General features: G+C 56.3%; 56 protein-coding genes and 1 tRNA gene (1 of these 57 running past the window's edge). 30 read left to right on the top strand and 27 right to left on the bottom strand.

Annotation, left to right across the window (positions count from 1 at the left end):
- The 4 genes in view from A3709_RS15325 to A3709_RS22700 are tightly spaced (at most 13 nt apart) and all read right to left on the bottom strand, a layout consistent with a single transcriptional unit that may run on beyond the window.
- Positions 1–118, bottom strand: the start of a protein-coding gene (locus A3709_RS15325) for a thiolase domain-containing protein (protein WP_066056412.1). 1,046 nt of this gene lie to the left of the window's left edge; only the first 118 of its 1,164 coding nucleotides appear in the window; its start codon is at positions 116–118; its stop codon lies beyond the left edge, outside the window.
- Entirely contained in the window at positions 118–1,188 is a 1,071-nt protein-coding gene (locus A3709_RS15320) for a lipid-transfer protein (protein WP_066056409.1), read from the bottom strand. Before A3709_RS15320 ends, A3709_RS15325 begins: the two co-directional genes overlap by 1 nt.
- 2 nt (positions 1,189–1,190) lie before the next feature.
- A complete protein-coding gene (locus A3709_RS22705) occupies positions 1,191–1,709 on the bottom strand; it encodes a Zn-ribbon domain-containing OB-fold protein (RefSeq protein ID WP_229801567.1) in 519 nt (172 codons plus the stop codon).
- Between the two features lie 13 nt (positions 1,710–1,722).
- Positions 1,723–2,163, bottom strand: a complete 441-nt coding sequence (locus A3709_RS22700) for a Zn-ribbon domain-containing OB-fold protein (RefSeq protein ID WP_082850150.1) — start codon at positions 2,161–2,163, stop codon at positions 1,723–1,725.
- 204 nt (positions 2,164–2,367) lie between these two features.
- Between A3709_RS22700 and A3709_RS15310 the strand changes: the two genes are divergently transcribed.
- Positions 2,368–3,273, top strand: a complete 906-nt coding sequence (locus tag A3709_RS15310; protein ID WP_066056404.1) for a VOC family protein — start codon at positions 2,368–2,370, stop codon at positions 3,271–3,273.
- A 55-nt stretch (positions 3,274–3,328) separates the two neighbouring features.
- On the opposite strand, the gene A3709_RS15305 is transcribed toward A3709_RS15310, so the two are convergent.
- Positions 3,329–4,084 (bottom strand): ABC transporter substrate-binding protein, encoded by a 756-nt coding sequence (locus A3709_RS15305; protein WP_066056400.1) that lies wholly within the window; start codon positions 4,082–4,084, stop codon positions 3,329–3,331.
- A 121-nt stretch (positions 4,085–4,205) separates the two neighbouring features.
- On the opposite strand from A3709_RS15305, the gene A3709_RS15300 reads away from it, so the two are divergent.
- The 4 genes from A3709_RS15300 to A3709_RS15285 all read left to right on the top strand — a co-directional run bounded on the left by A3709_RS15300 (position 4,206) and on the right by A3709_RS15285 (position 8,574).
- The gene (locus A3709_RS15300; RefSeq protein WP_082850148.1) at positions 4,206–4,673 is read left to right on the top strand and encodes a YbjN domain-containing protein; all 468 of its coding nucleotides are present in this window, start codon (positions 4,206–4,208) and stop codon (positions 4,671–4,673) included.
- Between the two features lie 11 nt (positions 4,674–4,684).
- Positions 4,685–5,104, top strand: coding sequence for a nuclear transport factor 2 family protein (locus tag A3709_RS15295; RefSeq protein WP_066056394.1), 420 nt, complete (start codon positions 4,685–4,687; stop codon positions 5,102–5,104).
- A 143-nt stretch (positions 5,105–5,247) separates the two neighbouring features.
- On the top strand, positions 5,248–6,951 hold the full coding sequence (locus tag A3709_RS15290) for a class I adenylate-forming enzyme family protein (protein WP_066056390.1): 1,704 nt from the start codon (positions 5,248–5,250) through the stop codon (positions 6,949–6,951).
- 9 nt (positions 6,952–6,960) lie between these two features.
- Positions 6,961–8,574 (top strand): AMP-binding protein, encoded by a 1,614-nt coding sequence (locus A3709_RS15285; RefSeq protein WP_066056386.1) that lies wholly within the window; start codon positions 6,961–6,963, stop codon positions 8,572–8,574.
- A 297-nt stretch (positions 8,575–8,871) separates the two neighbouring features.
- Here A3709_RS15285 and A3709_RS15280 read toward each other — a convergent pair whose 3' ends face one another.
- Positions 8,872–9,615 carry a hypothetical protein gene (locus A3709_RS15280; protein ID WP_066056383.1) on the bottom strand — a complete coding sequence of 248 codons (744 nt, stop codon included), beginning with the start codon at positions 9,613–9,615 and terminating at the stop codon, positions 8,872–8,874.
- Between the two features lie 66 nt (positions 9,616–9,681).
- Between A3709_RS15280 and A3709_RS15275 the strand changes: the two genes are divergently transcribed.
- On the top strand, positions 9,682–10,752 hold the full coding sequence (locus A3709_RS15275; protein WP_156507791.1) for a hypothetical protein: 1,071 nt from the start codon (positions 9,682–9,684) through the stop codon (positions 10,750–10,752).
- Here the strand turns inward: A3709_RS15275 and A3709_RS15270 are convergent.
- From A3709_RS15270 to A3709_RS23870, 3 genes are read right to left on the bottom strand one after another with little or no spacing between them, the layout of a single operon-like run.
- Complete coding sequence (locus A3709_RS15270) at positions 10,749–11,042, bottom strand: TerB family tellurite resistance protein (RefSeq protein WP_066056377.1); 294 nt, start codon at positions 11,040–11,042, stop codon at positions 10,749–10,751. The two genes, A3709_RS15275 and A3709_RS15270, sit on opposite strands and share 4 nt — an antisense overlap.
- A gap of 11 nt (positions 11,043–11,053) precedes the next feature.
- A complete protein-coding gene (locus tag A3709_RS23875) occupies positions 11,054–11,335 on the bottom strand; it encodes a hypothetical protein (protein WP_066056374.1) in 282 nt (93 codons plus the stop codon).
- Complete coding sequence (locus tag A3709_RS23870; protein ID WP_066056371.1) at positions 11,319–11,549, bottom strand: biotin/lipoyl-binding protein; 231 nt, start codon at positions 11,547–11,549, stop codon at positions 11,319–11,321. The genes A3709_RS23875 and A3709_RS23870 overlap by 17 nt, the downstream gene beginning before the upstream one ends.
- 125 nt (positions 11,550–11,674) lie before the next feature.
- On the opposite strand from A3709_RS23870, the gene A3709_RS15255 reads away from it, so the two are divergent.
- A complete protein-coding gene (locus A3709_RS15255) occupies positions 11,675–12,595 on the top strand; it encodes an aminotransferase class IV (protein ID WP_066056368.1) in 921 nt (306 codons plus the stop codon).
- Positions 12,592–13,320 (top strand): hypothetical protein, encoded by a 729-nt coding sequence (locus A3709_RS15250; RefSeq protein ID WP_066056366.1) that lies wholly within the window; start codon positions 12,592–12,594, stop codon positions 13,318–13,320. Before A3709_RS15255 ends, A3709_RS15250 begins: the two co-directional genes overlap by 4 nt.
- Before the next feature lie 3 nt (positions 13,321–13,323).
- On the opposite strand, the gene A3709_RS15245 is transcribed toward A3709_RS15250, so the two are convergent.
- From A3709_RS15245 to A3709_RS15225, 5 genes are all read right to left on the bottom strand, one after another.
- Entirely contained in the window at positions 13,324–16,107 is a 2,784-nt protein-coding gene (locus A3709_RS15245; protein ID WP_231871205.1) for an immune inhibitor A domain-containing protein, read from the bottom strand.
- Between the two features lie 82 nt (positions 16,108–16,189).
- Positions 16,190–16,627: a hypothetical protein gene (locus A3709_RS15240; RefSeq protein WP_066056364.1), complete on the bottom strand. Its 438-nt coding sequence runs from the start codon at positions 16,625–16,627 to the stop codon at positions 16,190–16,192.
- 142 nt (positions 16,628–16,769) lie between these two features.
- Positions 16,770–17,888 carry a nitronate monooxygenase family protein gene (locus A3709_RS15235; RefSeq protein WP_066056612.1) on the bottom strand — a complete coding sequence of 373 codons (1,119 nt, stop codon included), beginning with the start codon at positions 17,886–17,888 and terminating at the stop codon, positions 16,770–16,772.
- 90 nt (positions 17,889–17,978) lie between these two features.
- Complete coding sequence (locus A3709_RS15230; RefSeq protein WP_231871204.1) at positions 17,979–19,415, bottom strand: DUF3336 domain-containing protein; 1,437 nt, start codon at positions 19,413–19,415, stop codon at positions 17,979–17,981.
- A gap of 71 nt (positions 19,416–19,486) precedes the next feature.
- A complete protein-coding gene (locus A3709_RS15225) occupies positions 19,487–20,428 on the bottom strand; it encodes a fatty acid desaturase family protein (RefSeq protein ID WP_066056361.1) in 942 nt (313 codons plus the stop codon).
- Between the two features lie 162 nt (positions 20,429–20,590).
- Here A3709_RS15225 and A3709_RS15220 point away from each other — a divergent pair, with 162 nt between their 5' ends.
- The gene (locus A3709_RS15220; protein WP_066056359.1) at positions 20,591–21,268 is read left to right on the top strand and encodes a nitroreductase family protein; all 678 of its coding nucleotides are present in this window, start codon (positions 20,591–20,593) and stop codon (positions 21,266–21,268) included.
- On the opposite strand, the gene A3709_RS15215 is transcribed toward A3709_RS15220, so the two are convergent.
- The 3 genes from A3709_RS15215 to A3709_RS15205 form a co-directional block, all read right to left on the bottom strand.
- Positions 21,265–22,308: a TIGR03617 family F420-dependent LLM class oxidoreductase gene (locus tag A3709_RS15215; RefSeq protein ID WP_066056356.1), complete on the bottom strand. Its 1,044-nt coding sequence runs from the start codon at positions 22,306–22,308 to the stop codon at positions 21,265–21,267. The two genes, A3709_RS15220 and A3709_RS15215, sit on opposite strands and share 4 nt — an antisense overlap.
- 293 nt (positions 22,309–22,601) lie before the next feature.
- A complete protein-coding gene (locus A3709_RS15210; protein WP_066056354.1) occupies positions 22,602–22,865 on the bottom strand; it encodes a hypothetical protein in 264 nt (87 codons plus the stop codon).
- 108 nt (positions 22,866–22,973) lie between these two features.
- Positions 22,974–24,359 (bottom strand): M20/M25/M40 family metallo-hydrolase, encoded by a 1,386-nt coding sequence (locus A3709_RS15205; protein ID WP_066056351.1) that lies wholly within the window; start codon positions 24,357–24,359, stop codon positions 22,974–22,976.
- A 105-nt stretch (positions 24,360–24,464) separates the two neighbouring features.
- Between A3709_RS15205 and A3709_RS15200 the strand changes: the two genes are divergently transcribed.
- The 3 genes from A3709_RS15200 to A3709_RS15190 all read left to right on the top strand — a co-directional run bounded on the left by A3709_RS15200 (position 24,465) and on the right by A3709_RS15190 (position 27,072).
- Positions 24,465–24,839, top strand: a complete 375-nt coding sequence (locus A3709_RS15200; RefSeq protein WP_066056348.1) for a hypothetical protein — start codon at positions 24,465–24,467, stop codon at positions 24,837–24,839.
- A 2-nt stretch (positions 24,840–24,841) separates the two neighbouring features.
- Positions 24,842–25,165: a hypothetical protein gene (locus A3709_RS15195; RefSeq protein ID WP_066056345.1), complete on the top strand. Its 324-nt coding sequence runs from the start codon at positions 24,842–24,844 to the stop codon at positions 25,163–25,165.
- An 86-nt stretch (positions 25,166–25,251) separates the two neighbouring features.
- Positions 25,252–27,072: an amidohydrolase gene (locus tag A3709_RS15190; RefSeq protein ID WP_066056342.1), complete on the top strand. Its 1,821-nt coding sequence runs from the start codon at positions 25,252–25,254 to the stop codon at positions 27,070–27,072.
- Positions 27,073–27,090: 18 nt separating this feature from the next.
- Here the strand turns inward: A3709_RS15190 and A3709_RS15185 are convergent, their stop codons facing one another.
- Positions 27,091–27,912, bottom strand: coding sequence for a class I SAM-dependent methyltransferase (locus A3709_RS15185; RefSeq protein ID WP_066056339.1), 822 nt, complete (start codon positions 27,910–27,912; stop codon positions 27,091–27,093).
- A 191-nt stretch (positions 27,913–28,103) separates the two neighbouring features.
- On the opposite strand from A3709_RS15185, the gene A3709_RS15180 reads away from it, so the two are divergent.
- From A3709_RS15180 to A3709_RS15130, 11 genes are all read left to right on the top strand, one after another.
- Positions 28,104–29,033 carry a 3-keto-5-aminohexanoate cleavage protein gene (locus A3709_RS15180; protein WP_066056337.1) on the top strand — a complete coding sequence of 310 codons (930 nt, stop codon included), beginning with the start codon at positions 28,104–28,106 and terminating at the stop codon, positions 29,031–29,033.
- Positions 29,033–29,452, top strand: coding sequence for a thioesterase family protein (locus A3709_RS15175; RefSeq protein ID WP_066056332.1), 420 nt, complete (start codon positions 29,033–29,035; stop codon positions 29,450–29,452). Before A3709_RS15180 ends, A3709_RS15175 begins: the two co-directional genes overlap by 1 nt.
- Positions 29,453–29,558: 106 nt before the next feature.
- Positions 29,559–30,623 carry a TauD/TfdA family dioxygenase gene (locus A3709_RS15170; RefSeq protein ID WP_066056328.1) on the top strand — a complete coding sequence of 355 codons (1,065 nt, stop codon included), beginning with the start codon at positions 29,559–29,561 and terminating at the stop codon, positions 30,621–30,623.
- Positions 30,624–30,698: 75 nt separating this feature from the next.
- Entirely contained in the window at positions 30,699–31,094 is a 396-nt protein-coding gene (locus A3709_RS15165; protein WP_066056325.1) for a DUF2147 domain-containing protein, read from the top strand.
- Positions 31,095–31,111: 17 nt separating this feature from the next.
- Positions 31,112–31,519 carry a VOC family protein gene (locus tag A3709_RS15160; protein WP_066056322.1) on the top strand — a complete coding sequence of 136 codons (408 nt, stop codon included), beginning with the start codon at positions 31,112–31,114 and terminating at the stop codon, positions 31,517–31,519.
- Positions 31,520–31,753: 234 nt separating this feature from the next.
- Positions 31,754–32,956, top strand: a complete 1,203-nt coding sequence (locus A3709_RS15155; protein ID WP_066056319.1) for a CaiB/BaiF CoA-transferase family protein — start codon at positions 31,754–31,756, stop codon at positions 32,954–32,956.
- Positions 32,953–33,855 (top strand): hydroxymethylglutaryl-CoA lyase, encoded by a 903-nt coding sequence (locus A3709_RS15150; RefSeq protein ID WP_066056316.1) that lies wholly within the window; start codon positions 32,953–32,955, stop codon positions 33,853–33,855. The genes A3709_RS15155 and A3709_RS15150 overlap by 4 nt, the downstream gene beginning before the upstream one ends.
- 35 nt (positions 33,856–33,890) lie before the next feature.
- The gene (locus A3709_RS15145) at positions 33,891–35,951 is read left to right on the top strand and encodes a hydantoinase/oxoprolinase family protein (protein WP_066056314.1); all 2,061 of its coding nucleotides are present in this window, start codon (positions 33,891–33,893) and stop codon (positions 35,949–35,951) included.
- 12 nt (positions 35,952–35,963) lie between these two features.
- Positions 35,964–37,832: a hydantoinase B/oxoprolinase family protein gene (locus A3709_RS15140; protein ID WP_066056311.1), complete on the top strand. Its 1,869-nt coding sequence runs from the start codon at positions 35,964–35,966 to the stop codon at positions 37,830–37,832.
- Complete coding sequence (locus A3709_RS15135) at positions 37,832–39,433, top strand: sigma 54-interacting transcriptional regulator (protein WP_066056308.1); 1,602 nt, start codon at positions 37,832–37,834, stop codon at positions 39,431–39,433. The genes A3709_RS15140 and A3709_RS15135 overlap by 1 nt, the downstream gene beginning before the upstream one ends.
- 25 nt (positions 39,434–39,458) lie before the next feature.
- Positions 39,459–41,996, top strand: a complete 2,538-nt coding sequence (locus A3709_RS15130) for a TonB-dependent receptor (RefSeq protein WP_066056306.1) — start codon at positions 39,459–39,461, stop codon at positions 41,994–41,996.
- Positions 41,997–42,210: 214 nt separating this feature from the next.
- On the opposite strand, the gene A3709_RS23365 is transcribed toward A3709_RS15130, so the two are convergent.
- The gene (locus A3709_RS23365; RefSeq protein ID WP_156507788.1) at positions 42,211–42,384 is read right to left on the bottom strand and encodes a hypothetical protein; all 174 of its coding nucleotides are present in this window, start codon (positions 42,382–42,384) and stop codon (positions 42,211–42,213) included.
- Between the two features lie 177 nt (positions 42,385–42,561).
- Here A3709_RS23365 and A3709_RS23360 point away from each other — a divergent pair, with 177 nt between their 5' ends.
- The 5 genes from A3709_RS23360 (at position 42,562) to A3709_RS15110 (ending at position 48,052) form a co-directional block, all read left to right on the top strand.
- A complete protein-coding gene (locus A3709_RS23360) occupies positions 42,562–42,738 on the top strand; it encodes a DUF6435 family protein (RefSeq protein ID WP_146004160.1) in 177 nt (58 codons plus the stop codon).
- A 23-nt stretch (positions 42,739–42,761) separates the two neighbouring features.
- Positions 42,762–43,451 (top strand): zinc metallopeptidase, encoded by a 690-nt coding sequence (locus tag A3709_RS15125; protein ID WP_066056303.1) that lies wholly within the window; start codon positions 42,762–42,764, stop codon positions 43,449–43,451.
- Between the two features lie 576 nt (positions 43,452–44,027).
- Positions 44,028–45,323 (top strand): TAXI family TRAP transporter solute-binding subunit, encoded by a 1,296-nt coding sequence (locus A3709_RS15120; RefSeq protein ID WP_156507787.1) that lies wholly within the window; start codon positions 44,028–44,030, stop codon positions 45,321–45,323.
- A 551-nt stretch (positions 45,324–45,874) separates the two neighbouring features.
- Positions 45,875–46,861, top strand: a complete 987-nt coding sequence (locus A3709_RS15115; RefSeq protein WP_066056296.1) for a hypothetical protein — start codon at positions 45,875–45,877, stop codon at positions 46,859–46,861.
- 513 nt (positions 46,862–47,374) lie between these two features.
- Positions 47,375–48,052, top strand: coding sequence for a hypothetical protein (locus tag A3709_RS15110; RefSeq protein WP_066056293.1), 678 nt, complete (start codon positions 47,375–47,377; stop codon positions 48,050–48,052).
- Positions 48,053–48,400: 348 nt separating this feature from the next.
- Here A3709_RS15110 and A3709_RS15105 read toward each other — a convergent pair whose 3' ends face one another.
- The 5 genes from A3709_RS15105 to A3709_RS15085 all read right to left on the bottom strand — a co-directional run bounded on the left by A3709_RS15105 (position 48,401) and on the right by A3709_RS15085 (position 55,088).
- Positions 48,401–50,755, bottom strand: a complete 2,355-nt coding sequence (locus A3709_RS15105) for an arylsulfatase (protein ID WP_231871203.1) — start codon at positions 50,753–50,755, stop codon at positions 48,401–48,403.
- Between the two features lie 783 nt (positions 50,756–51,538).
- Positions 51,539–52,582, bottom strand: coding sequence for a glucosaminidase domain-containing protein (locus tag A3709_RS15100; RefSeq protein ID WP_066056288.1), 1,044 nt, complete (start codon positions 52,580–52,582; stop codon positions 51,539–51,541).
- A 46-nt stretch (positions 52,583–52,628) separates the two neighbouring features.
- Positions 52,629–53,447, bottom strand: a complete 819-nt coding sequence (locus tag A3709_RS15095) for an SLC13 family permease (protein WP_066056285.1) — start codon at positions 53,445–53,447, stop codon at positions 52,629–52,631.
- A 192-nt stretch (positions 53,448–53,639) separates the two neighbouring features.
- Positions 53,640–53,715 (bottom strand) — tRNA-Ala (locus A3709_RS15090).
- Positions 53,716–53,840: 125 nt separating this feature from the next.
- Positions 53,841–55,088: a TauD/TfdA family dioxygenase gene (locus A3709_RS15085; RefSeq protein ID WP_066056282.1), complete on the bottom strand. Its 1,248-nt coding sequence runs from the start codon at positions 55,086–55,088 to the stop codon at positions 53,841–53,843.
- A gap of 35 nt (positions 55,089–55,123) precedes the next feature.
- On the opposite strand from A3709_RS15085, the gene A3709_RS15080 reads away from it, so the two are divergent.
- Together A3709_RS15080 and A3709_RS15075 are read left to right on the top strand one after the other, a co-directional pair.
- A complete protein-coding gene (locus A3709_RS15080) occupies positions 55,124–55,495 on the top strand; it encodes a DUF4345 family protein (RefSeq protein ID WP_066056279.1) in 372 nt (123 codons plus the stop codon).
- Between the two features lie 13 nt (positions 55,496–55,508).
- Entirely contained in the window at positions 55,509–55,991 is a 483-nt protein-coding gene (locus A3709_RS15075; protein ID WP_066056276.1) for a peptidylprolyl isomerase, read from the top strand.
- Here the strand turns inward: A3709_RS15075 and A3709_RS15070 are convergent, their stop codons facing one another.
- From A3709_RS15070 to A3709_RS15060, 3 genes are all read right to left on the bottom strand, one after another.
- Entirely contained in the window at positions 55,992–56,384 is a 393-nt protein-coding gene (locus A3709_RS15070) for a YchJ family protein (protein ID WP_066056273.1), read from the bottom strand.
- Positions 56,371–56,988 carry a trimeric intracellular cation channel family protein gene (locus A3709_RS15065; protein WP_231871202.1) on the bottom strand — a complete coding sequence of 206 codons (618 nt, stop codon included), beginning with the start codon at positions 56,986–56,988 and terminating at the stop codon, positions 56,371–56,373. Before A3709_RS15065 ends, A3709_RS15070 begins: the two co-directional genes overlap by 14 nt.
- The coding region (locus A3709_RS15060) for an L-serine ammonia-lyase (protein WP_066056606.1) at positions 56,988–57,671 on the bottom strand (684 nt) is incomplete at its 5' end. The genes A3709_RS15060 and A3709_RS15065, both read right to left, overlap by 1 nt.

Raw genomic sequence — 57,671 nt, 5'->3', positions numbered from 1 at the left:
CTGCGTCTTTGAGGGCATTGACCGCCGCCTCGCGCACCAGACCTGCGATCGATACGTCGTCGCGTTTGGTCGTATAACTCGTTTGGCCAATCCCGACCACTGCTGCCAAATTTGTCATTATGCTTTCTCCCCTTTCTCTACCACGGCCACCAGGTTGTGCTGCAGGCATGGCCCAGACGTGGCGTGAGCCACACCGCGTTCCGCCTCACCGGCAATAATTCGATTAAACACCTCCCCAACCCGGGACAGTCCAGAGGCCATCATGAGGTTACCTGCCAGCACACCACCCGACGGATTAACACTGGTGTCCTCCGACAAGCCAAGTGCTCGGCTGAGGATGATTTCCTGGTGACTGAAAGGCGCATACAACTCGGCGACATCCACCTTGCCGTTACTCACACCCGCTCTTTCTGCAGCCTTACGCGTTGATGGGGAGTCGGTCAGATCGCGCATCCCCATATTGTGGGTTTCGATAATATGGTCGATGCCGGAGATCACAGCGTAGGGCTTACCCCAGGCCTTGGCCTTCTCTACAGTTGCGATCACCATCGCACTTGCACCGTCAGAAATGGGGCAGATGTCTGCCTTGCGCAGAGGCGACACAAACGTGTCCTGTGCGAGTACATCATCCACAGACAGCTCGCCTTTGAGCTGCGCGTGAGGATTATTTTCCATCGCGTTACGACGAGAGGCTGACACAACCTCAGCCATATCGCGCTCAGTGATAAGACCCTGATCCAACATCATGCGCGCCTGCATCGCCGCCAGGGAGATCGTATCGATCCATTGTGGCGCCAGGTAATAAGGATCCAGTTGCTGTGACAGCACGATCGGCAGTTCGCCGGGAGAGGACTTGCCAAAGCCGTATACGAGCGCGGAATCGGCGTGCCCCATCTTGATTTTCAAGATGGACTCATACAATGCCCAGGCTGCATCCATCTCCACATGGGATTCCTTGATAGGCGGCACTGCGCCCAGGGCGTCCACACCCATCACAAAGGCGAAAGCTGCGCCCTGCATATAATCGCAGGAGCCCGAACATACGAAGTCCACGTCCTGGGCACTGCTGATACCGACCTGTTCATACACGCGGCCCAGCACTGGCATGATCAGTTCTACTTCGTTGCACGCCCCTGCATCGGAGACGGCGTCAGACTGTTGATACCCTACTATTGCAATTTCTTTCATGATCAAACCTCCAGCCCGGTCACTGGCAGCTTGCCAATCTCATCTACAGGCACATCGGGCTCCTCGATAGGTTTGAAATACTTGATGTTATCCATGGAATAATCCCACTCTTCCTCTGGCTTCCACACTGCCTGGACACGCTGTCCGATACGCACTTCTGCGTTGTCGCACTCACTCATCAAGTGGATGAACGAAATATTGGCACCGTCAGCGACAAGGTTTGCCACTACAAATGGCGGTTCAATCGCATTGCCGGGAATCGGGATATGGACGATCGTGAACGACTGCACAGTGGCCTTGTCCGCGACATTCACTTCCTCTTCAGTTGGCAGGCCAGTGGCGGGACAGGAACCACGCGGGGGCACATAGACCTGCGCATCCGGCGCCGCCCGACGCTGACCGGTTAGAACGCCATTCTTCAGCTGACTCAGAAAGCGGGCGGGCGCCGCTCCCGCGGTAAAGTTGTACTTCAGGTAAATGGGAACTTCGATGCCGGTGATCATTTCGTTTTCTTCACTCACTGTCAGCTACCTCCTACACAAGCTCGAAATGGCGTATATCATCGATATACCCGCGTGTTTCTTCAGCCCAAACAGCCCGCACACGCCCGCCGGTGGCAATATCTGCTTCATCGCGCGCTGCCACACGATGAATCATGGGCACGTCAGCGCCGTCCAACCTGATCATGGCCCAGGCAAAAGGCGTATCCATGGGGTGTGCCTCGCGTGGTTGCTTAACCCAGGCAAAGCTGACGATCTCGCCTTCCTGGCCCACTTCGACAAACTCACTGAGTTCCTCGGCTGTATCGGGGTCGTATTCCATGGGCGGAACAATGACCCGACCGTCGGTGGCCTTGATGCCGACAATGCTTCTGTGTTTGAGCGCGGTGAGAAAGCGCCCTACGACTGGCCCGGTTGAGCGGGTATAGGTGTAACCAAGAGTAAATTCCTGGTTCAGGATTTCTGGTTGCGACACGCCGCAGCCCTCCTCTGGACTGATTCAGTAGAGCGATCAGTATCAGCGAGCTGACATTTGCGCTCAATGACGCGGCTGATCAACCTGTAGTGACTTTTCAGATCATTATGATGAACCAGAAGGGCATTACCCGGCCTGAGGGATGGCCAGCCGCACATATTCGACGATAATGCACGACACGCATAATTCATCAGGAGAGAGTAAATGGCTGTAGCAGCTTCGGGATACCTACGAATCGGCGCCACCGATGTCGATGCATGGATGGGCTTTGGCACCGGTGTACTGGGCCTGATGGAGGCCCAGCGCGATGACGCCAGCGGCGCGCGTTACCTGCGCCTGGATGATCACCCGTTCCGGCTGATGATCGAGCCCGCCGAAGCCGATGGCCTGATCGCCACAGGCCTGGAATTTCCAGACGAAGATGCGTTCCGCGCCTGTTGCTCGGCCCTGACGGCAGCGGGACACGATGTAGCCCCTGGCTCAGAGGCGGAAGCCAAGCGTCGCGCTGTCACCGCCTTCGCTATCACCCAGGACCCCTCTGGCAATGCACTTGAGCTGTACTGGGGCCGCGAACTGGATTACACCCCGCTCGTATCACCACAGGGCATTGCCAACTTCGTCACCACCTATCAGCAAACCGGTGACCTGGGCTTTGGCCACCTGGTGTTACCCGCACTGGAATTCGATGCCACCACTGATTTCTATACCGAGATCATCGGCATGGGCATTACCGACATCCTCTACCCTCCCGGCATGGACGGCGCGAAGATCCACTTCATGCACGCGAACAATCCGCGTCAACACTCCCTGGCCCTGTTCAACGGCCCTCACCCACTGGGTGTGGTACACATTATGGTAGAGGTGGAAACCATGGATGAAGTGGGTCGCGCCATGGATCGCGCCAAAGCTGCGGGCTCACACTTCCTGGCTACCCTGGGCCGTCACATCAATGACAACATGTGCTCGGTGTATCTACTGGCGCCGGGTGGCATTGCCGTGGAATTCGGCTGCGAAGGCATGCTGATCGATCCTGAGACCCACGTGGCCACGGTCAGCACCGAAGGCGATCTGTGGGGACACGAATACAACTTCCCAGGAATGAACGACTAAACTCTCTGCCTGCCCGGGGCGCATCTGCCCCGGGCTTACGCTTTCGCGCTACTGCCTAATTGGCAACCTCAATACTCACCGGAATCCAGCGGTTGAGAATGTACTGCAGGCTGCCGTTGGCCCTCATTAACTCAAGCGCGCGGTTCAACTCCTGCTCCAGCGCAGCATTATCCTTCTGCACCACCCAGGCCAGCACCTCTTCCGTCAATGGCGTATAGAGACTGATGAGGTCACCATTTTCCGGCGCATTGGCCAGCTGCCAACTGGTGGGGGCATCGTGTAAGTAGAGGTCAATCTCGTCGGCGCGCAGGCCATCGAACGCCGCGTCCGGGTTATCGAAGTATTTGAGCTCGGCATTTTCGAGATTGGCTTCAGCAAAACGGGCCCCGGTGGTATAGGGCTCAACACCCACGCGCACGCCCTCGCGGTAGATCGCCCATGGCTGCGAGTGCGTCCCAAGCTTACTCTGGTGCAGAATGGGCATCTGCCCTACCTTCAAGTACGGCTCGCTGAAGCGCATCTTCTCAAGACGCGCGTCGGTGATGCTGATGCCAGACATAATGACATCAATGTCGCCCGCGTCGAGGGCTGGCAACAGCTCCTCAAAGGGCAGCTCAACCAGTTCAACGCGCATATTGAGTATTTTGCCCACAGCGCGCGCATTGTCGGGTTCCACCCCATAGATTTTCCCATCCTGTTTGAAATGCAGCGGTGGGTAGTCTGCGGATAAGCCCACTTTGAGCACGCCCGCTGCCTGGGCGGGAATCACCACGAGTGCGAAAAGAAGGCTGAGGAAGATCTGTCTGAACATAGTCATACCCTGTCGAATGCTGAGCGAGAATGTACCACCGACACCGAGGCAGGCAAACGAAAAGCTGACCTAAATCGCCGGATAGCTTACACTGCTCGGACACAACTAAGGAACCATGACGTTGAGTGAACCCAGCAAAATTGACCGCAATCTACTCCAGGATTGGCTGCGTCAGACCAAAGTTGATTTCCATGTCTGCAGCAACTGCGAAGGGCTGCACATCGAGGCACTGCAAGATATAGAGGGCTTGATCGACAGCCGGCTGTTTCTGGAACCCTGGGGGTTATTGCTGACCAGCGAGCTTGAGATACGCCCGATGGCGCTGCTGCCACTGGCCGCCGACCTCGGCCGCCTGAATATGGAGTACCCCACACTGAAACTGTTTCAGGACGTGGTCGACGACGCAACGCCACAGCTGGTGGTTGCCGGCGTGCTGCCGGCTGGCGCGGGACTCACCCTCGAGCAGGTCGCCAACTTTCTCTCCATCGTCATTGGTGCAACCCGACAGATCGCCGACGAATGTCTGCGCCTTGACTACCTCTTTGCCCAGGCTGGCAATGCCCAGCCCGGCTCCAACGCACTTCACTGACCAAAACTTCCATGAGCGCAGAAAATAATAAAGATCACGTATTCGCCTTCTACCAGACTGTGGCCCAGCGCGAGGGCGACACCCCGCTGCCCATGGCCAAATACTTCAGCGAGAACGCCGAATGGCGCCTGCCCCGCAGCAGCCCTATGCACGGCAAACTCAAGGGGCTGGAAGCCATCGCGGGCTTGTTCGGCGGCGCCGTGGACGATTACTACCAGCCTGGCTCCATGCAGTACGACTATCACGCCGTCATCGCCGATGCGGATTTCGTTGTCATGCAGTTCACCCTCAAGGCAGTGACCGCCAACGGCCAGGACTACGAGAACGACTACTGCCTGCTGTACCGCTTCGATGATGGCCTGATCAGCGAGGTTCGCGAGTTCTTCGACACCGCCACGCTGTTCGCCGTTCAGCCGCCTGATTACGGCTAAACTCCCACCCCTGCCCCAACTTTGCTCATGGCAGGGTTTAATAGCTTGAATTGGCGGTCACTACCCGCTGAGCATTCATCCTCCGTGCCTCACTTCTGGGCTATAGTCCCGCTTGATAAGTCGAACAAGTGGAAGTGAAAATAATGTCCGTTAATGGTGCTGCCGTTTCCGCCAAAAAAGCGGAGCTCACCGCCTCTGGCGCCTTTTTTGAAGTAGGCCCTATCGAGGTCGAAGGTAGGGAATACCAGGGCTACAAGCACGCCCCCGCCACTGCGCTGGAAGTGCTCAACAACGCCCGCAACCACGGTGCCCTGGACTTTCTGGTCTATGAGGGTAGCCGCTACACCTATACACGTCTTTTTGCCGAGGCCGATGCGCTGGCCGCCCAGCTACAGGGCGACTACGAAATCGAAAAAGGCGACCGCGTTGCAATCGCCATGCGCAACAATGCCGAGTGGATGATCACATACTGCGCAGCCACACTGATTGGCGCCATTGTTGTGCCGATTAATAGCTGGGGTAAGCGCGAAGAATTCGAATATGCAATTTCTGATTGCAAGGCCTCACTGCTGGTGTGCGACGAAGCGCGCTTCCGCTTGATTGAAGCTGACTACGCAGCGCTGAACATTTCTGCGATTGTCGTGCCGACCAGCGCTGACTTTCAGCGCCCGAGCGAGGTAGCTCTGTTCGACGATGTGGTGAGCGCGGGGGAAGACCAAAGCTATACAGCGCCGGATATTTCGCCAGACGATGGTGCGATTATCCTCTATACCTCCGGTAGCACTGGTTTCCCCAAAGGCGCACTCCACCGTCACCGCAGCATTGGGCAGGCACTGACGAACATGATGTTCCTCGGTCTGCTTGTCGCAGAGTTCGAAGGAGGCCCACGGGAGTATCGCGGTGGCGCCGAGCGTGAGACGCCCATGCTGACAGTGCCCCTATTCCACGCCACCGGCTTGCTGGGCGGTTTCTATCTGCCCATGATGCTGGGCCAGAAAGTGGTCATGATGTACAAGTGGGACAGCAGTCAGGCACTGGCTCTGATTGAGCAGGAGCGCGTCACGGGTGTTTCAACCGTTCCGGCTATTCTGCAGGACCTATTGAACAACCCAGACTTTGACCGATACGACACCAGCTCGCTGATGCGCATTAGCGCTGCGGGCGCAGCAACACCCGCAGGCCTGCCCGAGCTGATTGATGCCCGGATCGAAGATCCAAGCCGCTCAGCTGGCTATGGCATGACCGAGACCATGGCCGTGGGTGCGACCATGAGCGGCGCCCTGTTTGATTTTCGTCCTGACAGCGCCGGCGTAATCTCACCGATCATGGAGATGCGCTTCGTGGCTGCGAACGGTGAAGAAACGGCAAGCGGCGAGCCCGGTGAAATTCAGATGCGGGGCATTTGCTGCACCGAGGGCTACTGGGAAAAACCCGACGCCAATGCCGACACCTTTTCCAAGGACGGCTGGATGAGCACCGGCGATGTGGGCAAGCTCGATGAAGAGGGATTTCTCTACATAACCGGACGGATCAAAGAAATCGTGATCCGCGGCGGTGAGAATATTTTCCCGGGCGAGATCGAGCAGGCCGCGTATGAATTATCGTCCGTCCGAGAAGTGGTCGTATTCGGCGAACCCGATGAGGCCATGGGTGAGGAAATGGTCATGGTCGCCTTCCCGGAACCCGATTCCGGCCTGGACGAGGCAACATTGAGAGATTTCCTCAAAGGCCGTCTCGCGGGCTATAAGGTGCCACGCACCATTGTCCTAAGCGATTCTGCCCTGCCTCGCAATGCCAGCGAGAAACTGCACAAACTCAAGGTCAAAGAGGCCTATCTCGGCAACTGAGGACATCGTATGAAGCTCACTCTGGATAACCGCGACGATCGCCTGCTAGGCAAAATCCTGGGCACCCAGGCTGAGCACAACGGCGACACGCGCTTCCTTGTCACCGACGACGTCACCATCACCTTCGCCGAGGCGGATGCACAGACCAACTGCCTTGCGAATGGACTGCGAAGCCTCGGCATAGGCCCGGGTGATCGGGTAGTGCTGCTGCTGTCAAACTGCCCCGAGCTGGTACTGCTGACACTGGCCATCAATAAGTTGGGAGCTATATGGGTTCCGATTAACACGGACTACAAAGGCGAATGGCTGGCCGACGCCATTGTCGGCAGTAAGCCGGCGCTGGTTGTTACTGACACTGGCCTGGCGCCAAGACTGGCGGATATTTGCGACGCACTGGGCGACGTTCAGTATGCGCTGCTGGGGGATGCGTCAGCATCGCTGCTCCCCGGCGCCGTCAGGTACCAATCACTGCTGGGACACGCACCGCTGCAACCAGACTACAGCCAGCAGAACTGCTCAGATACCTGCGCCATTCTGTGGACTTCCGGCACCACCGGTAAATCCAAAGGCGTCATGCAGAGTCATAACAACTGGATTCGGGCCATTGTGGAGGGAGCCTCCATTCCCTACGACTCCGCGCCGGACGATGTTATCTACTGCCCTCTACCCCTCTATAACTCGGGAGCATGGATTACCTGCGTTTATCGCGCGCTGATTGAAGGTATCCCCTGCGTTCTGGAACAGAGGTTTTCCGTCAGCACATTCTGGGAGCGTATTAATCACTTCGGTGCCACCCAGGTGTTCGCCATCGGCGCCATGGGCAGTTTTCTCATGAACACCCCAGCCAGCGCCGACGACGCCAGCAATACCTTGCGCAAAGCCCAGATTGTGCCCATGGCGCCGCAGCTGTGGACAGCCTTTGAGCAACGCTTCGGCGTCGAGCTGATTACCTCGGGGCTGGGCATGAGCGAATGCCTGCTGATCATGAATCACAATAACTGCAATTCGGACGTGCCCTCCTACGCGCTGGGGCTGCCCACCGACGATCTGGACCTCAAGCTGTGCGATGACGAGGGTCGCGAAGTCGCACCAGGCACGCCCGGCGAAATTTGTATTCGGGCCAAACAACCGAACGCGCTGTTCAATGGCTACTTCGACAACCCGCAAGCGGATGCCGCGAGCTTTCGGGGTGACTGGTTTATGACTGGCGACCTGGCCAGATTCGACCCCGAGAGCGGCGCTTACTTTTTTGCCGATCGCAAGAAAGATGCCGTGCGTTTTGCGGGCCGTAATATCTCAACACTGGAAGTAGAGAGTGTGGTGCGCCGCCATCCCGATATTGCCGACGTGGCTGCATTCGGTATTCCAGCGGCGGAAAACAGCAATGAAGACGAGCTCAAGCTGGCCCTGATTCTAAAGCCGAAAAGCAAACTTTCTCCTGAGGCGCTGTGTCAGTTCATCAATGACAATGCACCTTACTTTTTTGTCCCGCGCTACATCGATTTCGCGACCAGCCTGCCCTACACGCCCACCCAGAAGGTCCAGAAATTCGCCTTGCGGCAGCAGGGCAACTGCGCATCCACCTGGGATTTGAAGAACTCATCCTTCAAGGTGTCACGGTAATCATTCAGCGCTTGTTACTGCGCACCCTTTAGCGTTATATTCGAACCACTCTTCGGAGTGTGGTACTACTTTTTCGATGTATAAATCTAACAGTCGGGGTGTAGTAATGACTCAAATAGTCTCTTTTGGGGCTGCCATGGCAGTATTTGCGGTATTCGTAATGACAGGCCTAGGCCCGGTAGCAGGTTGATAAGCTCGTCGCGCTTCGATGAAGCGCGAGCCTCTATTTTTCCGTGACGGCAGCATCGCCACTCACTTCTTTAAGCTGGTTCAAATAAGCAACCACTCTTGCGCGACCTATGAGGGCACCTGCTCTGTCGCCACAGCTCGTTGCAGGGTCTCCGCCTCAACGCCGACCAGATTGCGGTAGAGAATCCCGTAGGCGATAAGCATCATCGGCACTGTCCAGATAAAGGGAATACCCAGCAGCAGCATCGACCCGGCCACAATCAATATAAATACCAGGTCATACCCGAATACGGCAAACCAGTGATGGCCGATAATCTTTCGACTACTTTCCAGCGCCTCCCATAGGCCCATTTTTTTGTCTACCATCAGGGGCAGCGCAATCTGGTAGGACACCGCGAGATAAATCCCCGGAAGCACAAGTAATAGCAAGCCCAGAACAATCAGCAGATTCATTAGTATGGCCAGCAGGAATACCTTCAAGGTTTGGTCGTACCAGGCAAAGATGCTCTTGGGATTAGGTGTGTATCCACGCGCGATCGCCACACCGATAAAGCACAGCCCGATGGCCATGGGCGTGAGCACAAGCGTTGTCACCAGGTCGCCGATGAACTTGACGGGACTGCCCGGATCGGGCACCTCGCCACTGCCCGCGCCGTCCAGCAGGCCAAAGAACACGCCCATGAGAAAGGCCAGGCCCATATAGAACAGCATCGCCATCCACACGGCGCCCTTGTTTCCCAACGTCCGCTCCCAGGCCTCCGTGAGCACTGCGCCAAGACGAAATTCAGTGTTACCTTCGAGGCCCGCCTGCAAACTTCCCTGTTCAGCTTGTTCTTCGATTATTATATCCATTCGCCGTCCCGCTCCCAGGTAACATTGATATACTCAGAATATAGCATCTCTTTAAAAGGACACAGCATGCTTTCTGTCGCTCGACCAATGCGTATCATCGCATCTGCAGGTATCGCCTTGTGCTTCACAGGGACTGCCCACAGTGATACCAGCGACAGCGAGAAAGAATCACCCTGGCTGCTCACGCCTACCGTCAGTGCCGACCCGAAACTGGGTACTACGCTAGGCGCGGTCGCTGGCTATATTCACAAGTTCGACTCGGAGTCGGCGCCATCACTGATTACCAGTTTTGGCACCTATAGCGATACTGATTCCTACGTCGGCGGCGTCTATGGCGATACCTACTTTGGCGCCGATGAGCACAAGCTGATGTTTGGCTACGTCAACGGCAAGATCCGCAACGAATACGACGATTTCCTGGGCACCGGCGTCTCGGCAAAGACCGAGGATAATATCGAAAGCCTGTTTGCCCGTTACCTGAACCGCATTGGCGACAGCCACTGGTATATCGGTGGCCAACTCATCATGTCCGACTATGTCGTCGGAGCAGATGGCATCTTCGACCGCATTCTTGAGCAGATCGGCCTTACCGGCTTCCAATCCAACGGCATTGGACTGGTGGCTGAGCTTGATGACCGTGACCATAACCGCAACCCCACCAGCGGCCAACACCTGGTGGCTTACAATGTGGCCTACCGCGAGGGCCTCGGTGGCGAAGAGTCATTTGATTCCCTGCAGGTGAATTACTCGCATTACTTAAAGTTCGGTGCCAAGGAACACGTGCTCGCCACCAACGCGCGCGGCCGCTGGACGCACGATGCACCAACCTCCGGGTTTTCATCCCTCAATATGCGTGGCTATACGCGGGGCAACTACCTGGGGGAACACTATTCACACATTAACCTCGATGCCCGCTTCAACATCAAGGGGCGCTGGGGAGCGTCGTTGTTTGGAGGGCTGGGTTGTCTCTACTCCAAAGTCTCGGCCTGCGATGACTCGGACAATTTGTTTCCCATGCTCGGCGCAGGCATTATTTTCGACCTGAAGCCCGATGCTGGCATTGTGCTGCGCCTGGAGTATGCGGCAGGCAAGGACGACAACGAGGGCTACTACCTCAGCCTGGGACAACCCTTCTAGGCAGACTGCGGGAACCCGAGTTCCTCAGCGACAATCCGGATTTCTGCCACCTCTTCTTCACTGATCTCGCCGTCGGCTGCAGCCACCGCATGCATGCTCTCGACAAAATGCGCCGCTTGCTCCGTCGTAAAGAGTTCTGTTCCGTGGCCATTGAGGGCGGTACGGCAGCGCACCTGCGACATGGCCAGTTCCATGATCAGATCAACTTCGCCACTGCCAAGGCCTGAGACATTGTTCAATACCTCGCGAATGGCCTCGCGCTCCGCATCATCCATGCGGTTGTCTGCCATCGCCACGCGGGTCAGCGCCAGTGAGAAGGCCGATAGATAGAGCGAAGTTCCGGGTCGTGCTGGTCAAGCAAGCGCAACATCTGGCTGGTATTGGCGGACATCGCCTCGCTAACGGATTTGATCTCACCATCTTCCAGATGAAGAATACGATCTGCCACGTCCAGAATGCGATTGTCGTGGGTCACGAGTACCACAGCGGCCCCCTGATCGCGACACAGCACCTGCAACAAATCCACCACGTTGCGACCCGACTCCTTGTCCAGCGATGCCGTTGGCTCATCCGCCAGAATCAAAGAGGGTCGCGATAACGTCGCCGGCCTTGACCTGGTGGCCCTCTTCCACCCGTAAATCCATGATGACCGAGCCCAGACCTGAGGGTCCCGCGAGGCGCAATACACCGCCCGCAGGCTCAATTCGGCCGAGGCTGCTGACGAGCCTGGGTTGAGCCATGGCATGCTGGATGAAAAGCAACATGAGTACCGCAAAAATTGCACTGGCGCGGCGCATAACGGAGGTCCCTCTACGTATTATTGTGCCTTTAAGAATAGATAAGATAAGTGCTTTGGCAAGGCGCTTGTTCTGATGCAAACTACGCCTCCTCGCAAGAAACACCATTACAAGGAATAACCTCCATGGGCAGCACCCACACCTTCCAGCAAGATCCTCGCAACGCTGACATTCAGATCAACATTAACGGCGAGCTTTTCCACCGCGATCAGGCTGTTATATCCGTTTTCGACTCAGGCTTTATCCTCGGTGATGGCATCTGGGAGGGGCTGCGCCAACACCACGGGGTCATTCCATTTCTGAACAAACATATGAAGCGCCTCTGGGAAGGTGCCAAGGCCCTGGACCTGGACTTACAGATATCGCAGGATGAGCTAAGGCAACGGCTTTACGCCACCCTGGACGCCAACGGCATGGAAGACCACGTGCATATCCGCTTGATGGTGAGCCGCGGCATTAAGGCAACACCCTACCAGGACCCCGCTGTCACCATTGGCGGCCCCACAATCGTAATTATCCCGGAGTACAAGAACCCCGACCCCACTCTCAATGATCGCGGCGTCAATCTGTACACCGTGTATGTGCGACGGGGCTATGCGGATGTGCAGGATCCGCGCATCAATAGCCACTCCAAGTTGAACTGCATTTTCGGCTGCATCCAGGCGGCAAAGGCCGGCGCTGACGAAGCCCTCATGCTCGACCCTCACGGCCATGTCGCCACCTGTAACTCCACGCACTTCTTTATCGTGCGCGACGGCGAGGTCTGGACCAGTAGCGGCGACTACTGCCTCGACGGCATTACCCGCCGCAACGTTATCGATTTGTGTAAGGCCAACGACATTCCGGTGTACGAGAAAAACTTCTCGGTGATGCAGGCCTACGGCGCCGACGAAGCCTTCGTCACTGGCACCTTCGCCGGGCTTACCCCGGTTTTTGATATCGATGGCCGCACCATCGGTGACGGCAAGCGTGGCCCCATGGTCGATCGCCTCCAGGTACTCTACAAAGACATGATCGCTGCCGAATGTGGTCGGGGCCGCGTATGACAATCAGGATTGCCATGTGGTCGGGCCCGCGCAACATTTCCACTGCGATGATGCGCGCCTGGGAGAACCGACCTGACTGCGAGGTCGTAGATGAACCGTTTTACGCTGCATATCTCGCCGCGACCGGGCTCGATCATCCCATGCGTACTGACATCCTGGCCGCGCAAAGCAACGACTACAACACCGTGATCGAGCAGTTGACCGGAGCCAACGTCGCCAGTGAGCTGCAGTACCAAAAGCACATGACGCACCATATCCCGCGGGGAATGGACATGCAGTGGTGCAAGCCCCTGCGTCACTGTTTTCTGATTCGCGACCCGGCCGAGATCATTGCTTCCTATGTGCAGAAGATGCCCGGCGTCGATGAAGACGCCATTGGCATTACCCGGCAGGCAGAACTGTTTAATGAGATCACGGACATCTGCGAGCAAGCTCCTGCAGTGATCGATTCCAATGATGTGTTACGCAATCCGGAGGGGGCTTTATCCGTACTGTGTGAACAGCTGGGGTTGCCCTTCAACGCCCGACACATGCTGCAGTGGCCTGCCGGGCGACGCGATTCTGACGGCGCCTGGGCGCCCCATTGGTATCACAACGTCGAGCAATCAACCGGCTTCGGGCCTTATCGACCGAGCCAGCCAGCGCTGCAGGGCGCACATGCTGATCTGGCGCAGGCAATGCAAGCACCCTACCAGCACATGTGGCAGCGACGGATTCAGGCCTGACGCTTACTGCTTGCGCCACTCATAATCGATACGAACCCGGGTGCCACTCGGGGCGTCGGCGTCTGGGGCAACCAGTCGATAACTGAAACCTGCCTCAGGAATGGCTGCACTACCGAAAGGCAGCTTGGGGTTCTGGTAGCGAGTGGGCGCCGCGTCGGTGAACTCACTCACCGGCGCAAAAGCTTCGGTGCGCTTGACCTGCATCTCACCATCAACAGCCTGGTAGTATTCGATGCCCCGCTCGTACGGCTGTAGTGAAAACGGTGCATCCGCTGAATGCTCGGAACGCAGCAGGCGGTCGTAAATACGATACTGGGTCTTACCCTGACGAATGCGCAGGTCAAACAGCGACGATGCCGACTTGCGTGCCCGCCGGTCTTCGCCGGGCAGCAGCGAATTGACAATGGTATAGCTGTACATCAGCTTACGCCCATCCCAGCCAATAGACTCCACCGGTGGCAACTTGCCATTGAGCTCCTCAGCGCAGGCCTTGCGCTGTTGCTCGCTGACGTCGGTGGAGTAAAACGCTGGCTGGCGCTGAAAACACATGACGTCGACAAACGCCTTTTCCAGCTGCGGCTGGGCCTCATCATCAAACTCCCACCAGGTCCAGCCATCCTGCTCCTGGAAGTATTTGTCGGGCATCATCGGAATGCGGAATTCCTGGGGCGTGGAATCCACTACCAGCAGGAACCCTTTGCCCGGACCGAATTCGGCGGGGTCGTTCTGGCTCCACAGATACTCGCCGTTGTAGTACCACATGACGACACCGGGGCGATAATTCGCCGAGAATGCCTCCATCTCGCCTTTCTCATTAGGAAAGAAGCTAAAGCCGGGGTGCGACAACCCCTGATCGTAGTTCTTCACCTTGGCGAAGGTGGCGTAAGGGTCACGATATTCCAGCACATAGAAGTGCGGTACTGTCAGGATGTGAGAACCTCCGGACAAGGTAAAGCCCTTGCTCTTCCAGCCACTGTTTAACTCAGCTGCTTCAAAGTCATCGCTGAAATCAACGGCTTCAAATGCCACGTTATCCACCAACGCGCCATTTTCCGCGGCGGCCATATCAGTGAAATAGGTAATACGCAGAGTGACTTTCTTGCCGCGATAGGCTTCGAGATCAAAACTGGCAGTCACCCACTGGGCGACGCTGCAGGGATCAACGCTGACATCGCCTATGCTGTCTTCGGCATTGCGCCGATCCGCGGCGGGGTCACAGGTGGGGGCGGTCTCCACCTTGTTATCGCCATCGAGATCTCCGCTTAGACCCGTAAAGCCGGGAATACTACCCTGCCCTTCGTGCCCCTTGTTGGACGGCATAACACTCTGCTTATCACCCACATCCTGTTTGTCCATTGGCATAATGCGATCAAAGGCGCCGCCGTCCGCCGCGATTTCCACGTACAGGTAATCCCACTCCGCCTCGATTTCGAACCACAGGTCCATCGATAGTTGCAGCGGTGCTGATGCCGGCACGGAAGTGAGATCGAAATCGCGCGACAAACTGCGATTCATATCGTTGCCCTGACCGGAATACGCGGCCTGCTTGCCATTGGCAGCCGTGAGCGGCCCCAACTCGATCTCGCGATACTTCGGGGGAAGAATTACCATCGCCGCATCACAGGCGTCGCCCGTCGCACCGGGCTGTCCCGACCAGTCGTTCATCGTCTGCAGGTACAGGCTGCCCTGCGACTTGCCACCAAACCCCTGGGGACGGACCACGCAGGGATCCATCCAGCCCAGCACCATACGACTCCAGGCACTCATCTCCTGGGGCGAAGGGCTCGCCGTAGAAGACATCACGTCCCAGCCCGCGGTGGAGTTGTTGGTAACCCGCGCATAGATATCCGGCAACCCCAGAGAGTGGCCAAACTCGTGGATAAAGGTTGCCACTTCGGTGTATTCGGACTGCATGTTGTAATCCAGCACCCACAGGCCATCGCCCAACTCGATGCCACCTCGCACATTCATCACGCCATCAACCTCAGGGCCGCTGTCGAGGTTGTACTGCAGGGCAAAGCGATGCGGCCAGATTCGATCGGCGCAGGCTTGTTCGTCAGGTGTGAGTGAATCAAAGGCGTCTGCACTGGCATTGGGGTTGAGCTTCTCACCGAGCTTGTACAAGCCCTGGCAGGATGACTGCCCCTTACCCGCCACAATCATCACGAAATGGTCGATGTAGCCATCCGGCTCGTCGCGATTTCCGTCGCCATCAAAATCCTGAGGGTCCCACTGGTCGTAGTCAGACCAGGGAAAGTCGGGATGTTCCGCATACGCTGTTTTGAGCGCGTCCACGACGAGTTCACTGGCCCGCTCGTCGCTGCGCCACTGACCATCGCTGGTCTGCACCGGTCGTCCATAGTGGCTGAGGGTCTGCTTGAGCTGCACTACCGGAAATATATCGCCGGTAATGTTGTATCGCCCCTTGGACGCGTGGCGGTAGTAGTGTGAGAGCGTGTCTTCAGCCGGGTTTGTAGGGCCGCCGGCGAACAGCAGCTCCTGAAAATACGCGCGGTTCTTTTCGTCCTGACGGGGGTCACCGGTAAAGCGATCGTAGCCAACATCGTTAAAGCTCACCGGTAGAATCAACAACTTGTGCGGTTTGTCCGCTGGAGCCAACGCCGGCTGGATGGAGTCACTGGCGATCTGCGGGTGACCAAGCTGGTCAAACTTCATGCCGGCGAGGTTATCCACCATCTCAATGGCGTCCTGGGACACCGGTTTGGCGTGGACAGCGACAGCCATTGTCGCAGCAAATCCTGCGGCAATAAAAGTTCGTAGTGACATGCTAAGCCTCATTATAGGATTTTGCGCCAGTCTAACCGCAACGTGAGTCCCAAGACTACAGCGCGGCGAAATCGGGGCAACGTCAGGCGCGCGCCACCAGAATGCCGCCAATGACAATCAGCGCCGCACCACCGAACAGGTAACCGAGATTCATTCGGGTATACTCGCTGAAGACAATCAGCCCCAGCACCACCGACACCAGGGTACTCATGTTGGCCAGGGGGACCAGCTTGGAAATGGGCTCGGCATACACCGTCAGTCCCAGTGCCAGGCAGACAAAACCCGCTCCAAATAATAGGCCGTGTCCCGTCGCGTAGGCGCCAGCCTTAAGCGAATGGCTATTCTCGGGAAAAGCGAAATACGCCACCAGCGACGCAATGAAAATACCTGCGGCAAAATAGACAAGATAGGGGCTCTGCCCTATGCCGATGTCGTTGCTCTGCTTTTGCAGTAGCGCACCGATGCCGAACGCAAACGCGGGAAGAACGCCTCCCACCAATAAACCCATAGACTGATTCATAGCTACCCTCTCCTGTCGTCGTGCATTCAAGCACGAGTCGCAGTCGGGGTGAAGCAAGTAGTGTGACAAGGAAATCAGGCGGCTTTGAAAGCAAGCCGCCAGAAGGCTGACGCTCCGGAACCGGAGCGTCATGGTGGTGCGATCAGGAAGACAGCCCCTGTACGTTTTCCAGGGCTTCGGCATACTCGTTCAGCAGCGAGTACATGATGTCACGGCAGGATTCCTCGGTATTCATCTGGCCAACCACCTGGCCTACCGGGTTAAAGGCCACTTTCTGACAATCCTCCACACCGGCGTAACGATGCGTGCGGCGCACCGCGTCGAAGGTCAGATAACCCTGAAGCGGCATGGGCAATGGGTCAGGCGTGTCTTGCTGTTCCCAGGCCTCCGTCCATTCGTTCTTCAACATACGGGCAGTCTTGCCAGTAAAGGAACGCGAACGCACGGTGTCTTCAGAGCTGGCAGACTTGTAGGATTCGCGCTGTGCAGGCTCGGCCTGGGCTTCAGTGGAAATTAGCCAGCGCGACCCCATCCAGACGCCTGCGGCGCCCATGCTCATGGCGGCCAACATTTGACGACCATTGCCAATACCACCGGCTGCCAGCACCGGCAGCGGCGCGACCGCATCAATCATCTGTGGCCACAGCACCATGGATGTAACTTCACCCGCGTGACCGCCACCCTCTGATCCCTGACACACGACAAAGTCGAGCCCGGCTTCTTTGTGGGCGATACCGTGCTTAAGGCGCCCGGCCAGTGCCCCAATCAGGCGACCAGCGTCGTGAACCTGCTTGACGATTTCGGGTGGAGGTGTGCCCAGTGCATTCACAATCATCTTGCACTTGGGGCGCGTAAGGGCCTCATCCACGAGAGCCTGTGCCTGCACCGCAGAAAAGCTCAGGCTGATCCCATCATTAGCATCGGGCCACTCGGGCACACCCGCATCATTGAGCAGCTTGGCGGTAAAATCCCGGTGCTGCTCTGGAATCGCCGCCTGGATCATCGCCACCAGTTCCTCGGGTGTCGACTTGTCCATACCCTCGTACTTCTGGGGAATGGCAGTATCCACACCGTAGATGTGATCGCCGATATGGGCGTCGATCCAGTCCAGTTCTTCCTTGAGCTGCTCGGCGGAAAAGCCCACGGCGCCCAGGACGCCAATGCCGCCAGCCTTGGAGACTTCAACGACCACGTCGCGACAGTGGGTAAAAGCGAAAATCGGCGCGTCGACGCCGAGTTGTTTGCAGAAATCGGTTTGCATCAGCCTGATCCAGTTATGGTTCGAGGCTGACAGCATCGGCCCTGAAGCGCCGAAAGAGAATGACGAGTAAGGCCGAAAGCTATGGACTATTTAGTCGAGTATGCCCAGCTCGTCGCAAACCCCATCCAGTGTGCGGCTGATATCGGTCTGCACCCGGATCATTTCCAGTTTCGACCAGGTGGCCCGCTCTCCGGCCTTGATCAGCTTGAGAATCTCAGGCTCAGACAGGTGCGCCAGGATTCGTGCAGGATTGTGGAAACGAAACGGCGGCATAATGTTGATATCACCCATGTAGTCCTGGTTGATCACCGACAGCATAGTATTGGTCAGCCGATTCAGGCGCGGCCGTCTGGCGAGCGGCTTCTGCATGATTTCCGCGGAAGCGTTAATCCACTCCCGGGCCGTGCGCTTGGCCGCCGTCTTGATGATATCGCCGCGCGTATTGCGGCGGTTTGAATCCCGCACAAACGGGATGATATGTGGATTGGTCTGGCTCACGATGTAGTGATTCACACCGTACAGCCTGGCCAGGCGCTTGGCGGGCAAATCGTCTGACATGGCGCCGTCCACCCACTTACGTGATGGCAGGTATTCTTTCTTGTCGCCGTACTTGTCTCTGGCCATCAGCGTCACCGCAGGAAAGACGCCAGGCACAGCCGTGGATGCCATGATGGCCGAGCGGATGAGTACATTCGGCGTCGTGGTCGCATTCAGCAAGCGCGACGTCTGGTGGGTCTCAGCCGGTGCAATCGACACATTCATGTGGATACCGGTGATTTCGAAGGCCTCCTGGAAAGTGAGATCCGGTACCAGCCGCTCGACGATACCGTGCACCTCGTGTATCTGGAGGAGCTGCGGCCGTATTTTGTGCAGCGCACTGAGCTCCTCTTTCTCCTGTTCAATCTGGGTCAGTAAGTAACTGGGATCGAAAAACTTCTGTCGCTCCTGCTCAGCGCGGGTGGCCAGCATACTGCCAACAAAGGAGCCGCCGCTGGAACCCGACAATATATTGGGTAGCAGCCCGTGCTCGTTAAGAGTCCTCACCACTCCGACATGGAAGTACAACAACATGCCGGAACCGCTCATCATCAGCGCAGAGCGACCGAAGCAGTGATTGGCGCGGCGGAAGAAGTCGAGCCGCTCCTCGTCGTTGATGTCCGGATGCTCCACAGTGGCCAGCAAGCGCAGTGAATCGGCGATTTCACCGACATAGTCTTCAATGACCTGCTTGGTGCCCAACCGCGCTACCTTGTATAGCGAGGCACGACCCATACCACCCATATTGCCGTGTATGCCTTCATGCAGGGTGAACAACAGGCCCGGATAATCGTGGCGGGCACGCAGTTCACGCAGGCGGTCGAGTCTGCGTCGGATGGATACAAAATCGTAGTCGTGAGACTGGTCGCGATCGCGCCAGCGCTGTCCGCCAGAGGTGGCGTCATAATCCAAGGCCGCCTCCCGCCACTCATCGTAACTCTCTGCGGCCGCCATGGCCTTTTCGATCTTGCGCAGCGCTCGCTTGCTCACGTATCCACCTGTCGTTGCTTTATTATTTCTGCTCTATTTAGCCCGAAAGCGATCTTGCAGTGCAAGTAAGCTCAGGCAGCGGCACTGCCACCTGGCTGTAACTCCGGCACCGCACGACGCAGGACATCGAGGTAACCATTGGCTAGCGCATCTTCATGGCCCACATAAAAACCGCGCTGGCTCAGCAGCCGGTGCAGTGCTGGCAGCCGATAACAGGGCACACTGGCGAGGAAGTGATGCTCCAGGTGATAGTTGACGTTGTTCGGGCAGAACAACAATCGTTCCAAGGGATTGGCGTATGTCGTGCGAGTGTTCTTGCGCGGGTCAGTGTCGTACAGGTCAGGCACGTTGCCGTGTTCCGCCACCTGGCGAATTCTGGCGATCAGCGGGTAAGCGAAGAAATACGCCNCCAGCCACAACAGATAATAGGCACCGACGCCCAGGGCCAGCATCACCAGCCACATCGCGACGTTAACCGCCAGCCCGCGCATTTCCGAGTGGGTTTCCTCGCCGTCGCGCAACATGACATTTCTGCCCTGCGCCGATCCCACCAATGAACGCAGCAGGAGCAGCCCGGTCTGACCGGTGAGATCACGCTTGATCTTGCGTTTAAAGCTGGCCTTACTCACCGGATAATTCTTGTAATTAGGCAGATCGGGATCGTCCTCGGTACCGGCGAACCGATGGTGTATGCGGTGCGACTCTCCGTAGGCGTTCACATCGCCCATGATGGGATAGGCGCAGAACCATTGCCCGACCCATTGATTGAGCGACGCGGTTTTGAACAACGCCTTATGACCGGCTTCGTGCATGAGCACCGCCAGCCCCAGTTGGCGCCCGCCCAGCAACGGAAGGGCCAGCAACACCGTCACGATATTCGTCCAATGGATGACGATGGCAAACACGGCGATGATCATGGCCCAGTTGAATACTACCAACCAGGCACCCCAGGCATCGCTGCGCGCGGTAAACTGATTAATCTCTTCCTTGCTCAAAAAGTCAGTGGCCTTCATCGTTATCTCGCTTCCACATCGATACCTGAGTATATCCTGTGACCGGCTCTGGTAAGTAGACGCTAGCTGCCAGGAAAATTGACCCGCGGGACTGACAGCAGGGTTTGCAATCAATTGCACGGAGGTAATAATAGGCGCCTTTTAGCCCCCGAGAGCGTACTCATGGCCGATTTTGAAGCCGTCCCCCTGCCCCACCGCGACAACTACTCAGACGATGACATGGCCCGCCGCGCCGGCGACTATCTGACCCACATTGCCCGCCGCCACTCAGTGCGTAGCTTCAGTGACAAGCCCGTATCCAGAGAGATCATCGAACAGTGCATTCGCGCCGCGGGAACCGCCCCGTCAGGCGCCAACCACCAGCCGTGGCACTTTGTTTGTGTCAGTGATGCCGACATCAAACGCAGTATCCGCATCGCAGCGGAACACGAAGAGGGAGAATTCTATGGCGGCAAAGCCAGCCAGGAATGGCTGGATGATCTGGACAAACTGGGTACCGACCAGCACAAGCCCTTTCTGGAAATCGCTCCCTGGCTGATTGCCGTATTCCTGGAGCGCAGCGGCGCTGATGAAGAAGGAAAAAAACGCAAAAACTACTACATGTCTGAATCGGTGGGCATTGCGACCGGCTTTTTGCTGAACGCCCTGCACAGCGCCGGGCTGGCAACGCTTACCCATACGCCCAACCCGATGAAGTTCCTGAGCCAGATACTCAAGCGACCAGCCACCGAACGCCCCTATATGCTGATAGTGGCCGGGCACCCGGCCGACGACGCAGAGGTTCCAGCGGCCGCACTGGAGAAAAAGCCCCTGGAGCAGATTGCGACGTTCCTGGACTAGGACCGAAAGCCTGCCCAGGGCGTTGGCAGCGCCTGGATCTCTTGAATGAGATCGGCGGGCAGTGATCCGGGCATGTCATAGGACGTGCTGTCCGCAATCGCGTCAGACAGACCGCCAAACTGCCGCTGGATCTCGGCAACGACTTCATCGTGCCGGCCGATTGCCGCAAACAGTTGCATGACGTCATCGGACACCTCTGCAGGCATCGCTTGCCACTGCCCATCGCGCGCCATCTGATTGAGCTTTGCGCCCAGATCGAGCAGGTCGTGTTGCTCCAGCACCGGCCAATAGGCGCGGGTTGCGCCGTAAAAGGCGACCCGTGAGCGGTAAAACTCCAGGTTCTGCGCCACCTCTTCATCGGTGGCACCGGTCACCAGAAATCCACCACCGGTCACCTGCAGATCAGATCGTTGGCGCTGACCGCGTACAAGCCCGGTCTCCAACTGGGGAAGAATAACGTTCTCGATATAGCGCCGCGTGCAGAATGCGTGCAGGCGCACGCCATCGGCGACCTCGCCCGCCACGCGCAACATGGCCGGCCCCACGGCCGCCATGGTAATGGGGGGCGCCTCATAAGCCATCGGCTCCGGAGTAAAGTTCGGTGTCATCAGGCTGAACTGATAATGCTCGCCCTGAAAGTCCAGCTCCGTGCCGCCGCTCTTCCAACAGGCCCAGATCGCGCGCAGCGCCTGAATATACTCTTTCATCCGCGGTGCCGGCGGTGTCCAGGGCACCGAGAAACGCCGCTCGTTGTGCCCTTTCACCTGCGGGCCAATGCCCAGCACGAAGCGCCCGCCGCTGGCCGATTGCAAATCCCAGCAGGTGTTTGCCAATACCATGGGCGAGCGCGGGAACGAAATGGCCACGCCGGTGCCCAGCGTTACCCGCTCACTGCTAACCGCGGCCACCGCCAGCGGCAGAAACGGGTCGTGGCGGTTTTCCTGGGTCATGACACCGTCATAACCCGCGCTTTCGATACGGCGAATTTCGTCCGGCACCCGGGCCAGGTCATCCTGGACCAGCGTGGTGTGTATTTCCATGAGAGGGGTTCCTACTGCAAACTTTGGATGGCGCGATTTATCAAAAAACTATTATCACACTCTTCGATGATTTTCGGAAAATAGCCAGCGGAACGCCTCAACCAAGGGATTGAAGCCCCACTGGAACACTGCCAGCCCTGAGCTCATTTGCAACAGATCGATAATACGAATTTCGCCGCGAGGTTCATCGCGCCACTCTGGCAGATACTTCCCACAGGATCTTCGATCGACTCAATCTGGCCCTCGGATATCGCATGACCAATCAGTAACGCCTGTATCGACTTATGCATTGACTACGACTGGGTGAGGCTCTCTACGGAGTAATCGTCGCGATACCATTCCAGCTGTATCTGACCGCGATGCAGCACCATCAGGCTGAAGGAATCAAAATAAGCGGCGTACTCCACCATATCGGCCAGCGCACGCTCCGACACCGTGCGAACTTCACCCTCCGCCGCCGGCAAACCTCGCTGCGCCGGTGCTCCGCGCACTAGCTCGAGGTTATCGAATATCTCTGAATAGGCGCCTTTGCCACTGGCCGAAAACGTCGCCGTCACCCGCTTCCAGAACACGGGTGCCGTATAATAATCCCGCGCCAGATATGCGATGACAGCGCATAGCGACACCGACAGTAGCTAGCGAACCACGAACTTCAGCCCAGGTGGTTATTCTGCACCGTAGCGCAGCATGCCTTGCGCGACATCAATCGACTTGAGGAAGCTCTCAATAGATACCCATTCGTCAGTACCGTGGATACCCGAGGCCTGGGTATAATCTATGACCGCACCGTGGAATCGATATTGGTCACGCGCCAGTTCCACGTAATGGCGAGTATCTGTCGTGGCCATTAACAGGCTCGGTACAGGCACTGCGTCCGGATAAACATCAGCCACCGCACGGGTAATCGCGGCGTAACCCTCCCCCTCGGTGCTGGCAGTACCCGGCATGCCCGTCCAGGGGCTGGAACTGATCTCTACCAGTTCGTCATCAATCACGTCGCGCACATAGGCAGTGAGCGAATCCACCGTATCACCCGGCAGCAGACGGAAATTCACCTTGGCCTCAGCGCGCTGCGGCACAACATTTTCCTTAACACCCGCGTTAAACATGGTCAGCGCAGTGGTCGTGCGCACCATTGGCGCGGTGAGACGATCCTTGGACATCAGCCAGGCGAGTAGTCCCTCACTCAGCCACAGGTTGTTGAACAGAAATTGCTGGGGCTGGCCCATATGCGGCGCCAGGGCGATGAACATGGCTTCTACCGGCGGCGATATTCTGGCTGGAAAGGGGTTTTGTTCCAGTTTGTCCAACGCCCGGGAGAGCCGGCCAATAGTCGACTCGGCGGGCGGATTAGAGGAATGACCTCCCTCACCCCGCGCTGTCAGCGTCAACGTGGTGTAGCCCTTTTCGGCGATATTAATCATCGCAATCGTATGTTCGGGTAGCAGCGGATTGCTTGTGAGAAGGTAGCCGCCCTCATCCACCATCCAGGCGAATATGAGACCGCGTTCGCGCATTCTCGCTGCCAGGGCTTTCGCGCCATTGCGGCCACTGACCTCCTCGTCGTGACCAAATGCCAGCGCAATGGTTTTGCGCGGCGCATAGCCCTCCTCCAACAGACGGTCCACCGCCTCAAGAAGGCCGATAACACCCAGCTTATCATCAAGCGTACCGCGCCCATACACACGCCCATCTGCTATCACACCGGCAAAGGGCGGGTGGGTCCAGTCAGCCTCGGTGCCGGGCTCAATCGGCACCACATCATGGTGCGCTGTGAATAGAATACCTTCGGCACTCGCCTCACTACCTCGCCAGACAAGCAGCAGACTAAAATCATTGACCCACTCTGCTTCCAACTCAGAGAATACCCTTGGATACGTATCGAGCAGAAATTGTTTGAAGGCACCAAACGCCTCGCGATCCACCCGGGACGCGTCCTGATGGCTAATGGTTGCAAACTGGACGGCCTGCGCCAGCCGTTCCTCTGGCGCTGACCACGCCAGATGAGCCTGACAGACAAGCGTAACCACTAGCGCTAAGACTTTTTTCACGCCATACCCCTACTGTTTTTGTAGCAACAATGTACCAGTTCCCGCCGCAAATCCCCACGCCGGCATGCTAAGCTCTAGCAAAAACCTGCCGGGGATCACTTGCCGATGCTGCGACTATTCGTCTGTTTGTTGACTGTTCTCACCACCTGCACATCGCAGGCCGCCCTCACCGTAGACGGCTATCGGCAAATGCAGGAGAAGCACGGCAAAGACAACGAGGTATTGGAAATCCAGGTCGGTATGTACGTCGACGGCCTGCTCGATGGTTTGTTTATGGTTTCCCGCGACCTCCCCGAGGACAAGCGCGGCTGGTGCGTTCCGGACAGCGAAGAAATCACCCTCGAGCTAGCCCTTGAGCTATTCAAGCGCGAACTAAAAATCCGCAATGCCGAGTACACGGAGTTTTCAGAGCTGGGCATACAAGTGCCCTTCTCACTGGTCATGGTTGACGCCTTGCAGCGCAACTACCCGTGTAAGTAACCATGGCGCACGATGACTTTTACTGGGGGCCACTGGCCCGCGGCATCTTCATCATGCTGCTGTGGTGCACGCTACTGGTGGGACGGTTCTATCCCATGCATCTGATGTGGTATGTCCCAATGCTGATTTTCCTCGGTCTGTTTTTGCGTCCACTACTGATACGCACCGGCTTACACCACATTTTCTCGGTGCTGGCGGCCAAGCCGGGTGATTACATCTGGGAAAAGCGTACGCACAAGCGCCGTGCGGAGGTCGAACGCCGCGAACGAGACAAGCGTTATCGATATCGCCGGGAAAAGGATCCGCGCCTGCCTAAAAACTGGTAGCACCGTATTTAATCCCAACAGTTTTGAACAAATGCGGGAACAAACTACCTTAATAATCAGTTCTCTATATTTGCAAGGACAATGCTGTGCGTACCACCCGAATTGCCAACACGTTTCTCACCCTGACGCTGGGTCTTTCTGCCGCAGTAACAGCAGCGCCAGTCGCCGACACGATTTACAGCGGCGGCCCCATCATTACCATTGACGACACCGTGCCCCGTGCCGAAGCTGTGGCGGTAGGCAATGGCCGAATACTCGCTGTGGGCACACTCGAGGATATGAAGGCCTTGCGCGGCGATGCGACCAACGACTTTGATCTCGCTGGCGGCACCATGCTGCCCGGTTTTGTGGACAGCCACGGGCACGTCGTATTTGGCGGCTTACAGGCCCTGTCCGCCAATCTGCTCGCCCCACCTGACGGCAATGTAACTGACATTGCTTCACTGCAAGCCGCGCTTGACACCTGGCGCAAGCAGAACGCTGACTCAGTCAAGAAGCTGAACCTGATTGTGGGTTTTGGCTATGACAACGCGCAGTTGAAGGAGGTCCGCCACCCCACTCGGGCCGACCTGGACGCCGTGAGCGCCGACATCCCCATCGTCATTGTCCATCAGTCTGGCCATATCGGCGTTGCCAATAGCGCCGCCCTGGCCATGGCTGACATTGACGCTGACACCGAGAACCCCGCAGGCGGCGTTATCCAGCGTAACGAAGACGGCACACCCAACGGTGTACTCGAGGAATACGCTTTCTTCCCGGTGTTGATGAAGAGCCTGGCCAGCCTTGGCCCCGATGGCATGCAGGAATTCACCCGTGCCGGCAGTCGCATGTGGGCCAGCTTTGGTTACACGACTGGCCAGGATGGCCGAGCTACAGGCCCCGCCGGCGAAGCAGTGAAAGCCGTTGCTGCTAGCGAGGGCCTGCCCATTGATATCGTCTCGTTTCCTGACGTACTCGAAGCCCAGGACTATATCGCTGCCAACGCCTCACAAGAGTACGTCAACCGATTCCGCGTGGGGGGCTGCAAGCTCACCATCGACGGTTCCCCCCAGGGCTTTACCGCACTGCGCGATCGCCCCTATTACGCTCCGGTAGGTAACTATCCACCCGGCTACAAAGGGTATTCAGCAATTACTGCTGAGCAAGCGGACAAAGCCATCGACTGGTGCTTTAGCCAGGGTCTGCAGGTCATTGTGCACTCCAATGGCGAAGGCGCGTCTGACATTCTGCTCAACGCAATCGAGAAAGCCCAGGCCAAGCACGCCGACGTCGACAACCGCCCGGTGCTGGTCCACGGCCAATTCCTGCGGGAGGACCAGGTCGATCGCGCAAAAGCGCTGGGCGTATTCCCCTCACTGTTCCCCATGCACACGTTTTACTGGGGTGACTGGCATGCCGCTCATACAGTGGGACCAGTAGCTGCCCAGAATATTTCGCCCACCGGCTGGCTGGTGGAACGCGACATGATTTTCGGTACGCATCACGACGCCCCCGTGGCCCTGCCAGATAGCATGCGGGTGCTCTCAGCGACCGNCACCCGCCGCACTCGCTCTGGCAAAATTCTCGGCGCGGATCAGCGCGTCGATGTGCTCACGGCCCTTAAAGCCATGACCATCTGGCCAGCCTTGCAGCACTTTGAGGAAGATGAGAAAGGCTCAATTACGGTGGGTAAAAAAGCTGACTTTGTGGTGCTTTCCGCCGACCCGACCGCGGTAGATCCTCAGACCATTGCAGATATCAACGTCCTGAAAACGATTAAGGCCGACGCCGTTGTTTACGACCAGCAGACGGATGCGGCCACCGCCGCCCTGGGTGATCGAGTGCCGACATTTGGCGGTACGCCGCACGGCGCGCACCATGTGCTCGATGTAGTGTATGAGGCCCTGGCAGCCCGCGAGAAACGCTAACGGCCAGAGCCAGGAGTGTTATGGCTTGCGGAAGACCAGCGTCATCCGCTCGCTTTCACCTATAGCCAGATAGGGTGCTTTCTCGGCATCGCTTTCCAACTTGTAAAGTGTCGGCGGCAATTGCCAGACACCGACCTCATAGCGCTTGTTGTCCAGCGGATTGAGATTGAAGTAGCCTTCGGCCTCCAGCACGAAGCCAGCGCGGGCCGCCTCGCCAATCAGGTAGTCGCGGCCCACATAGCCGATATTCTCGGACATCCAATCCTGCCCTGGGTCAGCCATGTGCTGCACGATACCCAGCTTGCCACCGGGCTTAAGCGCGGCGTAGAAGTGTTCAAAAATCGGTTCGACAATACCGCGCGCCACCCAACCATGGGCATTGCGGAAAGTGACGATACGATCCACGGTGCCGTCTTCAGCCGGTGCTTTCACCAGCTCACCCTTGGCTTCGTCAAACATGAGTGAGGTCACTTCAACCTTGCCATAAACGTCAGGTTCGGCGGCCATCTTCTCTTCAAACTTCTTGCGCGCACCGGGCCGATAGCTCGCCTGCTCATCACTTTCATCGTAGTGGGCGGCGATCAGCTTGCCATCTTCCTTGAGGTACGGGGCCAGGATTTCAGTATACCAACCGCCGCCGGGCCAGATTTCCATCACCGTGTGCTGAGGCTGTATATCAAACAGATTCAACGTTTGCAGTGGATGGCGAGCGTTGTCGCGTGCGGCATAAGCCTCTGTGCGGTGTGTGCCGTCAATGGCACTTTGCAGAGCTGCGTCGTCGGCAACGGCCGTCTGGCCGGTCATCAACAGGACAAGCGAAGCAAGTAAGGCGCGTTTCATATCAGGTATTCCTGTGGTTATTGGGTGGCCAGAGCTTAGCCGCGTTGCGCGGCCCAGTTCAAGCATTGAGCGCGCTTATCGCCCTCCCTGCACTCAATTGAAATCTGGGCCCAAGCCGCATATACTATCCAACTAAATGATTTTTAAAAGGATTCGGCGCTTGCAAATACCGGGCGTTGTCTTAAAGCCCCGTGAGCAAGTTTAACCGTAACGTTATTCTTACCTGTGCCGTCACCGGATCCGGTGATGCCGCCAGCAAGACCCCCCATCTTCCCATTACCCCCAAGCAGATTGCCGATGCAGCCATCGACGCAGCCAAGGCCGGCGCGGCGATTGCCCACATTCATGTGCGCGACCCCGATACCGGCGCGCCGGCACGCCGCCCAGATCTGTATCGCGAGGTTGTAGATCGCATTCGCAGTGCCGATACCGATGTGGTCATCAACCTCACTACCGGCATGGGGGGTGATCTCTACCTGGGACCGGACGACAATCCTCTCGATTTCGACATGGAAGCCACCGACTGTGTAGGCCAGGTCGAGCGCATGGAACACGTTGAGGAATTGGTGCCTGAGATCTGCACACTCGATTGTGGCTCCTTTAACTACCCCGTGGGCAACTATGTCTATGTATCGACCCCAGACATGTTGCGCACAGGAGCCTCGCGCCTGCAGCGCCTGGGCGTCAAACCCGAGCTCGAAGTCTTCGACATGGGCCATATCTGGTTTGCCAACCAGATGCTCGAAGAAGGCCTGCTCGATGCGCCCCCGCTCTATCAGGTGTGCTTGGGTATTCGCTGGGGTGCGCAGGCGACCAGCCGCAACTTTATATCCATGGTGGACAATCTGCCCGAAGGCGCCAACTGGAGCGGATTCGCGATCGGTGCCGACGAAATGCCAATGGTCGCACAGGCCGCTCTGCTGGGCGGTAATGTGCGAGTAGGACTCGAGGACAACATTTATCTCGAGAAAGGTGTCCTGGCCACCAACGCCCAACTGGTCGAACGCGCTGTCACCATCCTGGAAAACATGGGCGCACGCATGCAGTCGCCCGCGGAAGCCCGCGAGAGCTTTGGCCTGAAAAAGCTTCAGGACCTGCAACGCAACGTAAAGATTGCCTAATGGTGGTACATCAGGGCGTCGCGCACCCAAACATGTGCGACATCATGGGCCATATGACCACTCGCTACTACGTGGCCATGTTTGATGATGCATCCTACCACTTCCTGTTCAAGGCCTTTGGCTGGGCCGGTGATCACGCCCAAACCGAGGGCGTGGGCTGGGCTGACGTGAAACACGTGATTGACTATGCCGATGAAGTTGGCGCGGGTGACCTCCTGGAAATCAGTGCCCAACTGGAAAAGATCGGCGGCAAGTCGCTTACCGTGTCTTACTCCATGTTCAACATTAGTCGTAATAACCTGGCGGCCACACTGCAGAGCACCAGCGTCTACTTTGACCTAACAGCCCGCAAGGCGATTCCCATTACCGATGCCATGCGCGATCAGGCATCCACTTACCTAGCCCCCGCTTCTCCCTAAAAATCAGTCACTTAAAGCGTCCGTTTGAGGTGCAATCCATGTATTGTCGCCGCGCCCGAGGTGGGATACTATTTCGCGCTCTTTGGATTGATCTAACGTACGACCGATGACTGTAGCAGAAGCCTTGCACACACCACTGCCGGACACTATTGAGCCGCGCTGGTGGACTGGAACCCCACCAATTGATCCTGAGCGGTTTACGATTGACTGCTCCAATTACCGTATGGATGCCGACGACCTGACCGCCGGCAGCGAGCTCGCTGAGCGCATGAATCGCGTTTACAACGAGATCGGCCTGGTCCACCTGGTTAACACCGGGCTTACCGATTTGCAGGCCATGCGCGCCGCTGCCCGTCTGGTCATGCCAGGACAGGTGGACTACGAAGGCGGCGCCAACCCGCGCAATGCCCTGGAACCCAACGTGTATGAAGTAGGTGCGCCCCTGAGTGCGTGGCTGCACTACCACCATGAGATGGCGTATATCGGCCATAGCATCGAAATGCTGGCCTTCCTGTGCAAGCACGCTCTGGAAGAAGGTGGCCAGACGTTTGTATCGGACAACCTCGCCGCCACCGACGCTATTCTGGCGACAGACTTTGGCCAGAAGCTGAAGCGCCTCGGGCTCTGCTATCACCGCAACCTCACCGACCGTGAAGCCTTCGCCGATCGCGAAGCCATTGGTGTTTACAACCACTGGCAGCAGTCAATGATGACTGAAGATCCGGATCAGGCTGTCGAAATGGCCAAAGCCAAGGGCCTGGAAGTGGAATGGGGACCGAACCGACTGCTCAAAACCCGCTACTACATCTCGGCCTTTGAATACTATGCGCCACTGGATCGCAATTTGCTCTACTCCAGCGTGGCCGACGACGGCGTGTGGTTCGATACCTGGCCCATGGTCATGCAATTACCACTGGATGAGCGACCACTCAAACTGACCTTCGGTGACGGCTCTGAAATGACCCGTGACGAAAAGAAACTGTTTATCGATATCTACGATCGCTTCGGTATGCCGATCAACTGGCGCCAGGGCGATGTAGCACTGGTCTGCAACTATCGCTTCGCTCATGGTCGCCCTTCCATCGCCCTTAAGCCGGGTGACAAGCGCGATCTGGGCGTGTTGATTGGCAACAGCTATGACCGTATTGGAGATGTAGACGGCAAGTGGTAACTGACGGCCCGGACGATTTTCGCGCCGCCTCACCGATACCTCAGCAAGTGGCTGAACAACTAGAGACTTAACGTTATGCGCAAGCTCGTTTCCATCCTGCTTCTGTCCACCCTCGCTCCCACTGCACCGGCGGCCTCTGCCGATGGCATCTGGCGCACCGAGGCCAATGCTGACAACGCGTTCCTCGAAGTGACCGTCGGCCCCTGTGAATCCGATAACAGTAAAACCTGTGGTGTTATCACCCGCGCCCTCACCGAAGACGGCGTAGCTGACGATTACCCGCACCTCGGCCGCGTGATGATTGCGGACATGAAGGACAAGGGCGATGGCGAATATGCGGGCGGCCGCATTTGGGACCCGGAGCGCGACAAGGAATTCAAATCCACCATGGTCCGCTCAGGTAACAAGCTCACCGTAGAAGGCTGCGTGGCGTTCCTCTGCGACGGCCAGACCTGGACACTCGTCGAGTAAGCGCGCCTGCGCCGCGCATGCTCAAGAAAGTTCACCATATCAATCTGCTGGTCAAGGATTTGGCCAGCGCCATTCTTACTTATCAACAGGCCTTTGCCCTCGATGCAATCGAGTACGGCGAGCTCGACGGCCGTGGCGTCAAGACCGCCCGCTTCAAAGCTGGTGAAACCTGGATCGTGCTCATCGAACCGACCAACCCCGACGGCGTTCCCGGCAGACATCTTGACGAACACGGCGAAGGCCTGTTCATGTTGTCTTTCGAAGTGGACAACCTGAACAGCGCAGCAGCGCAGATTGACACCGCCGTTTCAGGCCTGGCGGACACCCCGCAGCGCACAGGCCTCCAAGGCTGGCAGGTGCGCGACCTCGCCCCCACCACATTCCATGGTGCGGTATTGCAATTGACCGAGGAAAACGACGACTGATTGTATTCATTTTGAAATTTATTTTTCATTGTGAATCCAATCCCCTCCAATAGTCGTACTCCCTTTCATCGTGACAAGCCTGTCACGAAAAACAATGATTCTCTAACAAACTGATTTTTATAGCTTTTCTCACTGACCCCAGCTTTTTGGACTTTGGGAACTGCTTTTTGGCACGGTTCCTGCGGTCTGGCTTCAATAATATTAAAGTCGCTAAGACTGCAAAGGAAATCAATGATGACGAAAAAACCACTCGCTGGGGTGCGCGTTCTGGACCTGACTCATATGCTGTCAGGGCCCTATGGCGCCATGATTCTGGCAGATCTCGGTGCTGAAACGATCAAGGTGGAGCCGCTACAGGGTGAAGGCACCCGGAAACTGCTAGCCACCGATCCGGCCAACTCCCTGGACGGGATGGGCGCCTACTTCATTACCCTGAACCGCAATAAACAAAGTGTCGCCATCGACCTCAAAAGCACCGCGGGCAAGGCAGAGTTCTATCGCCTGGTGGAGCAATCCGACATCGTCATCAGCAACTTCGGCGCAGGGGTACCCGAGCGTCTCGGCATCGACTATGCCACCCTGAGCGAGATCAACCCACGAATAATTACTTGCACGGTAACGGGCTTTGGCTCGGACGGCCCCAGCTGCAAGGATCCCGCCTTTGACCAGGTGGCACAGGCCACCGGTGGCGGTATGTCGATTACCGGCGTCGACACCGATCACCCGGTGCGGGCCGGTATTCCTATCGGCGATCTGGGCGGTGGCATGTTCGGCGTAATGGGCATACTCGCGGCCTTGTATGAACGTGAACAAAGCGGCCATGGGCAACACGTGGATATTGCCATGCTCGATTGCCAGATCTCACTGCTCAACTACATGGCCACCATGCACTTCCTGTCAGGTGAGGACCCCTACCCCATCGGCAATGCGCACTTTGTGCACGTGCCCTACAACACCTTTCGCTGCGCCGATGGGTTCATCGTCATTGCCGTGATTACCGATAATTTCTGGCAAAACCTGAAGCAGGTGGTGCCCTGCCCAGCTTTCGACGATCCCGCTCTGGATGAGCAACCCGGGCGATGGGCCGCCAAGGATGTCATTGAAGAAAACCTGAACGCGATGCTTCAGGAGCAGAGCTGCGACTACTGGCTGGAGAAGCTTAAGCAGCAGCGCATTCCCTGCGCGCCGGTCAATCAACTCAGCCAGGCCCTGCGGGATCCCCAGGTGAAGCACCGCAATATGGTGGTGGAGCTGCACCACCCGGATGGTGACAGCACCTACGGTCCCGGCAACCCCATCAAGCTGTCGCGCGCAGACGACGATGTGTTCACCGCTGCACCACTGCTGGGCCAGCACACCGATCATGTATTCACCGAGCTGCTGGGCTACGACCAGGCGCACATCACTCGATTGAAGCAACAGGGAGTGATTGCATGAACGCGGACAGCATCGTGATAAACGAAGTCGGTCCTCGCGACGGCCTGCAAAGCCAGGACCGCCACCTGAGCGTTGAAGAACGCCAGCGGCTCATTGAAGCACTCGTCGACTGTGGAATAGCGCATATCGAGGCCGGTAGTTTTGTCTCGCCGAAAGCCGTACCGCAGATGGCGGGTACCGGACAGCTCTTTGCACAATTGCCAGAGGCGGTGCGCCCGCTGCTGAGTGCGCTGGTACCGAACATGAAAGGCTACGAACTGGCCTGTAAAGCAGGCGCGCAAACCGTGGCCGTGGTTGTGTCGGCAACGGAAACCATGAACCAGAAAAACATCGGCAAGAGCCTCGACGACACACTCGCCATGGCCCGCGACATCATCAGCCGAGGACACAACGAAGGGGTTCGTGTTCAGGCCTACCTGTCGGTGGCCTTCGAATGTCCGTTTGAAGGCCTGGTCGCCCCCGCCACGATAGAGCGTCAGGCCGAATCGCTGGCGGCCTGGGGTGCCGATGAGATTGTCATCGCCGACACCATTGGCGCGGCTGACCCCGGCGCCGTGCGCCGCCTCATGGACTCGCTGGCAGCAAACATTGGACCCGAGCGACTCGCCTGCCACTTCCACGACACCCGCGCTCTGGGCCTGGCTAATGTGTACGCCGCTATCGAAAGTGGCGTGCGACGCTTCGACAGTTCCATCGGTGGCCTCGGCGGTTGCCCCTTTGCTCCCGGNGCAAAGGGCAACGTCGCCNCCGAGGATGTGGTCATGCTGTGCGAAAGGCTGGGATTTAGTACCGGCATCAAAATGCCCGCGCTGCTGCAAGCCGTCAGCCTCGCCAGCGAACTGACCGGCCACCCTCAAGGTGGGCGGGCCCATTACTGGTTAACAAATAACGCTGCCTGAGACGCACTCAGGCAAACACCAAGGAGATAACAAGCATGACATACCGATTGGGCGTAGATGTAGGGGGAACGTTTACCGACTTCCTGCTCATGAACGAGCAAGACGGCACGACTCACACAGCCAAGGTTCCCTCAACACCGGAAGACTCCTCGATTGGCGTCCTCAATGGAGTTGCCCGTATCTGCGAGGAGTCCGGTGTTACCCCGTCGGACATCAAACTGGTCATGCACGGCACCACCGTGGCTACTAATGCCGTTCTCACCGGCAAGGGCTCCACCGTGGGCTTGGTAACCACCGCCGGCTATGAAGACACGCTACAGGTGGCCCGCTCCTTTTGCCCCGGCGGCCTGGGCGGCTGGGTCAGCTACGTCAAAAAACCGCTGCTCGCGCCTCTGGAGCTGACGATCGGTGCCAGCGAACGTATCGGTGCCGATGGCACTGTTATTGCCGACCTCGACGAAAAGCAACTCAGAACCGACCTGCAGACACTCCACGCCCGTGGCTCGGTCGAGGCGCTTACCATCTGCTTTATCAATGCCTACATCAACGGCGCCCACGAGCAGCGCGCGAGAGAGATTGCGCGCGAGATTTTCAGTGATATCCCCATCTCCGTTTCCAGCGAGGTGGTACCGGAGATGCAGGAATACGAGCGCACCGAAACCACCGTGGTCAATTCTTATGTTAAGCCCGAGGTCGCTAAGTACGTTAACAACCTGCAGGCAGCACTGGCTGAGCGCATGGGTGATGACCTGCAGCTGTCCATTCTCCGCTCCGATGGTGGCCTTGCTTCCGCCAGGGCATCCGCTGAATCACCGGTCAACCTGTTGATGTCAGGCCCCGCGGGAGGTGTCGCAGGCGCCATCTACTTCTGCAGCCGCGCAGGCTTCGACAACATTCTCACTTTCGATATGGGCGGCACGTCTACCGATGTAGCCCTGATACAGGACGCACGAGCCCGCGTTCGCCGCGAAACCGTTGTCGGCGATGTGCGCGTGCGGGCGCCGTCGGTCGATGTCAGAACCGTTGGCGCGGGCGGTGGCTCTATTGCCTTCGTACCGGAACTCACCAAAGCACTGCGCGTCGGCCCTGAATCCGCTGGCGCTGTGCCTGGCCCCGCGTGTTATATGAAAGGCGGCGAGGCGCCAACCGTATGCGATGCCAATGTAGTGCTTGGCTACCTGCCTTCAGACGTGCAGCTGGGCGGTAAGATGGAGATTAACCGCGATGCCTCTGTGAAAGCCGTGCAAAGCGTCGCCGACGCCATGGGTATTGAGCTCACGGAAGCCGCCGAAGGGATTATCAAAATCGTCAATGAATCCATGTTCGGCGCCCTGCGTCTGGTCTCTGTTGAGCAGGGTTACGATCCCCGTGACTTCGCCCTCGTCGGGTTTGGCGGTGCAGGCCCACTGCACGCCAATGCCCTGGGTATTCTCACAGACGCCTGGCCGGTCATTGTGCCCCCTGGGCCCGGCGTCCTGTGTGCCTACGGCGATGCCACCACTCAGGTCCAGGATGAAGCGGCGCGTACCTACCTGACCATGAGCGAGGATCTCAGTGACGACCAGCTGATTGCCGATTTGCACGCCCTGCAATTGCGCGCGGGCGAGTCCCTGATTGCCGACGGCATTCCGGCTGAAGATCACGACATTACCTATCAGGCCGACCTCCGCTACGCAGGCCAGGCCTTCCAGATTACCGTGGACTTTACTGAGGAAGAACTCAAAGCCCAGGGACTGGCTCTGATTACCGATCAGTTCGATGCCGAGCACGAACAGCTGTTCACGTTCAAACTGGAAGACGGCCACGAGATATTGATGATTCGCGCCGTGGCCAAGGCCCGCACCCAGGCCATCGCCGAAGTTACACGGACAGCCACTGATACCACTCTCGCCGACTGCATCATTCACCAGAGCCAGTTCTATCATGGCGGCGCCTGGCATGACGCTGCCATTGTCGACCGCAATCAACTGCACGAGGGCATCCAGGTGCCCGGGCCTGCCATCGTCAGCGAAATGGACTCCACCACAGTGATTCTTCCCGGCTACGTCGCACAGGTCGATGTAGTGGGCAACCTACTGATTAACCCGGCGGCCTAAGGAGCGGACAACATGACAGCCTCAATTATCGAAACCAATAACGCGCCGCTTAACTCTGTTGACGTTGAAGGTGTAACCGTCGACATCATCGAAAATGCCCTGCGCAACGCGCGCGAGGAAATGGACGCGGTGTTATTCAGAACAGCCATGTCACCAGGCATTCGTGAACAGGGCGATTGCTTCCCGATGATCGCCAATCGCGAGGGCAAGATGGTCGTCGGTCAGTTCGGATCGTTCATCGGCCCCTTCCTGGACGCCTACGATGACGAAATCGAGGAAGGCGATATCATCCTCACCAACGACCCCTACATGTGTAATGCCGCAGTGTCCCACCTGCCCGACTGGGTGGTGCTGGTGCCGGTGTTCAAGGATGGCCGTCACATTGCATGGTCCGCAATGTTTGGCCATATGTCGGACAACGGCGGCATGGTACCGGGATCCATACCCATTCGGGCGACCTCAATTTACCAGGAAGGGATTAGAATCCCGCCCACCAAGCTATACAAAAAAGGCGTACTGCAAAGCGACCTGCTGGAACTCATTCTGCACAATGTGCGTACGCCCCAGTGGAACCGCTTTGACCTCAACGCACTGGTAGCGGCTTGTAATACCGCTGCAAAGCGCTGCGTGGAACTGGCGGAACGCTTTGGCGACGAAGTGCTCGTGTCCACCATGGACATTATGCTGCAACGCAATCACGCCGCGATGAAGCACATCATCGAGATGTTTATTCCCGAAGAACCTCGGGAGTTTGAAGACTATCTGTGTGACGACGGCATGGGCATGGGCCCGTACCGGATTCGCTGCAAGATGTGGCGCGAAGGCTCAACCGCCATCTTCGATTTCGATGGCACCGATCCGCAGGCACAAAGCTCGGTAAACTTCTTTCTCAACGAAGACATGTTCAAGATGTTCTTCGGCTCGTTCACGATTAACGTGGTCGACCCGCAAATCGTGTTCAACGATGGTTTCTACGACCTGGTCGATGTGCGCATTCCCCAGGGCACGCTACTCAAGCCCAACTTCCCGGCCGCGCTATCTGGCCGCACCCATGCACTGGGACGCATCTTCGACCTGCTCGGCGCGCTACTGGGTATGGGTGCACCGGAGCAAATGCTCAACGCCGCAGGCTTCTCCGATTCACCGCACCTGTTCTACTCCGGCTACGACGACCAGGGAGAATGGTTCCAATTGTTCCAGATCGGTTTCGGCGGCATCCCCGGCCGGCCGGTAGGCGACGGACCCGACGGTCACTCCTTGTGGCCCGGGTTCACTAATGTGCCCAATGAATTCATTGAGTCCTATTTCCCGCTGCGTATTGAGCAGTACGCGACAATCCCCGATTCCGGCGGCGCCGGTTTACACCGTGGCGGCAATGGCCTGAGCGTGGCCTATCGCTTTCTCGCCGACGGTGAAATCGGCATCCACGACGAACGCTGGCTGACCTATCCATGGGGCGTGCTCGGCGGCGAGACCGGCCAGCGCTCTACCAAGCGTCTGGTACGTGGCGACGGCAGCGAAGAATGGCTGCCGGCCAAAATCGAAGGCATTAAGGTGAAGAAAGGCGACCTGCTGTACTTCAACACCTGGGGCGGTGGAGGTTGGGGCGACCCATTCCAGCGCGACCCGCTCCTGGTGAAGCAGGATGTGGAACGCCGTCTGGTCACTGCTGAAGGCGCGAGACGCTATGGCGTTGTCATCGACGGCGACGGCGAAGTAGACGAAGCCGCCACCAACACCTTGCGCAGCCGGCTCAGTAGCGAACGAGGTGAGGTGACCGTATTCAATCGCGGCGGCAGCATCGATGAGCTAAAAGCACGCTGTCTGGAAGAAACCCACCTGTTTGCCCCAGTGTCACCGAGCTTCATCAAGGCGAGCTGATGAACGATTCGGTGTCCAGCCAGGTCAAAATTCTGATTGTCGGGTACCGCAAGTTCAGCGAACTTATCACGGCAGTGATTCCTGAGTTCGCTGAGCAGGCGGATATCACCATCGTCGAATCGCTGGCCCACGGAAACACTGAATACCATAGCCTGGTCGCGCGGCTGGAGCCCGACGTAGTGGCCAGCGCAGGATCGAACGCGGCCTATCTGGCCAACACCTTGACGCAACCCGTCATCAGCCAGGCGGTGACCGACACTGACATTATTGAAGCGCTGGCGAAAGCCAGGCGCATCGCTTCGCGCATCCACCTGTTCAGCTACCAGCCCGAGCGCTCCTTGCCATCTCGCCTGGTGGAAAATCTGCCCGGGCTGATTGACGCCGAGCTGATTCACCACAACTACAGCACCTCTGACGAGGCGAACGAAAAGCTGCAGCTGGTCATGGCCGAAGAGGCTCCAGAGGTCATCGTCGGGCCGAGCTTTACCTGCCACGAGGCAGAGAAACAGGGCGTAGCCACGATTCTTGTCTACAGCAAGGATTCAGCCCGGGACATGTTGCGCAAGTGCATCGAAATTGCGCGCCAGCAGCAGGGGCAGCTTTTGCCAACTGGCCTGAGCTCATCTGCTGAATTTGTGATCCGCTCCGACACCATGACGGCGATCGCACGCCTCGCTCAGACTTATGCACAAAGTAACGGCGCGGTGCTTATCCAGGGCGAAAGCGGCACCGGTAAAGAGCATATTGCCAAGGAGATCCATCACCGAGGGCCCTTTTCCGAAGGCCAGATGGTGGCGGTGAACTGCGGCAGCATCCCCGACGAACTGTTTGAGAGCGAACTGTTCGGCCATGTCGAGGGGGCATTTACCAGCGCTCGACGCGGTGGCCGTATTGGACTGATAGAACAGGCCAATGGCGGCACGCTATATTTGGACGAGGTCGGCGAAATGCCCTTCTCGCAACAGGTAAAGCTGCTACGCGTACTCCAGGAGAAGCGGGTACGACCGCTTGGCAGCAACCGCGAGGTGCCAGTAGATTTCAAACTGATTGCCGCGACCAATCGGGACCTGATGGCGGCGGTGAATGACGGTCAGTTTCGCGAAGACCTCTTCTACCGCCTAAACGTTTTCTCGCTACACATTCCGCCACTCAGAGAACGCATTGAAGATATCGCCGCTATTGCCGGCTATTACCTTGCCGACTACGGCAGGAAATACGGCGTCGAGCAAAGTGCAAAGACCGTTTTACCCCGGGTGAAAAAGCGCTTCAGCGCCTATGGCTGGCCCGGTAACGTGCGCGAACTGCAGAATTTTGTCGAGCGCATTGTGGTGAATCTTGCGGCCCGTCCAGACCGTGAGCTCAGCGACGAATTCATCGCCGGCATATTGCCTGAACTCCAGCGCAATAACGCTATCAGGCCAACCAATTCCCTGCGCGAACAGGAAGAAGCATCGATCCGCCAGGCCATGCAGACATTTAACGGTGACAAGGCTCGCGTCGCTGAATCACTGGGCATTAGCACCACCACACTTTGGCGCAGGCTTCGACGCATGCAACAGAACAACGACGACCCCATCAACCAGATCTCAAGCGGTAATTAATCCTAAAAACGGTAGGAGAAACACCATGTATGTAAGAAAAAAACCATTGGTAGCAGGGCTGGCGGCAGTATTGGCCACTCTTACAACGGGGCCGGCTGCATTGGCCCAATCGGAATCCATGACCATCGAAGAGGTGGTAGTGACTGCGCGGAAACGCACGGAAAACCTGCAGGATGTACCGATTGCCATCAGTGCCATCAGCGAAACCACCATTAACCGGGCTGGTGTTGAGCGCGCCTCAGACTACATTGCGCTAATCCCTAATGTGACTTTGGTGGACACTGCTAACGTCGGCGACACCCAGGTCAGTATTCGCGGTGTGGTCTCCACGCGGGACGCGGAATCCACCTTCGCCTATGTGGTTGATGGCGTATTGAGCACGAACCCGAACAGCTTTAACGAGGAACTGTTCGACGTTCAGCAAATTGAAGTATTGAAGGGACCCCAGGGTGCTCTGTATGGCCGCAATGCCGTCGCCGGCGCGATTCTCGTCACAACCAAAATGCCCAGCGACGAGTTCGAGGCGAAGATTGGCGGCGGCGTTGGCAACAACGACAGCTACAAAGTCAATGCCATGGTCAGCGGCCCAATTGCCGGTGACAACGTGCTCGGTCGCTTCGCGATATCCACCCGCGAGACCGATGGCCACTACGAGAACATCTTCACCAACAAAGATGACGCCGTGGACTTTATAAAGGACACCAGCATGCGAGGTCGCATTGTCTGGAACGTCAACGAGGACATGAGCCTGGACTTCCGAGGTGGCTACAGTGAGGTAGAAGCCGGCGCGATCAACTTTAACGCTGCCTTCGCCATCCCCGCCTTCGAGGCAGCATTTGGTGCGCCCGCCTACTTTCAGGATGTGAATGATCTGGATTTTCGCTACACCTCCAACACGCCCGGCGAAAACGAACAGGAGACCATGGATCTCTCTGTGAAGCTCGACTGGGACCTCGGCTGGGCTGACTTGGTGACCTACGTCGCTTACAACGACCTTGAGGAATACCTGCTGTCAGACGGTACCAGTGCCACGTTCTACGGCTACGAGGTCAACCCCAGCTGTCAGGCAGACCGGGCGGAACTCAACAGTTTCTCCCGACCGGACCTTTACGGCCCCTTCTTCGACCCATACGGTGTACTGCCTCCCGGCCCCGACACTGACTTCCAAGGCGTATACGGCCCCTATACGGCCACTAGCTGCGATGGCTACCAGTATCAGGAACGCAACCAGGAAGACCTGAGTATCGATGCCCGCCTGGTTTCTGCCGGTACGGACAGCCTTCGCTGGATTGCCGGTGTATACATGGCCGAGATTGAACGTGAGGTTGTGGTGGCCTATGGTGCCGATCAAGGTCAGGGCTTCCTGCGCCAGCCCTACGTGCCTGCTGATGGCCCAAACCCCACTGACCTGCTGTTCTGGGATGACTTCGACACCACGGTCTACGCGGTGTATGGCCAGCTCGAGTTCGACCTCACCGAGACACTGGAGCTCGCCATCGCCGGTCGCTACGACTATGAAGATCGCGAGGTCAGCAACAAGGTACCGAATGTAAACGGCTCTGGTTTGAACGGAAACCTGAATGATCCCGCGTTTTCCGGCAACCCAGTGCCAATCAACCCGGCTTACGTGAACAACCCGAACGGTATCCCCGACCGCGACGACAGCTTCAGTCAGTTCCAGCCGAAGGTCACATTGAACTGGGCGACCACAGACAACATCAATCTGTACGCCAGCTACGGCATCGGCTTCCGCAGCGGTGGTTTCAACTCGGTGGGTACCGAAGACTTGCTGAACTTCTGGTTTAACTCGGGTTTTGGCGGCCCCGGTGAACTCGTGGACGCGCAGATTTCGGTCACCGATGACTACGATAAAGAGGTGTCGACCACCTACGAGCTGGGTTTCAAGTCCGAGCTGTTTGACAACCGCCTGCGTTTGAACGCAGCGGTGTTCCGCAACGAGGTGGAAGACAACCAGTTCTTCGAGTTCTTTGCCGGTCCCTTCGGTCTGCTGCGCTCGGTCACCACGATCGATGAGATGTATGTGCAGGGCTTTGAAGCCGACTTCCAGTGGTTAGCCACTGAAGGCCTAACCTTCTACGGCGGCATCGGCCTGCTCGATTCCGAGATCGAGAAAAACAAGAACCGCCCCTTGTCTGAAGGCAACGATGTACCCCAGGCACCGGACACCACCGGCAACCTTGGCGCTGAGTGGGTCTTCCCCATTGGTGGCGTCGATCTGGTGACCCGCCTGGACTGGCAGTACGTGGGCGAGACCTGGTTCCACACTCTGCAGGGTGAACAGACCCCAACCATCTGGAACTTCCTGTTCCAGGCCCCCGGCGCCTTCGCCCAGGACTTCAGCAGATCGTCACGCGATGCCTACGACACGCTGAACCTGCGCGTGGGTCTGGAAGCCGAGAACTGGACCGTGACCGCCTGGGGGCGCAACATCACCGACGAAGAGTACCTTCAGGAAGTGATTCCCGCGCCTGAGTTCGGTGGCAGCTTCAACCACCAGTCTGGCCTGCGCTCCTACGGAGTGGATTTCACTTACATGTTCTAACTCGAACTGCCCCATCTACGCCCGGCCATCTCGCGATCGCCGGGCTTTTTTGTATCTGACTGTGTGATTTATGATAGAAAACTGAATATGAGGTGTCCTTTTGCACAAATTTTCATAACCAACCTTTGGGTAGCGAATGCTAGCCTTTTTAGGCGAAGCCCTTTCTGAGCGGGCGCTCATGTTCAAGGACTTGAAATGGCGTCACGGATGGCGCCTATAATATTTCGATGGAGCCCACTAATCGATTCATGCATCGACGCCAGACGTCAACGACACCTTTGAGGCCGTGATAGACCCGGGCTGGGATATTGCAAATGGCGTCTTCATAAGTGCGCGACACTGACAGAATCAGGTCAGGAAGCTCATCGTTGTTCAGGTCGGTCAACACGATCGCAGCGTGTTATCCGGCAACAGGGACTGAATCCCACAAAAAGTCGTAAAGTTTTCTTGCACGGCAATATAATTTCCCCAGACCACATATGGCAGCGAGCGTTTCCGGATGCTTACTAATCTCTCCAAGGATTCACTCCGTATCACATATAGTGATTCATGGAGGTAACACACTGTGTTCGATATATTTCGGCGCTCCCCCGTCAAGCAACTGAAGAAACAACACGAAATGCTGCTGACCAAGGCCTTTCAGGCACAGCGCAACGGCGATATTCGGCAGTATTCATTGCTTACCGCCGAAGCGGAGGCCCTGCGTGAAGAAATCGAGGCCATGGAAAAGCAGGCTCACTGAGCTATCTGTGGCATAGCTGTCTTATGCTCTGGGTCATAATCTTCATCATTGCGGCGGCATGCGTCTTCCTTCCCGGCCTCTGGGTGAGACACGTGATGCGCAAATACAGCAGTCCCACAGACCGCTACCGGGAACAAGGCAGCGGCGCTGACCTCGCGCGGCATCTACTCGACCGCTTCCAACTCGGGCATGTAAAGGTGGAAGAGACGCCCGCCGGCGACCACTACGACCCGACCGACAAGGCCGTCCGCCTGACGCCCGACAACTTCGACGGCCACTCCCTGACCGCCATTACGATAGCCGCACACGAGGTTGGCCACGCCATCCAGCACGAGCGCGGCGAACCGCTCTTTCTGACCCGACAAAAACTCGCGAAAGCGGCTTACGTGGGCGAACGTATAGCTGGCATACTGCTAGTGGCTGCCCCCGCCATCTTTGTGCTCACCCGTGTGCCGCAGGCAAGCGCACTGACACTGCTTATCGGCGTATTTTCAATGGCACTGGGCACCCTGGTACATCTGGTCACCCTGCCCGTGGAATTCGACGCAAGTTACGGCAAGGCCCTGCCGATCCTGCGGGAAGGCGAGTACCTCCATGATGGAGACCTGGAGCATGCGCAGAGACTTTTGAAGGCCGCCGCGCTGACATACGTGGCGGGCTCCCTGGCGAGCCTGCTGAACCTCGGCCGATGGATCGCGGTATTTCGCAGATAAAGCACAAATGTCCTTTCACACGGTGTCCCGTCACCTGTAATCGAAGCTGTAGAATACTGATCAGAATAAGACCGGTAGCTTTGAGTAGCAAAGATCACGGAGACGATCAGCGCAGGCTTCTCCATCGTCGACCTGCTTGCGCAATGAATCTCTTACTGGTCGCTACCGTTGCTACTACAGCTATTGACTATGGTAACAGCCTTCTCGACCGGTACTCGTTGAGTTACCTATGCAATAATATTCACGCTGGCAATGATCAGGTTCTGGCCGCGCTAGCACATGATTCGTGGATATATTCACTTCTCCTGAAGAGGGGGTCGCTCATCCATCCCAATCTCATTCCGCATCAACATCGATACCATCTATAGGGCAGCCTTATAGGTCATCTAGATATTCCCCATAGGCTTGGCACAGCCTGCGCGGCTCTGCATGCGCGAACCGATAAAGTCAGCATATGCACGAGCGCCCTTGACCTACGCAGCTATGGAAAGCGCTAATGGCACAAATGCTGCGTTTACCCAACAAGCTAGAGTGCGGCTATAATCCAAAGAGACTAAGTGTTCGAGGGCATTGCTATTGGTTTACAGAATCAGGGCATTATTCATAATCGTGGCCGTGATCATAACTCTTACGAGCCTCTATTGGAGTTTTCGGTTGCTCAGCCCTACGCCTCCAAAACTACTGACTATGGCGACGGGACCTGCGGGCAGCGCCTACGAAAAATTGGGAGAGCTGTATAAGGAGACTCTCGCAGAACATGGCGTAAAGGTTGAACTGATAAGTAGTCGAGGTGCCATTGAAAATCTAGAGATATTGAAAAATGGACAAGCGGATGTAGGTTTCGCCACTCTAGGATCTCCCGAAAGTGAGGCCGCTGAAGAACTGCGCTCACTTGGAGCTATGTTTTTCGAGCCCCTGTGGGTTTTTAGCAATAACTCGGAACTTGATGCCGGCAACGTAGAAAAGATACGTGATCTTCGGATTTCAATTGGACCACCGAAAAGCAGATCGAACTCTGCTGCTAGGACACTGCTGTCTCTAAACGGTGTAGATCCGAAGACGGTGGAAATTTCTGAATATGAACCGGCACACGCTGCGGCGCTACTAAAGGCCTCCGACATCGACGCCCAATTTGTTGTCAGTAACGCTATTTCACCTGTTATAAGTGAGCTACTTCGAGCGGATGGCATATCGCTTATAGATTTCGAGCGCGCCGATGCCTATGTGGCGCTCTATCCGGAACTAACAAAGCTTGTCGTCCCTGCAGGCGTTGGCAGCTTCGCCCTTAACCTGCCCCCCCGAGATACGAGAGTCCTCGCGTTCACGGCGATCCTTGCAGTACAGGAAGGGCTACACCCGATCACACAAAGCCTGTTCCTTGAGGCGGCGGAACGGATTCACGGCGACCCAGAACTCTTTTATCGGGCGGGTGAATTCCCTCAAGCCCGAGATCAACTCATTCTTCTGAGCGACAGTGCAAAAGCCTATTACGCCGATGGTCGACCGCTCTTACTTAGGCTACTGCCCTACCCCGTTGCCGTGCTTGTGATGCAGTTATTGACTGCGGCAATACCATTGATCGGGCTCGTATACCCTATGTTGAAGGCTATGCCATCTGCGTTTCACTGGTTGATGCGCCTTCAGTTTCACCGCGTATATACAGAGTTAAGGGCTATCGATCGAGGCATAAATGACGCTAGCGATGACATACTAGAAAGCAATCAGCAACGGCTGGAGAGTCTACAGCACAGAGTAACAACGCTGCGTGTTCCCGTTACGTACGCAACTAAAGTATATGCATTGAAGTCACATATAGGCGGAGTTCTGCAAAGAGTGATAGACACAAGACAAAAGCGTGCCGACACACCTTGATCTAGTTTGAGGGGTTTTGCCAGGGGCAACTGGGGAAATCGTATCTACCGCTCTCTATCACAGGCAAAATCGTCTCGTTAGGCATTAAGACTATATCTATAATAATACTACCCTAGTATGGCAGCGCTACCTGACTGAGCGATGCATGTGGTGGAGGGATATTTTTGATCTCATTACCAAACGCAGAAAGCTCTCTTTAGACACTTTACTAATGCTGATTCACTGCATGGTTTACTATCCGCTTAAAACGCTTCCAGCTAAACATCATCACCCAGTCTCTCCCAGTCGTATGCACTAAGCGTTGCAGAACGCGAAAATCCACACAATTCTTTATTCTAGTGTAAGTCAGTGCAACGCTCGGCTTATCTAATTCCCCTCTATCACTAGCCGTACCCGTAAAACAGGCGTTTGGTGCAAATCTTGCCTATACTTTTTTAACCACAGGCACTCACCAGTCCAAACAGATCGGATAGAAAGCAAACTGACGCGGTAATGGTCTATTCAAACTGACAAGTGCACGATTGTAAGAAATAGTCTCGAGGCATTCTCAGATGCGATTAACTCAACTCATTGCCACAAGTCTGCTGTTAACAATGTTTACATCAGACTATACCGTCGCCGACGACACGACCATCGAGCAAACCGACGATGTAGATGCGCTGGTGGGCTGGGACGCGGCAGAACCCGATGAAGGTAGCGATAGCCTCGATGAGAGAAGGGCGAACCTGGATAATCGCGCACAGGAACTCGCTTACTGGCTTGATGGATTTTTTGGCGATCCGCAGTATGACCTCGACAAGCCAGAATCGGTTGTCAGATTAATAGCAATCACCGACTGGGATGAGGAAGACGGTGCCGAGTTCAAATTTCGAGTACGCGGTAAAGTCCAACTGCCGAACGTGTCAAAGAAGCTGAACCTGGTTTTTCGGGGTGAGGAATCAGACGATGACGAGGAGCTAGAACGCTACGACGACTCGGTCGCACTTGAATACAAGCTCAATGAGGGCACACGGTCGAAGTTCGATGCAACCATAGGATACTCATCGCGGGGTGTGCGCCCCGGAGTCAGGTACAGAAACGAGGGGCCATTTACTCGTAACTCAAGCTATCGATGGGTACAGCAATTGCAATACACCAATAAAGACGGCTTCTATACAACCACTCGGATTGATTTCAATCGCTCTTTCGGAGAGAACTATGGCATTCGTTGGGATAACCGCGGCATCTACGGTGAAGAGACAGAGGGCATTGAATGGCGCTCAAAATTGTCCCTTCGCCAAAGGTTGGGGGTGGATACGGATAGGCCCACTGCTTTGAGCTACTTTGCCGCGGTCAACGGTGTAACCCAGGTCGAAGATTTCACAAAGAATTACCGACTGGGGGTAAGGTTCCGCAGGCAGTTCTACAAAGACTATCTGTTCCTGGAGCTAGAGCCAGCTTATAACTGGCGTCGCAAAGAATACGAAGACAACCGCGACACAGTTTTTTCCATCAACATCAAACTCGAGATGGCTCTGGGAAAAGACCTAACAGACTGATGATACACGTCAATGGCGTCCTTTCTGGCTTCGCTTGCCTCGGGGACCGTCCTCGACTGCTGTGGTTTAAGATTGGGGCTTAAAGTTGTCTCTAAGCGCTCAAAACAACAAGAAGCATAGAGTATGCTTCTTTGCTTCGACTAGTAACTGTTTTTCAACTGAAAGGTAGCAACACGACTTCTAGGCTATAAAATAGATGAAAAAGGAGCATGCTTTCACTATGCATTAGCAATTTGAATGTAGGTGTTAAGACTCATTGACTCGGAACACGCTTACACTTCTTCATTCTAGGCCAAATTGATTCTTTGGGAGGACCCCGCCCATAAAACTGCTGTGCCGGTCATTCTTCGACCGAAGACATCAAGCACACGATAAGCGGTGATCCCAGGTAATTCTGTAAAGATCATCTATTTTTGCAGGAGCAAACCGGAATGAGTACCATACATGTAGATCCTAGCCCCGCTTCGATGCTGAACGGCCACTACATCATTCTAAAAACTATAAGTGCCACCTATGACTGAAGAACATCTGCGAGTAATTATCGTCGTCTATACCAGCGCCTTGCTTCCTCTTGTAATAGTGCCCTTGCTTCACTGGCGCAAGAAGATCCCCTCTTGGTCACTTCGGGTTTATATCGTCAGTTTCCTATTCTGCGCGCTCGGCTGGGAACTATGGTTTACTTTCGGCTTGCTAGATGGTGACCCTGTCAATGTACGTCGCGCCACTACCCTGAATGAATGGATACCCGAGCACATCAACTGGGCCATGAATTCGCTGGCAGACGCCGGCAGTATTGCACTGGTTGCCCTTTGGCTAGCCTGGTCCCTCACCGGCAAAAACAGCGATATTTTTCGCCACTGGCACTGGCCTGCCTTTGCCATAATGATGGCGTATTGTTTAGGGCAAAATATTATCGTGGAGATGTACCTTTATCACGACCAACTGGCGATTGGAAAACGTCTTTCATGGGCACCATTGGCACCCACTGGTCCATGGTACAACCCAACGCTATTCGAGTTTCGTGGCCGAACAATTACCTTGCAGGGGCAGGTCCCCTGGCTTCTTATGACCCCCATTCTGTACTGGCTCACTATCTTGCTGGCAAACAGCCAACAAAAAATGCCCCAAAACCCGGAGTCCGGTAATAGCGACGAGACCCTGAAGCCGTCCTTAGCGCGTGAAACCGTTTAGATAACCGGGCGACTGTTTTTTAGTTGCGTACTGAAACCGGTATAAGTCGCCATGGGTGCTGAGACTGCTCACCCAGTCAGTTGTGTAGGTTCGGTAAAAGCGAGCCCAGTCTGCAAAGGCAAAATCGCGGGCAAAACTATAGCTATCGGCTAAATTTAGCCCTTATCGCATGAACCACGCCTAACGCCCCCATTGGCGGAAAGCAGCTGGCTGCAAGTCCAGCACAGCTTCTTGAGCTAAAGCACCATGCGCCTACTACATTTCATTCATTGCGAATCTTTTAGCTTATTTAGGTGCTTCCTTTGCCTCAACCGTGAGGCTGTGCCAGAGAGTGCTCTCTAAAGTCTATCACTCCAAAATCTCTACAGTCACAGCCTCAATCGTACCGGTGAACAAGGAATCCCTTGCCGTGGGGAAAACGCTTTGCGCAACTTGGGTCGATAAATCAACACCCACATCGGTTGTCTCATCAACAGTATACGCATTCATAATAGTGCGCTCGATTCGCTCACGGGCAACTTCTTTGCCGTTGACTGCCAAAATCGCTGTGCCTCCCTTGCCTCGTCCGTCGCCATCATAATCAAACGTATAGGTGATTGTAGATTCACCTTCGGGAAGTCGTTCGGATGACTTCAAAGAGGTAATATGATGCTGAAGAAAGTTGTAAGTAAAAGCAGGATAACCGTCGGTAACATAAAGCGCCCAACCAGAGTGGCTTCCACCCTGCGCCAAAATAACACCGTTCGCCTCTTCATCTCCCCGAACTCCAACAGCAGCAGTGATCCGGCTGGAGGTGTTCTTGACGTTTAGGAAAGTGTCCTCGGCCATGCCGATCATACCAGGAAAGACTGTTAGTGATTTCCGGCCATCCATTAAATCAATCCGCCCGGCGGTTTTGGCATCCATACGATCCAGTAGTCGCGTATCGAGTGGTAGAACGTGGTTCTCAACGGCCTGTTCCATAAATACCTTAATCATCTCGTTCAACTTTTTCGGCTTATCCTTTGCGAGGTTGTTGCTTAGGGAAAAGTCATTGCGAAGATCGAAAAGTTCCCAACCCTCCTTGCTTGTGATCGGATAGCGTGACTCGGGATTCCAGGGAGTGGTCTGAATCACCCGAGCAAACCACCCTTCATGATAAATTCCGCGATTTCCTACCATCTCGAAATACTGAGTTTTATGACGCTCTTCGGCATCGGCATTATCGAAAGTGTATACGAGGCTAGTACCCTGCATCGGAATCTGTTTAACACCGTTGACATACTCCGGTTCGGGAATCCCGGCGACCTCGAGAATCGTTGGCGCTATATCGATAACGTGACTAAATTGCGTGCGCTTCTCACCCCGAGCCTTGATCATACTAGGCCAGTGAATAACGGTGCCATTTCGAGTGCCTCCGAAGTCGCCGGCTTCCTGCTTTGTCCAGGCAAAAGGTGCATCAAATGCTACAGCCCACGACGCGGCCATGTGTGGATAACTTGTGATAGTACCCCACTCATCGAGGCGCGAAAGCTGGTATTCAACGGTCTCTGGATAGCGATTCATCATAGAATACCAATTGAAGTAACCATCTCGTTCTCCTTCCGCACTGGTTCCGTTGTCTCCCGAGATGTAGATAACCAGTGTGTCATCAAGAATGCCCATGTCCTCCAACGCATCGACAACCCTGCCGGCCTGATAATCAGTATGCTCTACAAGCCCCGCGAAGAACTCAGCCTGCCTAGCATACAGTCGTCTTTCATCGGCAGTATGACTATCCCAGTCATCAACCTCATCTGGCTTTTGCGCTAAAACAGTGCCCTCAGGAACAATTCCGGCTTCTAGCTGACGCGCCAAAGTTTCCTCACGCAGCTTGTCCCACCCTTGATCAAACTTCCCACTGTATTTGTCGGCCCATTTCTTATGTACCATGTGGGGTGCATGAACACCTCCGGTTGCAAAATATACAAAGAACGGCTTTTCAGGGGTCATCGTTTTCTGAGCCCGCATCCAGTTGACAGCCTGATCTGCTATGTCCGCATCGAAATGGTAATCTGGGTCGCGAATTTTATCTGTGTCGACCAAAGCGAATCCGTCGTGAATGTTTGGACGCAAGAAATTAACTTCAGCGCCAATGAAACCGTAGAATTTCTCAAACCCCTGGCGATTAGGCCAATTGTGTTGGGGCCCTGAAACACTAGTATCGGTGAGTGCGGTCTCATGCCATTTGCCGAAAGCTGCTGTGTTGTAACCGTTCAGGCGCAGTATCTCTGCAACGGGCGCTGTTGTATTGGGAATCTGCCCGGTGTTGCCCGGAAACGCTGTCGCGATCTCTTGGACTGAGCCTACATTGACCATATGGTGGTTGCGACCAGCTTTTAATGCGGACCGCGTAGGTGAGCATAGCGCCGTAGTATGAAATCGCGTGTAACTTAGTCCGTTTTGAGCGAGTCGATCCAGCGTGGGCGTGTCGACTGGCCCGCCGAAAGTGCTGGGAACACCGTAACCTACGTCATCGGTAAGTATAACAACGATATTCGGTGCTTTCTCAGGCGGGGAAATTACCTGTAAGGGCGGCGGCTGAACTTTGTTTGCATCGACTTCTGTTATCGAGGGATAGTCAGGAGCGGCTATAGGGATACTATTTCGATCCAAAGCCGTCGGTTCAGCAGAAACCGCCTGTGCGAAAACTGAAGTAACGATAACAGCCAGTGCGCGCTTCACGAAATATAGAGTCATTTTTCGTATGCTCCCTCCAGAAATATGACAAGTCCAAAAAGGTCGGATGATCTCGCCTTCTAGACTCCCTGAAGGGAATTGTAGTAGAAGAAAAAAATATTGCCTGAAGTTCTTTTTTCAAAAGCCTCATCTGTGAACACTAGTTTTCACTAGAGATGGAGCGAGCTGTGTTTTCTCCGCACCGCGATCGTCATTCATAGCCCTACGTCATGACTAATCGCGTTGACGTACAAATACATTCGAATTCAAGAGGAGCTACATTCTAAGGAAACTCGTCACCGGGGCACGCGACTAGTGCACCACGAATAGGCAGGACAACAACTGGAAGACTACGCTTGGGATAGTACAGACGAAGTCTGTCAGGGTTGTGATGAGCCGCGTCCTTCGCGGCAATGGTGTTATGCTCAAAAATTATTGGCATGCATTTCGTCCAATACACTTGGTCGCGCTGAGAGACCGGCTTATCAATAAAAATCCCAGGCATGCACTTCGCTGTCGTGCACCCTGCTTAACTGTACTGGGTAACCAGGGCTTAATAGACCTCTGACTCAGCCATGGAACGCTGATGGGTAGAGTAACTTACACGCCACGAAGTGATTTAAATACAAGATAGACTGCTATCTGATGCTTTGACGCGGGCAGTATCTGGATTGCTGCACAGATTACATATTCAGCAGCGAACGGACTCCAGCTTTGCGCAAGCATGCTATCTGATCAGTTTTCTGCTCGCACACACCAGGCGAGAATGTGGATTAGTCTGGGCCCTATTCAGTCCAGCCGCATTCGCTCGATGATCTCCTCCAGCTCGCCTGACGCTCGCATTCTCGCGAGTTCAGCTTTGAGCTCGAGCGCTTGTTCGGGGCTTTCGGCCCCCAGAAAGAAGCGCAGGGGCTCATCACGAAAAACCGCATCATCGGCTATGGTGAGGTTGTTAACGCGCATGATCCCCTTGAGCGTATCCACATAAGCTTGGCCTCTCTCAGAGTAGGCAATCAGGCCGTCCGCCAGGGCCATGGAATTGAGTTGCTTAGCAGTTGCACGCTGTTCTGCCCTGAGGCGACGAAAATCTTCGTAGGCTGGATGAGTATTTAGGTTCAGGAAGTAGGCTCTAACACTATCAAAGGGCCATTCGTAGGCAGCTATACGATGATCACCTAAGTCCACACGTTGCTGCTCTGGCAACAGTCCATTCCCGCCATAGGTCCACTGTCCAAAAAGCGCATTACCCTGTGACGCGAAACGCGACGTGCCATACCCGCTTTCATACGCCGCTTGCCCCAATACCAATCCGGCTGGAATAATGTCGAGGCGATAAAGAGCAGTATCCATGATGCCAAGCCAGGCTGCGTCTGTAGCGTCAAGCAAAGCTAATTGATCCTCGCCCTTGATCCGTAACAGCTTTGCTAAATGGCGCATAGAGGTTAGTTCCTCAGCCGTCATCCCCTTGCCGCTGTCCAGTGCAGAGGAAATAGCCCGCAGTTTCTCGCGCCGATCAAGCACCAGTTGATTGGCATGCAGAACCATGGGAAGCATCGCTCGGTAAAACAGCTCTTTTTTATCCGCCACCTCAAGGTTGCTCGCCTCGATCGCCCATCTAGGAGAAATACCGGCGATGAGAATGCGTGGCACCTGCAGCTGTTCTTCGCGTTGATCCTCGCCCCACCAGTTTTCGTCCTTCATCCATCGGGTAATCTCGTCGAACCCAGAAAGAACGATTACCTCCTGAGCGCTAGCGAGAGGTGCAATATTAAGAGACATGACAAACAGCAGGCCGTTGAAAAGGCCCAAGGAACCACTGCGGTACTTACTCATATGAGGTGACCTCTAGCCGAAGAGAGACCAAAAAAAAGTAGGCGCCTCAGGCGAAAAAATCAAGCACGTAACACTCTACTAACCGCTCTGAGCAACGGCCAGGTTCACGTTTTGATAAATTGGGGACAGACCCCATTTTTAGGTCATCACCAGCAGAATCCAGGGTGACCCACTCTTTGCGACTCATGGGACCCAGTGCCCGCAATTGACGGGCGGCCCGTGCTGGCGCCTCGGGCGTCGACCGCAGCCGCGGTGGAAAAGCGCTATACAGCAGCCAGGGGATGAACACCATAGCGCACAGTGTCGGCACGCTGGAGGCCTGCAACCAACTGGCAACGTTCAGCTGCACGCCCTCCTCTGTAAGCATAGCAACGCCGGCGGGGTTGGCAGCCATGGCGGTTAACCAGAGCGCAAAAGAAAGCCCCAAGCCTGACATGGAGACCATCATCAGGTAGGCCCCCAAATCCTTGCAACTGTCCTCGCGCGGGCGCGAATCATTATTCTCGGCCAGAGAATAGACGATGGGATACAAGACACCCGAGCAGGCAGTGTTACTCGGAAATGCTGGCGCGATCAGCGCGTCGGTGGCGACCATGCTATACGCGCGCCCCAAGGAAGACTTGCCGAAACTGCGCACCAGCAGACAGCCAACCGGGGCACCAAGCCCTGAGTTGACCAAACCCCGCCCGACCAGAAAGGCGATAACAATTAGCAGAATAAAGCCGGCGCTAAATCCGGCGTAGGCCCGCTCCGGGGTTAGCGTACCAGTGAGCACAGCCACCGCCAGTGCCAATATCGCGGCAATAAATATCGACGCGGCACCGACAACCACTGAAAAAATGGTCGCCGCAAAAATGGCGAACAACTACCAGGCTCGAGGATTCACGCCCTCGGGCACCGGGGCGAACCAGATTCCGACACCCAAAATGACACTGATAAGGGGAAATAAACGCGACCGCATCGCGTTAGTTTGGTCCAGGAACAGAGCCAGCAAGGGGACAGACCCCATTCGCAAACAAAAAAGCCCGGATCTCTTGCAAGACCCGGGCTTTGAATTTGGTGGAGCTAAGCGGGATCGAACCGCTGACCTCAACACTGCCAGTGTTGCGCTCTCCCAGCTGAGCTATAGCCCCAAATTTTGTAGCTAACTCGTTGATCTATCTGGTTTTTTGCCGAAGCAATATCAACGAAGAGGTGCGCATTTTATTGACCCGGGCCTGCCCTGTCAAGGCGTTGGCGGCGAGAAATTGCAGTTGCGCTACAGCGACAGCCACAAGCGCAGCAAATGGCGCTTGCGCTCAGGCTCATCCCAATCTTCATACTCGGTTCGCGCGTGCAGATTGGTATGGTTTGAAAGCAACTGGATGTCGCCTGGCTGCAGGTCCATATCCAGGTAAATGCCCTCCTCTGCGGCGATCGCCTCGTAGGTGTCGAGCAGGTCCTGCTGCTGGGCGGACAGGGGCGGAACATCGTCGTGACGCATCGCGGAGCGGAAATAATCGGCGTGGTAAAAGGTGCGCAGCACACCTTCGGCGAAACGGCACGGAGGAATCGGCAAGGTGCTGCCTGCCTCATTCACTTCCTTGTCGCGAATATCGAGGCTGAAAGGCTCGTACAGACGGGCGACTAGCTCAGGGCGTCGCTTGCACAACTCATTGAACACCGTCACCGAGCTGACGATTCGGCTATGGCCACCGCGACGTGCCTTGTTGAGGCACAACAGGCCCACCACATCCGCAGCATCGCAGTGGTAGTCGATATTCGCAGCCGTTTTGTACAGGCGCACAGCGTCATCCTCGCGCTGGGCGCCGGTATCGATGACGTGCCCCAGCAAGTCACCATCGGGGTTCTGCTCGCCGGGCCGCCCCAGGTGCAGGCCAAAACACCAGAAGAATAATTCGCTCTGGGCCTGACTCCAGTCTTGGACCGGCACACCGCGAATCACCTGAAAACCCAATCCGCTACTGAGCGTGTCGCGCCAGCCTTGAATTTTCTCGCTCAACAACGGCAGAGGGAAATCTTCTGCCTGCAGTGTGCGTGTTTCTCGGCCCAGCGCTTCGGCGCTCGCCATAGCCTGGTGAAGCTCGGCCACCTCAGCGTCATTGAGCTGGTAGGCCAGCGCTTCCAAGGGCGCCATCTCGCGCCCTACCCAGGCAGCTTCGCAGGCCACCGGCTCCAGTCTGGCGGCCTCGTGTGGGCGATCAAAGTAATGTCGTGTTTGTCCGATAAAGCTCAGGTATGGGCTCGCCGTGGCCGTTTCCTCTCCGCGTAACGACGCTTTGGCCCGCTCAACCATCTTGCGCCACCATTTAATCACTTCGGGGCCAAGCAGCGGCATTGCCGCCCACCAGGTCACCTCAGCAAACAGAAACAGGCTGCCGCCCCAGGCGGCCTTTTGCGGGCCGGAGATATCCAGGAACGGAATAGCCGGCAGTATCACCCATGCAATACATGAGACGATAAGCAAACCATAGCCGCAAATTTCACGTAAACTCAGCCCAACCATTGTTTCACCATAACAACTTTTGCGAGGAAATTTCCATGTTGGGTAAAGGATTGCTCTGGGCCGCTGGACTCATCTTCTGCGCCTACGGTATTGCATGCTTCATCGACCCGAATCTGCCCGCCAACTACGCAGGGCTGCGCATTGGCAACGGCGACGCCTATGCGGAAATGGGTGCCATGTACGGGGGCCTGCAATTCGGCTTTGGCCTCTATTTGATTATTTGCGCCTTCCGCCCCAGCCTTTATCGGGCGGGCCTTATGCTGATTGTCATCGCCATCGGCTGCCTGGCGGCCGCGCGCCTTTACTCCGCCTGGCAGGCAGACTTCCTGGTAGGCACCTATACCTGGGGCGCACTGGCCTTCGAAAGCGTCATCGCCCTCATTGCTGCACGCTGCCTGTGGCGCTAATCGGAGTCTAACTGTGAAAATCAGCCCCGAAGCCGTCGGCATTTTCCACTACACCCTGCGTGATCAAAATGGCAAGGAACTCGAGACCTCGCGCGGCGATCAACCCACTGCCTATCTCCACGGCCGCAACAATATAGTCGCGGGTCTGGAGATCGTCATGGAAGGCAAAGAGGCCGGGGATGTGTTTTCTGCCACCGTCGCACCAGAAGACGCCTACGGCACACCAGATCCGGAGCGTCAGCAGCGCGTGCCCATCAAGCATCTCATTTTCAAGGGCAAGCTCAAACCAGGCATGGTTGTGCAGCTCAATACCAGCGACGGCCGTGTACCCGTCACCGTGACAAAGGCAGGTCGCCACAGCGCAGACATTGACACCAACCATCCCCTGGCTGGCCAGAGCCTGAGCTTTGATATCGAGATATTAGAGGTTCGCGCGGCAACCGAAGAAGAGATCGCCCACGGGCACGCCCACGGTCCCGGTGGTCATCAACACTAACTAGAGGTGGTCGCCGTTCAGGTAGTACCAGCGGCCATCAATTTTTTCGAAGCGGCTGCGCTCGTGTAAACGGTGGCCGCGGCCATTCACTTTAAATCGGGCGACGAACTCAACGATGCCTTCGCTGTCGTTATCGCCGCCCGCTTCAGTGTCCTTGATGGATAAACCAATCCAGCGCTGGTCTTCATCCAGCCGTACCCGCGTGGGTCGCGTATCCGGGTGCCAGGAGGCCAGCAGATAATCCGCCGCCAGTGTCGCAAAGGCCGTATAGCGGGATCGCATCAGTGCTTCAGCCGTCGGAACCACCTGTGCGCCGCTGATGTAAGGCTCACAACACGCGGCAAATACCTTGGCACTGCCACAGGGGCAGTTCGCAATATCAGCTCTGGTCATTCTCAGCGGGTCCGTACTTGGGCAGGCGCAGATCGAATAGAATGGCGCAAGCCCGCAGGCCAAAGGCAAGCGCGATGGAAATTGGCAACGCCCATTCTGTAAAAGGATGTAACGCGGTGTAGGACGCAGCGCCCAACAGCGCGGCGCTGACATAAATCTCCGGACCCAGCAGTACCGGTTCCTTGTTCAGCAGCGTATCGCGAATCATCGAGCCAAAGGTGGCTGTCATAACCCCCATGCCCACCGCCACAATGGGCGGCGCATCGAACTGCAGTGCTTTTACTGCGCCCAGCACACTGAATAACGCCAGCCCAACAGCATCGGCCCACAACAATACGCGGCTGATGGAATCGAACAGTGGCGCCATAAACCAGGTTGCCACCGAGGCTGTCACACAAATCCACAGGTATTCGGTGCGGGTGAACCAGAACACCGCGTCCGTCCCCAGCAACAGGTCGCGCAAGGTACCACCGCCAATGCCGGTAATGGTGCCGAACAGAATAAACCCGAGAATATCGTGGCGCCCCTGCGCGGCCGCCAGGGCGCCGGAGATGGCAAACACCGCCGTGGCCACCAGGTCGACCACTGTAATCACATCATTCATCAGCATTCGATGATATTCACTGGCACTTCAAGCACATTCACCGCGAGGCCACCCCGGGCGGTCTCCTTGTATTTGTCCTGCATATCCCGGCCGGTATCGCGCATGGTGCGGATGACCTGGTCCAGCGACACATAGTGTTCTCCGCTGCCGCGCAAGGCCATGCGCGCCGCACTAATCGCCTTGATGGCGCCCATTGCATTGCGTTCAATACACGGCACCTGTACCAGGCCGCCAATCGGATCACAGGTCAGGCCGAGGTTATGTTCCATGGCGATTTCAGCGGCATTCTCTACCTGCGCCGGTGTACCTCCGAGCGCGTCGGCAAGCGCACCAGCTGCCATGGAACAGGCGGAACCCACCTCGCCCTGGCAGCCTACTTCGGCACCTGAAATCGAGGCGTTCGTTTTGTACAAAATGCCAATGGCGGCAGCGGTCAGCAGGTACCGTACAACATCGTCTTCGGAGGAGCCGCTGCAGTGGTCGAGATAATACTTGAGCACCGCGGGGATAATCCCGGCCGCGCCGTTGGTGGGCGCAGTCACAATGCGACCACCTGCGGCGTTTTCCTCATTAACGGCCAGCGCATACAGCGTGACCCAATCCATGGTGTTCAGGGATGCATCGCCCAATGGTTGCTGCTCGCTCTTGAGCTGGCGATGCATCCCTGAACACCATGGATTGGG

This window comes from Halioglobus sp. HI00S01, assembly GCF_001635445.1.
Classification (GTDB): domain Bacteria; phylum Pseudomonadota; class Gammaproteobacteria; order Pseudomonadales; family Halieaceae; genus Halioglobus; species Halioglobus japonicus.
This window is presented reverse-complemented; position numbering and strand designations above follow the sequence as displayed.

Bases quoted from the DNA above. Each gene is read 5' to 3' on its own strand.
- A3709_RS15125 (WP_066056303.1), top strand. From the start codon at position 42,762: ATGCTCTGGGTCATAATCTTCATCATTGCGGCGGCATGCGTCTTCCTT.
- A3709_RS15235 (WP_066056612.1), bottom strand. From the start codon at position 17,888: ATGCAAACCGATTTCTGCAAACAACTCGGCGTCGACGCGCCGATTTTC.
- A3709_RS15185 (WP_066056339.1), bottom strand. From the start codon at position 27,912: ATGAAACGCGCCTTACTTGCTTCGCTTGTCCTGTTGATGACCGGCCAG.
- A3709_RS15135 (WP_066056308.1), top strand. From the start codon at position 37,832: ATGAACGATTCGGTGTCCAGCCAGGTCAAAATTCTGATTGTCGGGTAC.
- A3709_RS15115 (WP_066056296.1), top strand. From the start codon at position 45,875: ATGCGATTAACTCAACTCATTGCCACAAGTCTGCTGTTAACAATGTTT.
- A3709_RS15280 (WP_066056383.1), bottom strand. From the start codon at position 9,615: ATGGATATAATAATCGAAGAACAAGCTGAACAGGGAAGTTTGCAGGCG.
- A3709_RS15080 (WP_066056279.1), top strand. From the start codon at position 55,124: ATGTTGGGTAAAGGATTGCTCTGGGCCGCTGGACTCATCTTCTGCGCC.
- A3709_RS15305 (WP_066056400.1), bottom strand. From the start codon at position 4,084: ATGTTCAGACAGATCTTCCTCAGCCTTCTTTTCGCACTCGTGGTGATT.
- A3709_RS15295 (WP_066056394.1), top strand. From the start codon at position 4,685: ATGAGCGCAGAAAATAATAAAGATCACGTATTCGCCTTCTACCAGACT.
- A3709_RS15255 (WP_066056368.1), top strand. From the start codon at position 11,675: ATGGGCAGCACCCACACCTTCCAGCAAGATCCTCGCAACGCTGACATT.
- A3709_RS15165 (WP_066056325.1), top strand. From the start codon at position 30,699: ATGCGCAAGCTCGTTTCCATCCTGCTTCTGTCCACCCTCGCTCCCACT.
- A3709_RS15220 (WP_066056359.1), top strand. From the start codon at position 20,591: ATGGCCGATTTTGAAGCCGTCCCCCTGCCCCACCGCGACAACTACTCA.
- A3709_RS15160 (WP_066056322.1), top strand. From the start codon at position 31,112: ATGCTCAAGAAAGTTCACCATATCAATCTGCTGGTCAAGGATTTGGCC.
- A3709_RS15270 (WP_066056377.1), bottom strand. From the start codon at position 11,042: ATGGCAGACAACCGCATGGATGATGCGGAGCGCGAGGCCATTCGCGAG.
- A3709_RS15250 (WP_066056366.1), top strand. From the start codon at position 12,592: ATGACAATCAGGATTGCCATGTGGTCGGGCCCGCGCAACATTTCCACT.
- A3709_RS15070 (WP_066056273.1), bottom strand. From the start codon at position 56,384: ATGACCAGAGCTGATATTGCGAACTGCCCCTGTGGCAGTGCCAAGGTA.
- A3709_RS15145 (WP_066056314.1), top strand. From the start codon at position 33,891: ATGACATACCGATTGGGCGTAGATGTAGGGGGAACGTTTACCGACTTC.
- A3709_RS15130 (WP_066056306.1), top strand. From the start codon at position 39,459: ATGTATGTAAGAAAAAAACCATTGGTAGCAGGGCTGGCGGCAGTATTG.
- A3709_RS15320 (WP_066056409.1), bottom strand. From the start codon at position 1,188: ATGAAAGAAATTGCAATAGTAGGGTATCAACAGTCTGACGCCGTCTCC.
- A3709_RS15310 (WP_066056404.1), top strand. From the start codon at position 2,368: ATGGCTGTAGCAGCTTCGGGATACCTACGAATCGGCGCCACCGATGTC.
- A3709_RS15085 (WP_066056282.1), bottom strand. From the start codon at position 55,088: ATGGTTGGGCTGAGTTTACGTGAAATTTGCGGCTATGGTTTGCTTATC.
- A3709_RS15245 (WP_231871205.1), bottom strand. From the start codon at position 16,107: ATGTCACTACGAACTTTTATTGCCGCAGGATTTGCTGCGACAATGGCT.
- A3709_RS15065 (WP_231871202.1), bottom strand. From the start codon at position 56,988: ATGAATGATGTGATTACAGTGGTCGACCTGGTGGCCACGGCGGTGTTT.
- A3709_RS15195 (WP_066056345.1), top strand. From the start codon at position 24,842: ATGGCGCACGATGACTTTTACTGGGGGCCACTGGCCCGCGGCATCTTC.
- A3709_RS23870 (WP_066056371.1), bottom strand. From the start codon at position 11,549: ATGCGCCGCGCCAGTGCAATTTTTGCGGTACTCATGTTGCTTTTCATC.
- A3709_RS15100 (WP_066056288.1), bottom strand. From the start codon at position 52,582: ATGAGTAAGTACCGCAGTGGTTCCTTGGGCCTTTTCAACGGCCTGCTG.
- A3709_RS15155 (WP_066056319.1), top strand. From the start codon at position 31,754: ATGACGAAAAAACCACTCGCTGGGGTGCGCGTTCTGGACCTGACTCAT.
- A3709_RS15140 (WP_066056311.1), top strand. From the start codon at position 35,964: ATGACAGCCTCAATTATCGAAACCAATAACGCGCCGCTTAACTCTGTT.
- A3709_RS15275 (WP_156507791.1), top strand. From the start codon at position 9,682: ATGCTTTCTGTCGCTCGACCAATGCGTATCATCGCATCTGCAGGTATC.
- A3709_RS15240 (WP_066056364.1), bottom strand. From the start codon at position 16,627: ATGAATCAGTCTATGGGTTTATTGGTGGGAGGCGTTCTTCCCGCGTTT.
- A3709_RS15110 (WP_066056293.1), top strand. From the start codon at position 47,375: ATGACTGAAGAACATCTGCGAGTAATTATCGTCGTCTATACCAGCGCC.
- A3709_RS15175 (WP_066056332.1), top strand. From the start codon at position 29,033: ATGGTGGTACATCAGGGCGTCGCGCACCCAAACATGTGCGACATCATG.
- A3709_RS15170 (WP_066056328.1), top strand. From the start codon at position 29,559: ATGACTGTAGCAGAAGCCTTGCACACACCACTGCCGGACACTATTGAG.
- A3709_RS15285 (WP_066056386.1), top strand. From the start codon at position 6,961: ATGAAGCTCACTCTGGATAACCGCGACGATCGCCTGCTAGGCAAAATC.
- A3709_RS15200 (WP_066056348.1), top strand. From the start codon at position 24,465: ATGCTGCGACTATTCGTCTGTTTGTTGACTGTTCTCACCACCTGCACA.
- A3709_RS15215 (WP_066056356.1), bottom strand. From the start codon at position 22,308: ATGGAAATACACACCACGCTGGTCCAGGATGACCTGGCCCGGGTGCCG.
- A3709_RS15290 (WP_066056390.1), top strand. From the start codon at position 5,248: ATGTCCGTTAATGGTGCTGCCGTTTCCGCCAAAAAAGCGGAGCTCACC.